This is a genomic window from Aureimonas sp. Leaf427, from assembly GCF_001425485.1.
Lineage (GTDB): Bacteria > Pseudomonadota > Alphaproteobacteria > Rhizobiales > Rhizobiaceae > Plantimonas.
Window position 1 is genome coordinate 1 of record NZ_LMQW01000043.1, and the last position, 55,781, is coordinate 55,781.

Here is a 55,781-nt window from a genome sequence, read left to right on the forward strand (position 1 = left end):
TCGCTACTCGTTACGACCGCCGCACCATCCACTTCAAAGGCTTCGTCCACTTGGCCGGCGCCATGCTCTGGTTGGGCTGAATGTCGATCCGGCCTAGGCCGTCGCCGCACCGATCGTCGGTTGGTTCGTGGGCCGGCTGGCGGGCCTTGACGCTTCCGGGGCGAGGGCGATCTCGTTCAGCTCAGCCACGCGCAACTCCCTCGTCGTGCTGCCGCTGGCCTTCGCCGTTCCCGGCGCCGTACCTCTCCTGCCGGCGGTGATCGTCGCCCAGACGGTCGTCGAGCTGGTTGCCTCGCTCGCCTACATGCGGGTCATGCCGAGAATGAGCAGGATCGAGGTAGCCGCGGCCGCATGAGATCGTAATGCCGCGTCAGCGGAGGTCCGGGGCGCTCCAGCCCTTCGCCTCGTCGACCCAGACCTTCTGGCTCCGCTTGTCGTAGATGCAGAGCATCTTGCCCTTGGCGCCCTTGAGGGCCTTCTGGGGGAAGACGCCGGTGACCAGCGTCGCCACCTTGTTCAACGTGTCGTCGAAGAGCACCAGCTCGGACACGTGCGCGTGCTTCAAGCCGCTTGCCGCGGCGCACTTCTCGGCCACCGCCAGGTTCAAGCGTGCCCAGGCGTCGTCGGAGGACGCCTGTGCGGCGGAGGTGGCCAGCAGGAGCGGAAGGACGATCGGCAAGTGGCGCATCGATGGGTTCTCCGGAGGCGGTTGGCACGTCCGTCGCTCGGACCACGGCTTGCGGGAGCTTCTGCGGGACCCCGGTGTCGATCATGTGGCGGCAAGTCCTATGACGCGCCGAGCGTCGGCCAACTTCGAACCGTGGCGAAGCGCAAGACGGGGCGGGAACCCCGATTGCCCGGCGCGCGACCGATAGGTGAGCCGTCTCTGCCTTTTCACCTGACAGCGTGGGTGCAAGCGGGGGTTTACCCGTGTTCCCCGATCGGGCACCGTTCCTGCGTCATCCGAGTCATCGACGCGTGACATGGCCGATCCGACCCGCGCGGAAGCCGTCGCTTCGTTCGGTCAAATGACGGAACATTGTTCCCTGGACGGGAATTCCTAAGTTGTGCCTTGTGAGGGAACTCTGTAACGATATGCGTGTCCTCTCCAAGCAGACGTTGAAGAAGTTCTGGGAGTCGGAACCGAGGCACCTCGTCGCTAAGGGTCCTCTGGAATCGTGGCACGAGGAAGCGAAGGCCGCGAAGTGGAAGCATCCGAACGACCTGAAGTCGACCTACCGGAACGCGAGCGTCCTCAAGAACGGGCGGATCGTCTTCAACATCAAAGGCAACGACTACCGCCTCGTCGTCAGCATCAACTACGTGATCAGCAATGTGTACGTATGTTGGGTCGGGACGCACGAGGACTACGACAAGATCGACGCGGAGACCGTCCGATGCACGTGAAGCCCATCAAGTCGGAAAGCGACTACGAGACCGCGCTCGCCCGCGTCGGCGACCTGATGGCCGCGGAGCCGGGTACGCCCGAGTTCGACGAACTCGAGGTCCTCTCGACGCTCGTCGAGGTGTGGGAGGACAAGCACCATGCCATCGCGCATCCCGACCCGATCGACGCCATCGCGTTCCGGATGGATCAGGCTGGCTTGGTCCAGCGCGACCTCGTGCCGTTCATCGGGAGCGCCAGCAAGGTGTCCGAGGTTATGAACCGGAAGCGGCCCCTGACGCTCGCGATGATCAAGGCGCTGCATGCCGGGCTCGGCATTCCCGCCGAGGTGCTCCTACGCGAGCCGGAAGCGAAGGACGGGGTCGATGCGTCGCGTTGGCCGTGGACCGACATCGTGCGCCGTGGTTGGATCCCGGGGTTTTGCGGGACCGCCAAGGAAGCGCGCGCTCGCGCCAACGAGCTTGCGGGTTCCCTCATACCGCCGGCTTCGGCAGGTTGCCTCCAGCCGGCCCTCTACAGGAGGACCATCCGCGCCAAGGGTGTGACGGACGAGCACGCCGTGGCGGCCTGGACGTCCCGCATCGTGTCGCTTGCCTGCGACGAGACATTGCCGGGACGCTACGTACCCGGGTCGGTCGACGAGGGCTTCGTGGCTGGGCTGGTCCGGTTGAGCTTCCTCGACGAGGGGCCGCGTCTCGCTCGTGAGTATCTCGGCAAGAACGGCATCCACCTCGTCGTCGAGAGGCACCTGCCGAAGACGAGGATCGACGGTGCGGCGACCAAGCTGCCCGACGGCTCGCCCGTCATTGGCATGTCGCTCCGCCACGACCGCCTCGACAATTTCTGGTTCTGCCTGGCCCACGAGCTGGCGCACGTTGGTCTGCACCTCGATGGCGAGGCGGCGGGCGAGTGGTTCGTCGACGACCTCGACTCCGCAGGCGAGGGGAAGGAACGCGAGGCCGACGACTGGGCACGGGAAGCGCTGATTCCGGCGTCGGTCTGGTCCGAGGTCGTCGGCGACGTGCGGCGGGAGTCCGACGTGCGGAGCTGGGCGCGCAAGCTGTCGATCAGCCCGTCTATCATCGCCGGACGGATGCGGTTCGAACAGAGGAACTATAGGCTGATGACCGACCTCGTAGGACAGGGCGAGGTCCGTCGCCACTTCGGCATCGCATGAAGAAGGCGTGCCCGGGTAAAGAAGCTGGCGCCCGACGCGATGACAAAGGCTGTTGACGAGCCATCGTAAGTTCACTACTTGTTCACGGATGGTTCCGCACCTGATCCTCGACCGCCAGCAGACGCGCCTCCGGTGCCTCGCGGTCGCGTGCGCCGCCGTCGACTTCATATCCATACGCTGACGATCCGACCTCGATCAGGTTAGCGGACGCGTGGCCATGCCCGTCCGAATCGGAGCGGCGTGCATGCACCTTCCCCCTTCAGACCACTTCAAGACCGCTTCCAAGAGCGGAGGCAGACAGGTCGCCGCAGAAGCGGTGTCTGCCTTCGGCCCGGTCCAGACGATGCGCTGCGTCGGCCTTCCACGCTTTCGTACGCAGATCGTGCGGGACGCAGCCTGCCTTCTCGACGTCGATCCCAGCGTCACCTCCTGGACCTGCTCCCCGACCCCGCTGTTCGACGGCGAACTCGCGTTCCAGCCGGACTTCGAGATCGTCGGCGAGACGGCGGTTGAGCTCGGCACCGTCGACGATGGCGCCGAGGGGATCCCCGACTGGGTCCGTGCGGCGGCTGCCGCGAAGGGCATGCCGCTCCGGATCATCGCGCCGCCCGACCTCGAGTGTATCCGTCTGGAGAACGCGCGCGAACTACTCAGGTATGCCGCTTGGCGGGTGACGCTGTCTGACCGCGTGCGGCTTCTCGCGGCGCTGGACACCGAGGGCAGCCTGACCCTCGCCGAGGCGATGACCGCGATCCGGAACTCCAACGATCCCATAGGCGCCATCGCGGCGCTGGCGCTGCGCCGCACCCGATGGGTCACCTCTTCGGATGGCTCGCCACGGTGGCGCGCTCTCGGGACACCCCGCTCGCGCGCGACCTCGTCGCGGCGATGGAGGAAATCGCATGCCGCGGCGGTCGCCGCCGCATGTGGGGACGCAGCAAGGCCCCGCCGCTTGTCAAGGACGGGACGATGACGCTGACCGAGTTCGCCTCGGCTCTCGGGATCGGGACGCGTGCGGTCAGGCGCATCCCGGTCCTCGACGACGTCCTGCCACGCGGCCGGGGCGGTTCGTCGCGCCTCTACTTCTCGCCCGACGATCTCGCTGTCGCCAAGGACGCCATCGACACGGCGATGACCGCCGTGGAGGCACGCACGGCGCTCGGACTGCGGGTCGTCGACCTCCCGAAGCTCGAGGCGGCCAGGTTGGTCCGCTGCGTGCCCCACCGCCTGTGGCCGCTGAACTCCAAGGCTTACCTGCGCGCGGACGTCGACGCGTTGCTCGAACGGATCGACGCGTTCGAGGTCACCGACGTCCCGTCCGTCGGCTTCGAGAGGATGGTGACCGCGATGCGGGTCACGAGCGGCGCGTTGGCATGCCGCGTCATGGCCGGGGAAGTCCGGCCGTTGGGGGTCGGCGGCCGGGGCCGCGGTTTCCGAAGCCTTCGGTTCGACGCGGCCGAAGCCGGCGTGGCCGCGACGGAGCCGGGCAAGAGCGTCACCGACGCCGCGGTGAGGCTTGGGGTTTCGCCACCCACCGTTCGCATGCTCGTCGAGACGGGCCGCCTGGACGTTATCGGCCGGGGCATCTGGCGGGGCGGCATCTGCCCGGCCTCCCTCGAGTCCTTCGCCGACGCGCACGTCTCGACCGAGCACCTCGTGGTCCCGCTGGGCTGCCATCCGCGTGGCGTGGCCAGCCGCCTCGCTGCCATGGGCGTCCAGGTCCTGAAGGTCGGACGGGACTCGATCGGCCTCGTGACTAAGGCTGACGCCGCGCGGGTTCTCCTGCACCGCAAGGATGCCGCGCCCGCTTCCTCGACCGTGGACGAACCGAAGATCGAGGGCCTCCCCAAGGTCCGTCGCTGGCGCCCTGCAAGGATCGGCTTCGGCGGCGAGGGCATCGTCTACGTCGCCACCACCAAGCGCGTCACGGCGACGTTGACGCTGAGAAGGAAGACCGAACTGGCCGTCGACTGCTCGCGGGCGTCCGGCGGCCGTCGCTTCCGCATCGCGGGACTCGTCGGGGACAGTCTGGCTGTACGCCTGCCTGGCTTCCGGATGGAAAGAGGTGCCGAAGGGCGCTGCGTGCTCTGGGCGACCCTGGACTCGACGGGCGACGACGGGGAAGGACTGGCGGCACGCAACCAGTGGATCGAGGCTCGCCTCAACGACCTGGCCGACGTCTTCACCCTCATCGACGCAGAGGAGCGGTTGCTGAAGGCCTAGACTTGCGGCAACTCGTCACACAATCTCAGCAGCCTCATCAAGCGTCGAGACATGATCGTCCTCCACGGTTGACGCGCGCGAGGTGCAACGCTCGAGTTCGCGTTCAAAAAACAGACGCAGCGGGCCCGGCTGGGCAGACGTGCCTGGACGAACTAGACTGACCTCGCGACTCGGGCGAAACCGAGAGTCTGTCGGGCTTTGAGCAGTGAATCCCAAAGCCGTGTCGTCAGGTCCGCCTGAATCCCAAACGGCTGTCGTCTGTCCCAAGCCTCCATGTCGTTAGAGGATGCGAGGGCTCGATCTGGCAGGGCTCTGGCAGGACCATGAATCCCAGAGGGTCTGTCGTCCGCCAAAAACTATCACTTCATTGATCTTTTGCCGGACCGGATGCCTCTTGCCGTTCGGCGAGCGTGCGGTCCTTTGGCCGAGCGGCCTGCCGTTATCCGACGCGGCCGACGGCGTTCGAGGGCAGTCCGATACGATCGCTCAAGGGACGCAAGAGCGGCTGATGATCTGTCGGAGGACTTAAATTTGACGCGGTGCGGTAGGAAACAGGGTCTGCGGGGTTGAGCCGGGCTCTAGATGCACCAGAGTTAGACACCGCGCCGAAATGGTGCGGGAGGGACGGGATTGATCTTTTTGAGAACGCTGCCGGTCCTGGCGCTCCTTCTCGCTTCCTGCTCCGTTGCGCCCGTTCTCGATCTGACGCCCCGGAAGGTGCTGGCGCCGGCGTCCAAGGCGACGCGGGTGGCGGTGCGCGGGAACGCGGTCGTCAAGCCGCAGAGCCTCGTCGAAGGGCCGCTGCTGAAGGCGCCAAGCGGCTTTCTCTTCTTCTGTTCGCGAAATCCCGGGGACTGCGAGGGCGGCTCGAGCCAAGACGTCGCCTGGGATGCGCCCATGCAGCAGCAGGTTCGCGTGGTGAACGCATCGGTGAACCGCAGCATCCGGCCGCAGGGCGACGCGTTCGAGGAGTGGAGCGTCGGCGTGGAGGCAGGCGACTGCGAGGACTACGTGCTGACGAAGAGGCGACAGCTCATCGGCGCGGGACTGCCGTCGTCCTCGCTGCGAATCGCTGTCGCGACGACGGCGAAGGGCGAGATGCACGCGGTTCTGGTCGTGAAGACGTCGAGCGGCGACTTCGTTCTCGACAATCGCAACGATCGCGTTCTGCAGCCGCGGGAAACCGATCTCGACTGGATCATGATCGCCTCCGCCGAAGATCCCCAGATATGGCACAAGGTCGAGCAAGAGACCGTCAGCCTCTAGGCGGCGAGGGCCGTCGAGGTCGCGCGATATCCGATCTGCAAGATCGGCGACGCAACGAGTCGCGAAAAGCGCCGTCGCGTCGGCCCCATCCGAACTTCAGGTGGGGCTCTTAGATCGTTATCTCCCTATTTGGATGAGAAGCGCAGCAATCGCCGTGACGACCGCGTGATCTTCGAAATTCTGGACCTCAACCTGATTATTCGTTTGTCTTGCAGGAAACTTTCGACGTTTTCCTTATGGCTTGCCAGCGGAAGCAAAGGACAATGAGAGGCGAGCCGCTGAGCGACGTTGCGGTGCCGGCTGTGGAATTTTTCTACCTTCGGCTTGAAACTGCATAGGTTTCGCCAGTCTTCATTGCGTAATCTTTCTAAACGGCATGCCGGGGAACGGCCGTTTTCGAAAGACGTGGCGGCGCACTGAGCGATTTATAAAGACATTCCGTCCTATGTCCTTGTCGTCGACAAGACGACGCGACGGGGGCGCTTGATGCCGTTCGTGAAGAACCTCGGAATCAGGGCCAGGCTCGTGGTGCTCACGGCGGCGTCCGTTGCGCCGCTCATGCTCCTTCTCGCTGCCGGAATCGCCTATTCCTACGGGGACGCTCTCGACCGCGCCAAGCTCGACGTTCGCAAGACGGCCGAAATCGCCGCTGCCCGATTGTCCGATACGTTCCAGGATGCGCGGGGGCGGCTCGACATCATCCGCAACCTCGTCGAAGTCAGGCGCAGCAGCGGTCCGAGCTGCGATGCGTTCATGACGTCGCTGCAGAAAGCCAATCCCCAGTTCGTCAGCCTCGGCCTTGCCGACCGCGAGCGCGGCACGATCTGCCGCGGACAGCTCGGCGGGTCCTATCGGCTGGAGGATCGATCGCGGATCGCCGAGGTCCTGGCGATGGGGCCCGACGGCTTTGCGGCCGGCACCTACGAGGAGGGCATCGCGGCCGGCATGACGACGGTCCTCGTCGTCATGCCGATGGCGCCGGTGGGCGGACGGGCCACCGGCGTCATCTTCGCCGCGATCAGCCTCGATCATCTGATGCAATCGGTGCGCGAGCTATCCTCCGGTCACGATCGTTCGGTGGTGCTTCTGGAGGCTTCGACGGGGCGCGTCCTTGTGCGCCGGCCGAACGAGGTTCTGTTCGGAACCGCCATGCCGGACCATCCGATACTGCCGTTCCTGCGCACCCACCGAGACGGCGGTGTCGCGGAACTTGACGACGATGACGGAACGCCGCGGATCTTCGGCGCGGCGCCCTTGCCGGATACCGGTTCGTCGGGTCTGACGCTGCTGGTTGGCGCGTCGCGCGCGGCGACCATCGCCGCCGTGAACCTGCGCAGCCTCATCGCGGTGTTTCTCTCGCTCCTCGTTCTCGGCCTCGTCATCGCCGCCATATCCTGGCTCGGCACGGAAATGCTGGTCCGGCCGATCCGGCGTCTCGTCCAGATGGCCTCTCGCATCGGCGCCGGCGAGTTCGAGGCGCGCACGCAGATCGAGGGCTGGCAGGCGCCGGAGTTCCGCGAACTTGCCTCCACGCTCGACATCACGGCCGTGCGCCTGGAAGAGGGTCGAAGGGCCGAGGCGGCGGTCGCGGCGAGCGAAAGCCGATACCGCCTTCTGGCCGAGAACACGGCCGACATGATCACCTGCGTCAGTGCCGACGGTCGGCGAACCTTCGTCTCCGGCGCCAGCGTCGAGCTGCTCGGCCTGCGCCCGGAGGAGCTGCTGGGCGAGAAGGCGATGGATCTGTCCCATCCCGACGATGCCGAACAGATCCGCTCGATGGCGGCGCGGCTTCGGGCCGGCGGGGTGCGCGATGCGCTCCGCTACCGGGTCCGCCACCGGGATGGCCGCTATGTCTGGATCGAGGCCACCGGCCGGCGGATCGAGGGCAGCGACGAGCTGGTCTTCGCCATTCGCGACGCATCGCACCGCAAGGCCATGGAAGATCATCTGGAAGCGGCAAACCGGCGGCTCGCGACCCTTGCCGCCACGGACGACCTGACCGGCCTGCCCAACCGCCGGACCTTCAACGACAGATTGGCGAACGAGATCGCCCGATGCGTGCGAAGCGGCGCGCCGATCAGCCTCGTTCTGGTCGATGTCGATCGCTTCAAGGCCTTCAACGACGGCTATGGCCATCAGGCCGGCGACGTCTGCCTGCAGAACGTGGCGACGGCGCTGGGAGCGGAGGTCGGCCGCGCCGGCGATCTCGTGGCCCGCTACGGCGGCGAGGAGTTCGTCGCCGTCCTCCCGGCGGCGACGATCGACGGGGCGCGGGCCCGCGCGGAAGCCATGCGGCAGAGGGTTCGCAATCTCGGTATCGACCATGCCGGCAGCGAGCATGGGCGCGTAACGATCAGCATCGGCGTCGCGAGCCTCTCCGATGCCGGGATCGAGGATGCCACATCCGTTCTTCTGCGGCAGGCGGATCAGGCGCTCTATGCGGCGAAGGCCGGCGGGCGGGATGCCGTCGTGGTCTTCGCGGATGCCGCACCCGATCTCGGCATCAGGCAAATCGCCTGACGGACAGAAGAGCCGCGTCATTCTCCGCCGTCTTTCGATCGTCCTCCTCGTCCTCCGCGATGAAGCGCCGGACGTGGGGCGTCTTCGCCCAGTGATGGGGGCGGCGGTAGAGTTCGACGAAGGCGCAGGCCGCGCTGAAACTGACGAGCAGCCAATAGGGATAGAGCCAGAGAAGCTCTCGCAGGAGGCGGCGCCTGTCCGGCCCCTCGACGGTCGCGAGCGCCAGAAGCACGGCGGCTAGCACGCCTCCGAGGACGTTGACGAGATCGAGCAGCATCAGCGCGCCCGTCCAGGCATCTGGCGGGTGGCCGCTGGCGAGCAGGCCGATGGCCCAGCCGAGAAGGACGAGAAACAGCGGGTGGGCGATCGCGGAGACGATCATGCCGATGAAGAGGATCTGAAAGGCCGCAAACCCCCGGAGGCCGAGATCGCGCCCGAGCGCGGCGGGGTCGCGCATGTGGACGAGATAGGTCTGGAGCCAGCCCTTCATCCAGCGCGTGCGCTGGGCGTGCCAGACGCGCCAGCGGGTCGGCGCGTCTTCCAGCGTCTCGCTCGCCAGCGTGCCGACGCGATATCCATGACGGCTGAGGCGCATGCCGAGATCGGCGTCCTCGGTGACGTTGTGGCTGTCCCAGCCGCCGACCGCGAGAAGATGCCGACGCCTGAAATGATTCGACGTGCCGCCCAGCGGCAGCGGCAGGTTCCGGCGGGCCAGCCACGGCAGGAAGCCCCGGAAGAGCGCGGCATATTCCAGGGCGAAGAGGCCGGACAGGCGGCTTTCCCGGCCGTTCGCGATGGTGAGTTCGGCCTGAAGGCAGGCGAGCCGGTCGTCGCCGGCGGAAAAGGCGCGCCAGGCCGCTTCCAGCTGGCCCGGGTCCGGCCGGTCTTCGGCATCGTAGAGGACCACGAACTCGCCGCTCGCAAGGGGCAGCGCGAAGTTCAGCGCCTTCGGCTTGGTCCGCGGATGCGAGACGGGGACGATGACGATCTCGAAGCCCGGCTCGCCGGCAATAGCGGCGCGCACGGCGGCGATCGTTCCGGGATCGTCCGCCTCGCAGACGAGGAAGACCTCGAGCCGGGAGCGCGGCCATCTTAGCGCGGTCAGGGCGCCCACGAGTTCGCGCACGACCTCCTCCTCGCCGCGAAGGGCGACGAGAACGCTGTAGAGTGGCCGTACCCCCGCCATCGGGGCATCGATGACCGCCGTCCCGGGCCGAGCCGAGAGGCCGGCCGCGAGCCGAAGACCGGAGGGCGCCAGGAAGACGAGTGCTGAGACGACGTGAAGGACGAAGAGGCAGAGCAGCGGCGAGGTATGGGCGAAGAGGGCAAATCCGATCGCCAGGGCTGCCAGGACCGCGCCCTGCGTGCCCGTCATCACCTGCCGGGCGGAAAGGTCGGGCGCATCCGCCGAAAGGCTGAGCCGGGCCTTCGAGGCGCGTTCCGCCACCGTTTCCATCGCCGTGCTGCGCCGGATCTCGCTCGGCGTCGTCAGCCGCATCCGCGCCCGCGCCGCCGGGCTGCGGTCGAGGACGCGCGCCAGCGTCTCGAGATCGTCCAGGCTCGGCGCCACGTAGATCCTCGGCTCCAGGCCGGGGCCGAGCGTCCGGCGGATGTTGGACGGGGGCGGGCCGCCCGGCGCATCGATCCGGGCCTCCTCGTCGGGAATGCGGGCGGCGAAGGCGAGCCCGAGCGCGGCTGCCATGGCCGCCGTCAGGGCCTCCTCCGTCGCGTCCTTGCGGGCGATCAGCTCCCGCCCGATATCGGTGCCGTTCGCTTCGGCGGCCAGCGCCGCGTCGCCGAGCGCCGCGGCGCTGAGGCCGATGCTTCGCAGGACCTGCCCCGCCAGCGGCCAGCCGGCTCGCACCTCGGCGCTTTCAACGGCGCGTGAAACATGAGAAGCCTCGGCCATCGCGACGGATGCGCCGATCGAGGGGTATCCCATGGCGTTGGGTGCGTCACGCATGGCGCGGAAGGGTCGAGATGTCGGCCAAAGCTTCACCGGAGCAGAGAGTGCATCAGTCTCCCGCAGACATCCTCAGCGAGCGCCGGGTCGCGGGAAACAAACCCCAGGCGGCATTTTCGGCGGCTCTTCTCCTGTTGATTGTGGTGTTCGCATCGATGCTGGGATGGGCGGATCGTGCCGTCGCGCAGGACGTGTCGACGCCGAACTTCTGGGACCAGCGCCAGCGGTCGACCAAGCCGGTTATCGAGCCGCGCGAGCGCATCCGGTTCCTCACGAGCACGGACTATCCGCCTTTCAACTTCCTCGACGCGCGGGGGCGGCTCGGCGGCTTCAACGTCGATCTGGCGCGCGCCATCTGCGAGGAGCTCGATCTCGTCGATCGCTGCCAGATCGAGGCACGGCCTTTCGCCGAACTCGTGCCGCTTCTGGAAAAGGGCGAGGCCGAGGCGGTGATCGCGGGCGTCGCGATCACGCCGGAGAGCCGGCGTCGGCTGGCCTTCACCGAGAGCTATCTGCGCTATCCCGCCCGTTTCGTCACCCGCAAGGCGGCGCCCCTGGCGGAGCCGATAGGACAGGCGCTTGCCGGACGGGCGGTCGGCACGGTCGAGGGCAGCGCCCACGCGGCCATGCTCGACGCCTTCTTCCCCGGCATACGGCGCGTCGGCTTCGGCGACCGTGCCAAGGCGCTTTCGGCGCTGAAGAGCGGCGCGGTCGACACCGTCTTCGGCGACGGGATCGATCTGTCCTTCTGGTTGGAAAGCGAGGCGGCCGACGGTTGCTGCGCTTTCTCGGGCGGGCCCTACCTCTCCGACCGCTTCCTCGGCGAGGGGCTTTCCATCGCGCTCGCCCGCAAGGACGCCGATCTGGCAAAGGCCTTCGACTACGCGATCGGGCAGGTCGTCGCCAAGGGGACGTTCTCGGAACTGCTGCTGCGCTATTTTCCCGTCAGCGCCTTCTGAACGCCCGAACGGCCGGGCGGTTTGTTGACGTGATGGCGGGGTCGCCATAGACGAACGATGGCGCCTCGGCCCCCGTGGGCCGCGCCGTTCGATTGCTTTGAGGTTTCCCCATGAGCGCCGCCGCTCCGCTTCCCATCACCATCAGCGACGAGCTCGTCGCCGAGGCACAAGGTTCGAACGCCTGGCCCTTCGAGGAAGCCAGGAAGCTCGTCGCGCGGTTCGAGGCGAAGCCCAAGCAGGGTGAGGTTCTGTTCGAGACGGGCTATGGGCCATCCGGCCTGCCGCATATCGGAACCTTCGGCGAGGTGGCGCGCACCTCGATGGTCCGCCACGCCTTCCGCGTCCTCACCGCCGACAAGGTGTCGACGCGGCTCCTGTGCTTCTCGGACGATCTCGACGGTTTGCGCAAGGTGCCGGACAACGTGCCGAACCGGGAGATGATGGCGAGCTTTCTGGGCAAGCCGCTCAGCCGCGTGCCCGATCCCTTCTCGAACGAGCATCCCTCGTTCGGCGCGGCCAACAATGCCCGGCTGCGCGCCTTTCTCGACCGGTTCGGCTTCTCCTACGAGTTCGCCTCCGCCACCGACTACTACACGTCCGGCCGCCTCGACGAGACGCTTCTGAAGATGCTCCGTGCCTATGACGAGGTCATGGAGATCATCCTGCCGACGCTCGGCGCCGAGCGCCGCGCGACCTATTCGCCCTTCCTGCCCATTCATCCCAGGACCGGCATCGTCCTGCAGGTGCCCATGGTGGACCGCGATCCCGAGCGCGGCACGATCGCCTATCTCGACCCCGACACCGGCGAGCGGATCGAGACGAGCGTCACGGGCGGCGCGGTCAAGTGCCAGTGGAAGGCGGATTGGGCGCTGCGCTGGACCGCGCTCGGCGTCGACTACGAAATGGCGGGCAAGGATCTCATCGATTCCGTCACGCTCTCCTCCAAGATCTGCCGTGCGCTCGGGGGCACGCCGCCCGAAGGCTTCAACTACGAGCTTTTCCTCGACGAGAAGGGCCAGAAGATTTCGAAGTCGAAGGGCAACGGCCTGACGATCGACGACTGGCTGGCCTATGCCTCGCCGGAAAGTCTGTCCTTCTACATGTACGCCAAGCCGCGGGCCGCCAAGCGCCTGCATTTCGACGTCATTCCGAAGGCGGCCGACGAGTATTTCGGCTTTCTCGACGCGCAGAACCGCCAGACGCTCCAGCAACTCCTGCAGAACCCCGTCTGGCACATCCATGCGGGCGATGCGCCGCGCTCGGGGCCGCCCGTGCCCTTCGCCATGCTGCTCAACCTCGTCTCGGCCTCCAATGCCGGCGATACGGCGACGCTCTGGGGCTATATCACGCGCTATTCGCCGGGTACGACGCCGGAGACCGCTCCGGAACTCGACCGGCTCGTCGGCTACGCGCTTCGCTACTTCAAGGATTTCGTGGAGCCCTCCAAGGTCTTCCGCGCGCCCGACGAGGTGGAGCGCGAAGCGCTGAAGGCGCTGGACGAGAAGCTCGCCGCCCTCGACCCTGCCGCCGACGGCGACGCCATCCAGGATGCGATCCTCGACGTCGCGCGGCCGATCGAGCGCTATCAGGACCTGAAGAAGACCGGGCCGAGCGGCGGTCCCGGCGTTTCCGGTGCCTGGTTCCAGATGCTCTACCAGACGCTGATCGGGCAGGAGCGGGGGCCGCGCTTCGGCTCCTTCGTTTCGCTCTACGGCATCGCGGAGACGCGGGCGCTGATCCGCGCTGCGCTGGATGGAACGCTGTCGTCCAAGGCGGCCCGATCCACCCTCATGCCGGACCTCGTCCGGCATCCCTCATGAAATGGGGCCGGTGGCGGAGTCAGCCGCCGCCCCATATGCCGAGACCGGCCTCCTTGGCTTTCGCCTCGGCCGTCTCGTAGGGACCGCCCGGAACGGCCGTCGCCCAGCCGCTTTCGACGAGCCAGGTGCCGATATCGCGCTCGCCGAGGAAGCAGCGGCTCTCGGTCATGGACGAGCTCTTGGCGAAGTCCTCCGGCACGTCGCAGGCGATCGAGCGGGCGCGGAGCCAGGAGCGAAGCGCCGTCCGGGCCGTCGCGCCGCAGGGCCATGTGCCGCCGTATTTCGCCTCGCAGCGCTTGCCGACGGGCGCGGGCTCGACGCCGACGAGCTTCACGCGCGCGCGGCCAATGAGGAAGGTCGCGGTGTCGATGGCGATCGGGCGCGTCAGAACCTGCATCTTCGGCTTCGCCGGCTCGGCCGTCCGATCGACCGCGAGCGGCGGCAGGGACTGCCCGGCCGGCGCGCGCTCGATCGCGACCGGCGCGGGGATTCCGGTCGTGGCGGTGCTCGCGCCCCCGGCCGTGGCGGCGGCCTGCGGCGCGTCTGCGCCGCCGTCCGAACCCGTATCGGCAACCTCCGGCTCCATGTCCGGCATCTCGTCGGGCACTTCGAGCACCATGGGCGGCGCCATGGAGGCCGCGATCTCGGCCCGGCGCGGCACCGTGAAGGCGAAGCTGCCGGCGATCAGCACGAGACCCGCGATCATCAGGGTGATGCGGCGGGCGGGCGAGGGAGCCTCGGTGGGGGAATCGTCGAGCATCATGCGGAACGTATCGCCCGTTTTTCGTGTCGAGCCGATGGCGGCCTAAGATTTATTGGCTCGCCCAAAGGATTCTCGCGATCCACTCGATCTCGGTGATCGGGAACTGCCGGTCGGGAAAATCGGGATTGATGGAGACGAGTTCGATCGTCTTCGACGTCTGCCGCTGCAGGACCTTGGCCATGACCTCGCCGCCTTTGGTGCGAACCACGACGCGGTCGCCGCGGCGCACGGAGGCGCCGGGGGCGACGATGACGATGTCGCCGTCGCGATAGAGCGGCAGCATGGAATCGCCGGAGACCTCCAGCGCATAGACAGGCTCGTCGCCGGTCGCCTGGGGCAGGGCGATCTCGTCCCAACCCTGGCCGGCGGGAAAGCCGCCATCATCGAAATAGCCGCCCGCGCCCGCCTGCGCGAAGCCGATCAGCGGCACGGTGGCCAAGCTCGCAGGCCGCCCGCCCGCCGAAGCCGCGCCGCCGCGCATGAGGTCGGTGAACTCCTCCAGCGAGGTGCTCGTCGCCTCCACGATCTTGGCGATGGATTCGGTCGAAGGCCAGCGCGGCCGCCCGTCCGTGGCGGTGCGCTTGGACTTGTTGAAGGTCGTGGGATCGAGGCCCGCGCGTCGCGCGAGGCCGGATGCGGTCATCTTGTGCCGGGCGGCCAGACCGTCGATCGCCGCCCAGACCCGTTCATGGGAGAACATCCGCAAGGGTTCCAAAGAAGGAAGGTCGAAGGAATAAATACCTTTATCCCTGGTTCTAAGACAGGACGCGGACAATGTCCAGACGCCTCGCGCGCAAGGCGTTCGATCCATTCGCGCGGCCTGTCGGTGTGCGCGGTTCCGTCGATCCGCGCGGCTCTGTCAGTCTGCCCGGAAAGCCCGGCGACCCGTATCGAGGGCATGTTCGAGATCGTCGATCCGATCCTGGCCGAAGAAGGGCTCGCCGTTGAGGACGAAGCCGGGGCTGCCGGGAATGCAGGCGGCGATGGCGGCGTCGGAATTGGCCTTGCGGATCGCGGCCGCTTCCGGCGCCTCGGCGCGCTCGATGATCTCGGACGCGGGAAGGCCGAGACGCTTCAGATAGTCCTCGATCTGGACGCGGTCGGCGATATCCTCGTCGCGGACCCAGACGCCGGTGAAGACGGTCTCCATGAAGTCGAGCGGCGAGATATCCAATGCCACGAGGGAGACGGTCACGAGATCGGCGAAGCTCGCATCGGCCGGAAAGAACTTCGGCCGCACGTTGATCGGCAGTCCCCGCCGCTCGGCGACGCGCTTCATGTCGATGATGCGATAGTCCTGGCGCATGGCCGGGCGCTGGGCGAGCGGGAGATGGCCGGTGACCGCCCAGATGACCTTGAGATCGATCGGCTTTACGGCCAGCTTGGCATTGTGGCGGCCGGCGACGGAGCGGATCTCCTCGTGGCCGAGATAGGTGAAGGGCGAGATCGAGGTGAAGTAATAGTCGATGACCGGCATGGCGGGCTCCTCCAACGTTCGCCCGTGATATCGGCCCCGAGGCTTCCGGTGCAACCGCTCCCGGTGCGGAACCCGGTCGCGAAAGACGGCATTCTCGTGGAAAAGATAGGCCGTTTCGCGAGAAAGAGCACGGCGTGCCGTGGCCGAGAGGCCGGTGCGCCCGATATGGCTGAAGCGGCAGTCCGGCGGCGCGGCGGCCGGTGGCACAGGTTGAGACGGCGAAGACGACGATGAGCCCGAGATTCGGCCAGAACACCAGCGAGGAAATGCGGCGGCGGGCGGCCGAGCCGGGGCGCGGGCGCGATGCGACCGGACCCTTCTCCATTCCCTTCAAGGGCTGGGGAGACATCGGGCGGCGGCTCTACTTCTCCTTCTTCGAGGACCGCGTCATGCTGATCGCGGCGGGGGCGACCTTCTATCTCCTGCTCGCGCTCTTCCCGGCCTTCGCCGTCTTCGTCTCGCTCTACGGGTTCGTCGCTGACCCCAATTCCATCGCCGGCCACATCGCCTTCATCGGGCAGTTCCTGCCGCAGGCCGGGATGGAGCTTCTGCAGGCGCAGCTCGAGCGCCTGGCCTCGCAGGATATCGCCATTCTCTCCCGAGGCTTCATCATCGGTCTCGCCTTCTCGCTCTGGAGCGCGAACAACGGCATCAAGACGCTCTTCGAGGCGATGAACGTCGCCTATGGCGAGCAGGAGAAGCGCTCCTTCCTGAAGCTCAATCTCATCGCCTTCTGCTTCACGCTCGGCGCCGTGTTCATCGGGATCATCCTGATCGTGTCGGTCGGCGTCGTGCCCGCCGTGATGGCGGTGTTCGGCCTGTCCAGCTTCACCGACACGCTGATCGCCTCGATGCGCTGGCCGGTCGTCTTCGCGATGATCGTCGGCTCGATCGCGCTGATCTACCGCTACGGACCCAGCCGAAACCGGGCGCGCTGGGTCTGGGTGATCTTCGGCGCGCTTCTGACCTCGGTCGTCTGGCTGCTCGGCTCGATCGCCTTCTCCTGGTATCTCCAGAACTTCGCCAATTACGGCGCGACCTACGGCTCGCTCGGGGCCGTGATCGGCTTCATGATGTGGGTCTGGGTGTCGTCGCTGATCTTCATCATCGGCGCGGAGATCAACGCGGAGATGGAGCACCAGACGGCGCTCGACACGACCGATCTGCCGGAAAAGCCGCTCGGCGAACGCGGCGCGCGCGTCGCCGATACGATCGGCAAGAGCTCCTCGCGGGGGCATGTGCCCGTGCCGGAGAAGAAGGGGCTGTTCGGAAAGTTCAGGAAGGATTCGGCTAAGGAAGCTGCGTAGCGGGGCCAAATTTCACGGTCACGGTCAAAGCCGGAGACGGGACGATGTGGCCCGCCTCCGCTGTCGTCGTGTGCTCAGGCGGCCTGCGCTTCGGCCGGCGCGAAGCGGGCGTAGAAGGTCTCGCCGGTCGCGGCGAGCTCGCGCAGGAGGAGCGTCGGCTGGAAGTGGTCGCCGTAGCTCGCCGCCAGCTTCTCGCAGAGGGCGACGAAGGCCTTCGTGCCCATGCCGTCGATGTAGGAGATCGTGCCGCCGGTATAGGGCGCGAAGCCGAAGCCGAGGATCGAGCCGACATCGGCCTCGCGCGGATCGGTGACGACGCCCTCTTCCATCGTGCGCGCGGCTTCCAGCGCCATGGTCACGAGGAAGCGCTGCTTCAGCTCGCCGTAGTTCACCTCTTCGGCGCGCTTCTGCGGGTAGAGATCCTTCAGGCCCGGCCAGAGGTGCTTCTTGGCGGGCTTGGCGGGGTAGTCGTAGAAGCCCTTGCCGGCCTTGCGGCCGAGACGCCCTTCCTGGTCCACCATCCGGTTCACCAGCGCGAAATGCTCGGAGTCGACCGCGTTCGCGCCGAGGTCGCGGATCGTCGCCTTCAGGATCTTCTGGCTGAGATCGACCGCCACTTCGTCGTTCAGCGCGAGCGGGCCGACGGGCATGCCGGCGGCCTTCGCCGCGTTCTCGATCATCGCGGCCGGAACGCCCTCGATCAGCATGTCGTAGGCTTCGTGAAGGTAGCGGAAGACGCAGCGATTGGCGAAGAAGCCGCGCGTGTCGTTGACGACGATCGGGGTCTTCTTGATCGCGCGCACGAAGTCGAGCGCCACGGCCAGAGCGTCCTCGCCGGTCTCCTTGCCCATGATGACCTCGGTCAGCATCATCTTGTCGACGGGCGAGAAGAAGTGGATGCCGATGAAGCGCGTGCGCTCCGGGAAGGCCTCGGCCAGCATGGAGATCGGGATCGTGGACGTGTTCGAGGCGTAGATCGCGCCGGGCTTCATGACGGCGGCGACCTTCTTCGTCACGTCGGCCTTCACGTCCTTGTCCTCGAAGACGGCCTCGACGACGAGGTCGACATCGGCGAGCGCGGCATAGTCGGGCGTGGCGGTGATGCGGGCGAGGAGCGCGTCGGCTTCCTCCTTGGCGAGGCGGCCCTGGCCGACCAGCTTCTCGACGATGCCCTGGCTATGCGCCTTGCCCTTGTCGGCGGCGGCCTGGTCGCGGTCGAGGAGCACGACCTCGAGGCCGGACTTGGCCGAGACATAGGCGATGCCCGCGCCCATGAAGCCGGCGCCCACGATGCCGACCTTGGCGAGCGTCTTCGGACCGACCGACTTCGGCCGGCGCGCGCCCTTGCCCAGATCCTGCATGGAGACGAAGAGCGAGCGGATCATCATGGCCGCTTCGGTCGTCTGAAGGACGCTGGCGAAGTAGCGCTGCTCGACCTTCAACGCGAGGTCCATCGGCAGGAGAAGGCCCTCGTAGACGCATTTCACGATGGCGCGGGCGCCGGGATAGTTGTCCTGCGTCTCCTTGCGGTAGAGCGAGGAGACCGCCGGCCAGAGCTGCGCGCCGGCCGGGGAATAGACGAGGCCGCTCGGCAGCTTGAAACCCTTCTGGTCCCAGGCCTTCACGGCGGGGACGCCCGCCTTCAGAAGAGCCTTGGCCTTGTCCACGAGCTCGGCCAGCGGCACGGCCTCGTCGATCAGCTTCATCGCCTTGGCCTTGGAGGCCGAGAGCGTCTCGCCCTTCAGAAGCATCTGGAGCGCGGACTGCGTGTCGGTGAGACGGGGCACGCGCTGCGTGCCGCCGGCGCCGGGGAAGATGCCGACCTTGACCTCGGGCAGGGCCATCTTCGCCTCGGTGGCGGCGACGCGGGCGTGGCAGGCGAGCGCCAGCTCGAAGGCGCCGCCCATGCAGACGCCGTTGATCGCGGCGACGAAGGGCTTGCCGCAGGTCTCCAGCTTGCGGAAGATCCAGGTCATGGCGCCCGCGCGCTCGAAGAGTTCGGCGACGGCCGCCGTCTTGTCGTTCGCGAGCTTGGCCTCGTAGGCGTCGAACATGCCGCGCAGCATCTTCAGATCGGCGCCGCCGGAGAAGCTGCCCTTCTTGCCGGAGGTGATGACGGCGCCCTTGATCGCGGCATCGCCCACGACCTGATCGATCAGGGCGTCGAGCTCGTGCATGACCTCTTCGGTGAAGACGTTCATCGACCGGTCCGGCATGTCCCAGGTGATGAGGGCGATGCCGTCTGCGTCGGTCTCGATCGTGAAGTTCTTCATCGTCGTTGTCTCCCGGTTGTCTCGACGTCGTTGGATTTGGAATGCCGCCATCAAGTCGACGGCAAATGGTTTCGTCTTCGGCGGCGGGCGCCGTTTGGCGGCCCGACCAACTATTGTTCACCCGTAATCAATGCCTTGGTGCGATGCTTGCGTATCGATTGTTCCTGACGGGTTCCACACGATGGCAACAGGTTGCGAGGGTTGCCGATCCGGCGCCGAACTCGGTTTCACATTCTCCATGGCGTTCCAGCCGATCTACGATGTCGGCGCGGAGCGCGTCTGGGGTTACGAGGCCCTGATCCGAGGCACGGCAGGCGAGGGCGCCTACCAGATCCTCTCGCAGGTCCAGGACGATCAGCGATACCGCTTCGACCAGGCCTGCCGCGTGAAGGCGATCGAACTCGCCTCCAAGCTGTTTCCCGCCGAATCCGCCGTCCAGCTTTCGATCAACTTCATGCCGGGCGCGGTCTACGAGCCCGCCGCCTGCCTGCGCGCCACGCTCGCCGCCGCCAGGACCCACCGCTTCCCCCAGGCCTCGATCATGTTCGAGTTCACCGAGGCCGAGGAGATCGCCGACACCGACCACCTGACGAAGATCATCACCGAATATCGCCGCCAGGGCTTCATCACGGCGCTGGACGATTTCGGCGCGGGCTATGCGGGGCTCGGCCTTCTCGCCGATTTCCAGCCCGACCTCATCAAGATCGACATGAAGCTGATCCGCGGCATCGACACGAGCCGCGCGCGGCAGACGATCATCGCGGCGATCGTCCACATCGCCCGCGAACTCGACATCACGCTTCTGGCCGAGGGCATCGAGACGCAAGCCGAGTTCGACGCGCTGCGCGCCGCCGGCATCCGCCTCTTCCAGGGCTACTACTTCGCAAGACCGGCCTTCGAGGCCCTCCCGCCGATCGCGGCGGGAAGCCTCGATGCCATCCGGCCGGGGCGCTTCGCCACGGCCTGACGTCGTTCGATCCTGCGGAGCCGAGCCCATGGCGCCCGGCTCAGACGCGCTCGATGATCGTCGCCGAGCCCATGCCGGCGCCGATGCAGAGCGTGACGAGCGCGGTCGTCTTGTTCTGGCGCTCCAGCTCGTCCAGCACCGTTCCCAAGATCATCGCGCCGGTCGCGCCGAGCGGATGGCCCATGGCGATGGCACCGCCCGCGACGTTGATCTGGTCGTGCGGGATTTCGAAGGCCTGCATGTAGCGAAGCACGACGGCGGCGAAGGCCTCGTTCAGCTCGAAGAGGTCGATGTCGGAAATCTGCATACCGGCGCGGGCGAGCAGCTTCTCCGTCACGTCGACGGGACCGGTCAGCATGAGCGCGGGGTCCGAGCCGATATTGGCGAAGGCGCGGATGCGGGCGCGCGGCGCCTTGCCGATGATCGAGCCGCCCTCCTTGGAGCCGAGCAGAACGGCGCCGGCGCCGTCCACGATGCCGGAGGAGTTGCCGGCGTGGTGGACGTGGTTGACGGCCTCGATCTCGGGATGGGCCTGGATGCCGACGGCGTCGAAGCCGCCCATCTCGCCGGGCATGGCGAAGGAGGCGTTCAGGCTGCCGAGCGACTGCATGTCGGTGGAAGGCCGCATGTGCTCGTCATGGTCGAGGATGACGATGCCGTTCTGGTCGAGGACCGGGATCACCGATCGGGCGAAGCGCCCCTCCTCCCAGGAGCGCGCGGCGCGCTTCTGGCTCTCGACGGCATAGGCGTCGACGTCGTCGCGCGAGAAGCCGTACTTCGTCGCGATGAGATCGGCGGAGACGCCCTGCGGCATGAAATAGGCGGGAATGCCGACGGAGGGGTCCATGTACCAGGAGCCGCCGGAGGCACCCATGCCGACGCGCGACATGGATTCCACGCCGCCCGCCACGACGAGGTCGTCGGCACCGAAGGCGATCTTGGCCGCGCCGAGATTGACCGCGTCGAGACCGGAAGCGCAGAAGCGCGAGATCTGGATGCCCGGCGCCTTGAAGTCGTAGCCGGCTTCGAAGGCGGCGGCCTTCGGGATCACCGCGCCGGCCTCGCCGACCGGATCGACGCAGCCGAAGATGATGTCGTCGACCTTGGACGTGTCGATGCCGTTGCGGTCGCGCAGCGACTCCAGCACCTTGGCGCCGAGGCGGGCGGACGACACCTCGTGGAGGGAGCCGTCCTTCTTGCCGCGGCCACGGGGGGTGCGGACGTGATCGTAGATGTAAGCTTCGGTCATGAGAGGTCTCCCGGAATGGTGGGGCCGCGCCATCCTCGCAACGGCCTGTCGCATCCTCGTGACGGAGCGACGACGAATCGGATCATCGGAACTTGAGGCGCGCCGCGTGCCGCCTCACCTTACGTCAGAAGGCCTCGGCGTCGAGGGCCATCATGGAGTCCGCGCCGGCGGAGATGCGGGCGAGATGGGCTGATGTTTCCGGCATCAGGCGTTCCATGTAGAAGCGCGCGGTGACGAGCTTCTTCTCCAGGAAGGCCGCGTCGCCGTTCGCGCCGGCCTTCAGCTTGTCCTGCGCGACCTTGGCCATGCGGCCCCACATGTAGCCCAGCGCCACGAGGCCGAAGAGGTGCATGTAGTCGGTGGAGCCGGCGCCGGCATTGTCGGGCTTGGCCATCGCGTTCTGCATCAGCCACATCGTCGCCGCGCCGAGATCCTTGGAGCCCTTGTGCAGGCCCTTGGTGAAGGGCGCCATGGCCTCGTCCGCCCTGTGCTCCTCGCAGAAGGCGTTGACCTCGGCGAAGAAGGCCTGGATCGCGCGACCGCCGTTCAATGCGAGCTTGCGACCGACGAGATCGAGCGCCTGGATGCCGTTCGCGCCTTCGTAGATCTGGGCGATGCGGGCGTCGCGCACGAACTGCTCCATGCCCCATTCCTGGATGTAGCCGTGGCCGCCGTAGATCTGCTGCGCCTGGACGGCGTTGTCGAAGCCCTTGTCGGTGAGGACGCCCTTGATGACGGGGGTCATCAGGCCCATCCAGTCGTCGGCGGCCTGACGCTCCTTCTCGTCCTCGGCCAGATGCGAGAGGTCGCCCTTCAGTGCCGTCCAGAGCACGAGCGCGCGGCCCGCCTCGTTGATCGAACGGATGGTCATCAGGATACGGCGGACGTCCGGGTGGACGATGATCGGATCGGCCGCCCGGTCGGTCGCCTTGGCGCCGGAGAGCGAACGACCCTGGATACGCTCGCGGGCGTAGATGACGGCGTTCTGGTAGGCCGCTTCCGAGATGGCGAGGCCCTGGATGCCGACGCCCAGCCGCGCTTCGTTCATCATCGTGAACATGGCGCGCAGGCCCTTGTCCTTCTCGCCGATGAGATAGCCCGTCGCCCCGTCATAGTTCATGACGCAGGTCGCGTTGCCGTGGATGCCCATCTTCTCCTCGATGGAGCCGCAGGACACCGCGTTCCGCTCGCCGGGCTCGCCCGCTTCGGTCAGCACGAATTTCGGCACGATGAAGAGCGAGATGCCCTTCACGCCCTCCGGCGAGCCTTCGATCCGGGCGAGGACGAGGTGGATGATGTTCTCGGAAAGGTCGTGCTCGCCGGCGGAAATGAAGATCTTCTGGCCCGAGATGCGGAAGCTGCCGTCCGCGGCGGGGACCGCCTTCGTGCGAAGAAGCCCGAGATCCGTGCCGCAATGGGGCTCGGTCAGGTTCATCGTGCCGGTCCAGGCGCCGTCCACCATCTTCGGCAGATAGGTCGACTTCTGCTCGTCGGTGCCGTGCTGCACGATCGCGGCCATCGCGCCGGCGGTCAGGCCCGGATACATGGCGAAGGCCATGTTGGCGGCGGACATGTATTCGTTGACGGCGGCCGACAGCGTGTGCGGCAGGCCCTGGCCGCCGAAGTCGGGCGAGATGGACAACCCGCCCCAGCCGCCCTCGCGGAAGACGCGATAGGCCTCGCCGAAGCCCTTGGGCGTCGTCACGCTGCCGTCGGCATGGCGCGTGCAACCTTCGTGGTCGCCCACCTGGTTCAGCGGCTGAAGGACCTCCGATGCAACGCGCCCGGCTTCGCCGAGAATGGCTTCGACGACATCGGCCGAAGCGTCCGAGAATCCTGGCAGATTGTCGTAGCGTTGCAGTCCCAGAAGATCGTTCAGCACGAAGAGCGTGTCGGCGATGGGGGCCTGGTAGACCGGCATGATCGTCTCTCCCGTCTTGCGTCGTAGCGCATCGAACTTTGACGTTTACGTCAATGCACGACGCATATACGCCGATGCCGGGAGAGGCACAAGAGTTCGCCGCGAAGAGGGTTGATAAAGCTTCGCGGGCCGATTGTGTCGAGCACGATTTTTCGCATTTGGCCTGGAAAGGCTCGAGGATCGGCACACCGCCCGGGCATGCCGATCTCCGTCACATCAGGCGGCGTCCATGCCGAGCTTGCTGCGAACGAGCGCGATCGAGGCTTCCATCGCGCGGATCGAGCCGTCGATCTCGCGGCGCTGCTCCAGAAGAACCTCGTGCTGCTCCTGAAACCGCTCCAGCGCCACTTCCATCTGACGGCGCGGACCGTTCGGCTGGTCGTAGATCTCGATGATCTGCTTGGCTTCGGTCAGGGAGAAACCGAGCGTCTTGGCGAGAAGCACCAGCCGCAGGCGTGCCCTGTCCCTGCGAGAATAAAGCCGCGTCGTTCCCCGTCGCTCCGGGTTCAGAAGTCCACGATCCTCGTAGAAACGGAGCGTTCGCAGTGTAACGCCGAACTCGCGCGATAGATCTCCGATTCGAAAGGACTCGCGACTTGGCTCGGGGTCGCCGCTGGTCCCGAGCAGGAAGTCGATGTCGAACGAAACCTCGGATTCCAGGGCTTCGTCAGGTGCGATCTGCTGGTTCATGAATTGCTCGATTTATCCATTACAAACGAGCTGACCAAGCGACAAGTGCATGATGTATCAGCTGTTTCACATTCGGCACATATCGTGCGGAGTGACCGGCTTGCAAGCCTTCCCCATGGTTGTGCAATCCAGCTACGCTCCATCCATCATTCCTATACCCAACGCAGACGCGTCGCCTTTAACCCGCTCGCCGACGAGCCGTTCCGACAATCCGAAAATGTCGGTCGGCCCGGATGCAGGAGGGGTCGTGCTGTGGAAGACGCACCATTCGGTCCGAGAGGTTAGACGATGCTGAAGTCGAGAGCGCCATCGCAGGACACCAGCGTTCCCGCACCGGATGCCTCTCCACTGGCATCCCTGAGCCGGACGCTCCTGGCCCTCGAGGAGCGCCTCTCGCGCCTTCCGTCGCGCGCCGAGCCCAGGGCTTCCGTGCCGATGGTCGATCCGGAGCCGGCACCCGCGCCGGCCCCCGCGGAAGCTGCGGGACTTCTTCGCCGGATGGCGCTGACCGATGCGGCCTCCGAAATCGTCATGCGCCGCCAGATGCTGGACCGTGACGTCGCCGCCGACCGGGCGCCGTCCGCCGCCGGCCGTTCGGCCGAGCCCGTGCGCCTTCATCCGCGCGTCGTCGCGTCCGGCGGCGCGGCGGGCCTGCGCGAAGAGCAGCTGAAGACGCTCGCCGTCGACGCCGAGACGCTGAAGGCCGAGGGCAGCGGCTACTCCGCCATCAGCGAGGTCGCGGCCGAGCTGCAGCGCCTTCGCGAGGAGATCCGGCGCGATTCCCAGCCGAAGGCCGATCCGCGCTTCGACGAGATGCGCGCCGCCTTCGAGGAGCTTCGCGGCATGATCCTGTCGCGCGAGAGCCAGGAGCGCGTCGGCTCGGAGCTGACGCGGATCGCCGACGGCCTCGCGCAGCTGACCGAGGACGGCGCCGATCGCTCGACGCTCAACACGCTGCGCGCCGAACTGGAGGCCATGCGCGGCCTCTTCGCCGAAGTGGCGCGCGAGACGAGCCTCAAGGCCGAGACCGAGATCGAGGTAAAGCGCGACATCAAGGACGAGCTGAAGCGTCTGCGCGAATCGCTGCGCTCGCTCGCCAGCGAAGACCAGATCAAGGCGGTCGAGAAGCGCTGGAACGAGTTCGAGGAGCGCTACGAGGCCTCGCCGGTCGCACCCGACGAGACCGCGATCTCCCGCCTTCTGCAGACCGAGCTGGAATCGGTTCGCGACCAGATCGAGGCCTTGTCCGACAAGGCGCCGATGGATGCCGTCGAGAAGCGCTGGGATGCGCTGGAGGAGCGGCTCGACACGCGGCAGATGGAGCTGACGATCCAGAAGCTCGCCGAGCGGATGGGCGATCTGGAGACGCAACTGGCCCAGCTGCCGAACAATCAGGCCATTTCGGCGCTGGACGCCCGCATGCGCACCATCGCGGAGGGCGTCGAGACGCTCGCCCTCCAGAGCGTCGGTCCCGATCTCGAGCAGTTCGTCATCATCGAGGACCGGCTCGACGAGATCTCGCGGGCCATCGTCGCGACCTCGCTGCAGCAGCCCGCCATCGACATGGCGCCGATCGAGCGCATCGAGGCGCGGATCGCCACGCTGACCGCCCGCATCGACGTCACGCCCTCCAACGGCGAGACCGAGATGCTGGCCGAACGCGTCGCCGAGCTGACGGCCAAGCTCGACGTCATGTCGAGCGACACGTTCCCCGTGCAGATTGCCGAGCGCATGGCCGTTCTGGCCGAGCGCTTCGAAGCCGCCTTCGCCGAACTCGAGGCGCCGCGTCTCGACACGAGCGCCATTGAGGCGCGGCTCTCGGCCCTGACAAGCCGGCTCGAAGACAAGGCCGTGCCCCAATTCGACCGCGGCATCGTGCAGGCGCTGGAGGTCCAGATCGCGCGCCTCGCCGCGAGCCTCGATCGCCCTGATCGCCTGCAGTCGACCGAAGCCGATCCCGAGATCGAGCGCCGCCTCGCCGCCATCGAGCAGCGGCTCGACGACCAGCGCGACGCGCTGATCGCGGCCGCCCGAGAGATCGCCGATGACACGGCCAAGCGCATGCAGGACGTCGGCGATCGCCGCCAGGGCGAGCACATCGCCCAGCTGTCGGAAAATCTGAAGGCCCTCGAGGGCCTGTCGCGTGCGAACGACGAGCGCGCCGGCCAGGTCTTCGAGAGCCTGCACGGCACGCTGATGAAGATCGTCGATCGGCTCGAGCAGATCGAGATCGATGTCGGCGGGCGCCGCGCCGAGGCGCCGACGGCGGAGACGAAGGTCGCGGTGAAGGCGCTGACGCCGGCCGCTGGGCCGAAGCCCGTCGAAGCCGACCGTTCCGCACCGGCCTTCCTTCGCGCCGGCGACGTCGCGGTCGCCGAGAAGCCCGTGGCCCGCGAGGCCGTGTCTGCTCCCTCGCTCGACGCATCCGAGATGCTGGACCGCCGGGAGGCCAACCGGCCGCTCGAGCCGGGCTCCGGAGCGCCCGATATCGGCGCGCTTCTGGAGCGGCTGCAGCTTCAGCGCGGCGGCAAGGGCGGTTCCAACCGCGAGCCGCTCGGCGATGCCGAACTCGTCGCCGCTGCCCGCCGGGCCTCGCGCGCCGCCGCCGCCGCCGTCGAGACGGAAGCCAAGGCCGCGCAGGCCTCTGCCGGACCATCCGGTGCCGGTCGCCTCTCCAGCTTCATGCAGCGCCGCCGCAAGCCGATCCTCGTGGCCGTTCTCGCTGTCATCGCGGCGCTCGCCGCTCTGACCCACCGGGACGAACTCGGCTCGCTGGTCTCCGCCCAGTTCGACGGCGGCACGGTGATCGACGGCACGGTCAATCCCGTCGCCGCGATCCCCTCGGCATCCGCGACGAGCGCGACCGAAGGTCCGGCCGCCGCGTCCGCCGTCACGGCCGAGGACGCCGAGCCTGCGACTTCGACCGCTCCGGCAGCTCCCGTCGCCTCCGCTGCGATCGAGCCCAAGGCGGCCGAGCCGGCCGTCGTCGCGCCTGAGCAAGCGCCTGCGCCTGCCGCGGTTGCGGCAGCTCCCGCCCCGGCGGCGACGGCTGCGTCGACGATCGATGCGGCCGCGATCCTGGCGCGCGCCGAAGCCAAGCTTCCGGCGCAAAGCCTCGGCGCCATCCCGGCTCTGCCGGAGAACATCGGCTCGGCGGCGCTGGCGACGGCTGCCAAGGGCGGCGACGCCATGGCGCTCTTCGAGGTCGGCCTGCGCCTGATGGAAGGCCGCAACGGCGAGCCCAAGCCCGCCGACGCGCTCGTCTGGTTCGCGCAGTCCGCCAAGCGCGGCTTCGCACCGGCGCAGTACAGCCTCGGCACGCTGTTCGAGAAGGGCAACGGCGTCGCGCGCGACACGGGCGCCGCCCGCGACTGGTATCTGCTCGCCGCCGAACAGGGCAACGTTCGCGCCATGCACAATCTCGCCGTGCTCTATGCCACGGGCATCGAGGGCGTGTCGGACCCGGACACGGCGCTCGGCTGGTTCGAGAAGGCCGCCGGCTACGGGATGCGCGACAGCCAGTACAATCTCGGCATTCTCTACGCCCGCGGCTCCGGCACCGAGCAGGATCTCGTCAGCTCCTACAAGTGGTTCTCGATCGTCTCGAAGACGGGCGACAAGGATGCCGAGGCCAAGATGCAGGAGATCGCCAAGTCGTTGGCGCCCGAGCAGCTGAAGCGCGCCGAGGGCCTCGTCTCCGGCTGGGCGCCAATGGTGCGCCCGGAGGCGGCGAACACCGTCGAGCTTCCCCCGGCCTGGGCCGACAAGTCCGACACGACCGCCTCGGTCGACATGAAGCGCGCCGTGCGCAACATCCAGGCGATTCTCGGCAAGCTCGGCTACGACGCGGGCCGGCCGGACGGCGTGATCGGCGAGAAGACCAAGATGGCGATCCTCGCCTTCCAGAAGAAGAGCGGCCTTCAGGCCACCGGCTCGGTCGACGAGCCGCTGATCCGCGCGCTTCTGGAGCGTAAGGACGGCTGAACGGTCCGCCCGGCGCCCTTCGCGTCGCAAACCGGACATAGAAGAGGGCTCGGATCACTGCGATCCGGGCCCTCTTCGTTTAGGCTTCGTATCGGAAGTGCTGCAGTGCGAAATTTTTTAGGCCGGTGCGAGTTTCGAAACCGAATTCCGGCATGATGCGAAGCTTAGGATTTCCGTGCCTTCCTCGCGCGACCCAGTCGCTTCGCGCGGGCCCATCCACGAGCCCGAGACACGCCGGTGAACCTTTACCTGCCGATCGCCGAAATCTCCGTGAACATGCTGGTGCTGATCGGCATGGGCGCCGCGGTGGGCTTTCTCTCCGGCATGTTCGGCGTCGGCGGCGGGTTCCTGATCACGCCGCTCCTCATCTTCTACAACATCCCGCCCGCCGTGGCCGTGGCGACTGGCGGCAATCAGGTGATCGCGGCCTCCTTCTCCGGCGCGCTCGCCCATTACAAGCGCGGGACGATCGACCTGAAGCTCGGAGGCATGCTCCTGGCCGGCGGCGCGGCCGGCTCGCTGGTCGGCGTCCTCATCTTCACCTGGCTGCGGCGGCTGGGGCAGCTCGATCTCGTCGTCTCGCTGCTCTACGTCGTCTTCCTCGGCCTCATCGGCGGGCTGATGCTGGTGGAGAGCATCAACGCGATGCGTCGGGTGGGGACGGGCGGATCGGGCGAGGTTCGCAAGCACGGCCAGCACAACTGGGTACACCGGCTGCCGCTGAAGATGCGCTTCCAGCGCTCCAAGCTCTACGTCTCGGCGATCCCCGTCCTCGGCATCGGCTTCTTCATCGGCATTCTCTCGGCCGTGATGGGCGTCGGCGGCGGGTTCATCATGGTGCCCGCGATGATCTATCTCCTGCGCGTGCCGACGAGCGTCGTCATCGGCACCTCGCTGTTTCAGATCATCTTCACCGCCGCCGCCACCACCATCATGCAGGCGGCGACGAACCAGACGGTCGATGTGGTCCTGGCCTTCCTCCTGATGATCGGCGGCGTCGTCGGGGCGCAGTTCGGGGCGGAGGCCGGGCGCAAGCTGCGCGGGGAGCAGCTGCGCGCGCTCCTCGCCCTTCTCGTCCTGGCCGTCTGTCTGCGTCTCGGCGTGGAGCTCGTGATCTATCCCGCCGACCTCTTCTCGATCAGCCTGCCCAGCGGGGCCGTCCGGTGAGTGCGCGGCGAAGCTTCCTTCGGGCAGGCCTCGCGGCCCTGGCAATAATGCTCCTGCCGCTCGGCGGTGCCGACGCGCAGCTCGCGCCGCAGCCCGAGGTGGAGGGGGCCGTCGCGCCGGCCGTGCCGCCGGAATCCTTCGAGATCGGCCTGTCCACCGATACGGTCGTCATCACGTCGAGCTTCAGCGGCACGCGGCTCGTCGTCTTCGGTGCGCTCGACGACGCGGACGGGCGCATCCGGCGCCAGGGCGGCTACGACATCGTGGTCGCGCTGGAGGGGCCGAAGGTGCCGATCGTGGTGCGCGAGAAGGAGCGCGTGCTCGGCCTCTGGGTGAACCGGGGCTCGGAGCGCTTCGACACCGCGCCGGTCTCCTACGCGCTGGCCGCGACGAAACGGCTGAGCGACATCGCGCCGGATGCGGTGCTGGAAAAGATCTCCGTCGGCATCGACCATCTGCGCATCGGCGCCGGCACGCCGGAGGCGGCGGGCGAGGGGCGCGACGCGTATGCCGCCGCCCTGCGCCGCATCCGCAGCGACCGCGGCCTCTACAACCAGACCTTCGGAACGGTCGAGTTCGTCAGCCCCACGCTCTTCCGGGCGGAGCTGTCGCTGCCCGCGAACCTGCCGGTCGGAAAGCATCAGGCGCGCGCCTTCCTGTTTCGTGCGGGCACCTTCGTCGCCGAACGCGGGGGCACGCTCTGGGTGGTGAAGTCGGGCTTCGAGAACCGCGTCTTCGCGCTCGCCAAGACCTACGGCTTTCTCTACGGCGTCTTCGCCGTCGCCCTCGCCATCTTCACGGGCTGGCTCGGCCGGCTCATGTTCAAGCGGGACTGAAGCACCGGGCGTTCGAAACGCGGACTTGGCGTTTAGAGGCCGCTCAGCTCGCGCAGAGCGCGCTGAAGTGGATCGGGAACATGCGTGTCGTGCCGATGACGAGCGCATGCGCCTCCTCCGGCCGGAACAGGCCGTGAAAGGCCCGGTCGAGCACGTTCAGCCCGCCGGTCGTCACGCCGAAGGACGGCAGGATCATGCGCGCGCCGTCCGTCGCGAAACAGGCGCCGCGCACCGACCGCCCGCCCGCCGAGACGCGGGCGGCAGGGTGGAGATGGCCCGCGACCTCGCCGTGCCGGAAACCCGGCATCGGCTCGTGGCGGAAGAGCCAGGGGCCGATGCCGATCTCCTCATGCGTCTCTCCGCCGACGAAGGCGGGCGGCTCGGGGTCGTGATTGCCCTTGATCCACAGCCAGTCGCGGCCCGCCATCAAGGCGGTCAGGGCCTCGCGATAGGGCGCGGGCATGAAGGCCGCGCCGTTTCGGTCGTGAAAGCTGTCGCCGAGGCAGAGCACGCGGCCCGGCGTATAGCGCCGAATGGCGGCGCCGAGCAGCTGCAGCGTCGCCAGCGTGTCGTAGGGCGGCAGCATCATGCCCCGCCGCGCGAAGGCCGCGCCCTTCTCCAGATGGAGATCGGCGACGACGAGAAGATCCTCGGCTGGCGCATAGAGCACCCCGGACGGGTCGCACACGACCTCGGCACCGGCGAGGTCCGTCGCGATCGGATCGCAGTCCGTGTGGCGCATCCGGCGCGCGAGAGCATTCATCGGGACCGGCCGTCTCATCGTGATTCGCGTTTCGTTCCCATGGAATCCGATCGGGCAGGTCGCCGCAAGGGCCGGACGACGACTTGCGGCGGGCCGCCGCAGCTCACGTCCACTTCGTCGTGTAGAACCGGCCCTTCTCCGACAGCGCCTTCTCGATCAGCTGCGCTTCCGCGGCGACGGAGAGGAGGTCGTCCTCGGCCTCGCCGACGACGCGCTCGCGGCCGGCTTCGAGCATGATGGGCACGGCGAGCGGCGAGATCTCGGCGAGGCGCTGGTGGACGATGTGGTGCTTGATGCGGGCGAGGAGGTCGGAGACGCGGCGCACGTCGAGAAGGCCGGTCGCCGCATCCGCCCAGGTCGCCTGGAGGAGGATGTGGTCGGGCTCGTGCGTGCGCAGGACGTCGTAGACGAGATCGGCGGAGACCGTGACCTGCCGGCCGGTCTTCTCCTGGCCGGGATGGCGGCGGTCGATGAGGCCGGCGATCACGGCGCATTGGCGGAAGGTGCGCTTCAGGAGCCAGCTGTCGGCCATCCAGGCGTCGAGGTCGTCGCCGAGCATGTCCTCGTCGAACAGCTCCTCGATCGACAGTGCGCCGGAGGAAAACATCGCGCCCATGTCCTCCAGCCCCCAGATGGACAGCGCATAGTCTGTCGCCACGAAGCCGAGCGGGCGCGCCCGCGCGCGCTCCAGGCGGCGCGTGAGGAGCATGCCGAGCGTCTGGTGGGCGAGGCGGCCCTCGAACGGATAGGCGACGAGGAAGAAGCGCTTGCCGACGGGAAAGGTCTCGACGAGAAGCTGGTCGGCGGCGGGAACCATCGACTTGCGCTCCTGGATCTCCAGCCAGTCGCGGACCTGATCGGGCAGGGCCTGCCAGCGCGCGGGGTCGGCCAGCATGGCGCGGACCTCGCCGGCGAGATAGGTCGTCAGCGGAAACTTCGAGCCGCCGTAATAGGGAACTTTCGGCTCCTCGTAGACGGCCTTGGTCACGAGGCAGGTGTTCTCGAAGATGCCTTCGAAGGCCAGCACGTTTCCGGCGAAGAGGAAGGTGTCGCCGGGGGAGAGCGTTTCGAGGAAGTTCTCCTCGATCTTGCCGAGCGTCGGCCCGCCCCGCGCCATGGCCGCCTTGGTCTTCTTGCGGATGAGCTTCACGTTCAGCGATTCGGACTCGATGATCGTGCCGGCGTTCATCCGGTATTGCTGGGCGATCCGCGGATGGGCGAGGCGCCAGGTGCCGTCCTCGGTCAGCTTGATCTTGGCGTAGCGCTCGTAGACGCGCAGCGAGTAGCCGCCGGTCGCCACGAAATCGAGGACGCGGTCGAAGGTCTCGCGGGAGAGGTTCACATAGGGCGCGGCGGCCGTGATCTCTGCGAAGAGATCGTCCGCGCGGAAGGGCTCGGCCACGGCCATGCCGAGGATGTGCTGGGCGAGCACGTCGAGGCAGCCCTCGCGCAGAGGCGGCGTGTCCTGATGGCCGAGATAGTTGGCGTCGAGCGCGACCTGGCACTCCATGACCTCGAAGCGGTTGGCCGGAACGAGGATCGCCTTGGAAGGCTCGTCCATTCGGTGGTTCGAGCGGCCGATGCGCTGGGCAAGACGGGAGGCGCCCTTCGGCGCGCCGACATGGACGACAAGATCGACGTCGCCCCAGTCGATGCCGAGATCGAGCGTGGAAGTCGCCACCACCGCGCGCAGTTCGTTGGCGGCCATCGCCGCCTCCACGCGCCGGCGCTGGCCGACATCGAGTGAGCCGTGATGGAGCGCGATCGGCAGCGTCTCCTCGTTGATTCGCCAGAGCTCCTGGAACAGGCCCTCCGCCTGGCTGCGCGTGTTGACGAAGAGGAGCGTCGTCTTGTGCGCCTTGATGGCCTCGTAGACCTCGGGCATCGCATAGCGGGACGTGTGGCCCTGCCAGGGAACGCGGGCCTCCGACTTCAGGATCGTGATCTCCGGCCGCGCGCCGCCCTCGACGGTGATGAGATCGGAGAGCGGGTTTTCGGCGGGAAAGACCTCGCCCGTGTCGGGATCGCTGCGCTCGGGCGTCTGGGCGACCAGCCATTCGCGCAGCTCGTCGGGCTCCGCCACCGTCGCGGAGAGACCGATGGTCTGCAGCTCCGGCCGGAGCTTCCGCAGCCTCGCAAGGCCCAGCGCGAGAAGCTGGCCGCGCTTGGACGTGACCAGCGCGTGCAGCTCGTCGAAGACGACATAGCGAAGGTCGGAGAAGAATTCGCGCGCGTCCTTGCCCGCGATGAGGAGGGCGAGCTGCTCGGGCGTGGTGAGAAGGATATCCGGCGGCTTCAGCTTCTGGCGCTGGCGCTTCACCTGGCTCGTGTCGCCGGTGCGCGTCTCCAGCGTCACCTTGATGCCGATCTCGGCGACGGGCTTGGCGAGATTGCGCTCGATGTCGACGGCGAGCGCCTTCAGCGGCGAGATGTAGAGCGTGTGGACGCCGCGCGGGCGCGTGCCCGGCTTTTGCCGGCCGCGGCGCGTCAGATCGACGAGCGTCGGCAGGAAGCCCGCCAGCGTCTTGCCGGCGCCGGTCGGCGCGATGAGGAGAACGGAGGCCCCGGCCTCGGCGCGCGCGAGAAGATCGAGCTGGTGCGGTCGCGGCGACCAGCCCTTGGCCGCGAACCAGCGCAGGAAGGGCTCTGGCAGATGGAAGGCGGCGGCTTCGTGCGCCTGGGGAGTGGAGGAGAGGTTCACGTGGCAAAACTAGGTTGCGACCGTAGGTTCGCCAAGGTGGCAGGGTGTGACGTCATTCTTCTCCCCTCCGGGGAGAAAGTGGACGTGTAGCGTCCGGATGAGGGGTCGCGACGGTTCCGGCAGGCCTCCCCTCATCCCGCTGCCGCGACCTTCTCCCCGGAGGGGAGAAGAAGCAGCTTTGGAGGCGGCCGCAGTCCTTTAGACGGCGAGGTAGCGGTCGGTTCGGTGGTTGATGGCGAGGAAGAGGTTGAGGACGAGGGCGCCGAGGACGGAATAGAGGACGGCCAGCGGGGGGACGGCCGCAAAGGCGGTGACGAGGACGACGAGATCGACCGTCATCTGCGTGACGCCCGCGCGCCAGCCGAAGCGATCCTGCAGATAGACGGCGAGAATGCCGATGCCGCCCGCCGAGGAGCGATGGCGGAAGAGGGCGAGGAGGCCGAAGCCGACGAGGAGACCGCCGAGGCACGCGCCGAGCAGCGGCTGGACCTCTCCGAAGCGGATGAACTCGCCGCTGAAGGCCGTCATCGCGGAGAGAAGGCCGACGGCGAAGGCGGTCTTGATCGTGAAGGAGCGGCCCATTCGGCCGATGGCGAGGGCATAGAAGGGGAGGTTCAGGACGAAGAAGACGAGGCCGAAGTTCCAGCCGGTGAGATAGTGGAGGACGAAGGCGAGGCCTGCCATACCGCCGGTGAGGAAGCCGAGATGGCCGAGCAGCGCGATGCCGAGCGCGGTGAGCACCGTGCCCGCGAGAATGCCGAGCGCATCCTCCACCGGCGAGTGGCGCGTCGCGGTCGCCGCCCAGGAGCCGAAGCGGTGAGCCTTCGCCGTGCTCTCGCGGCTGCTGAGCCGCTGGGCTTCGCCGGGTGCGCCATCGATGCTCGCCATGGTCCCTCCGTCGCGCCTCCGAGGTTTCGAACGTCTTCGCAGTTGCGAAGAGCATAGGCGCTTCGCGATCCCGCGCAATGGCGTCAGCCGTCCTTCGCCGCGACGATCACATGGCCCGCGACCGGCGCTCCTCGATCCTGCCGGAGCACGACCTCGGTCCGTCCGCGAAGGGCCAACCCCGCCTCGGCGAGCATGGTTTCCACGGCGGGCGCGTGGTGGGCGTAGCGCAGGGCTTCGCCGAGCCGGTAGGGCTCCGGTCCGTCCGAGGCCTCCAGCGTGAAGGCGAAGAGGTCGGCGGGGGAAAGGATGGATGCGATCGTCGCGATCACGGGCCGGAGGTCCCCGATATAGTTGAGGACGTCGGCGGCCGCGACGAGATCGTAGCGGTGCGAGTCTCGATCGAGCGCCAGGATATCGGCTTCCTCCAGCCTGTCGTAGATGCCTTTGGCGCGGGCGCGGGCGAGCATTTCCGGCGAGAGGTCGAGCCCGTCGAGCCGCTCGGCATGGGGGCGAAGGCGCGTTCCCATGAGCCCGGTGCCGCAGCCGAGATCGAGCGCGGCGGCAAAGCGCGGCGCCGGCCCCGCGACGGAAAGGATCGCCTCCATCAGCCGGTCCGGCGCCCGATAGGCGAGACCGTCGACGAGGGCGCTCTCGAAGCGGCCGGCATATTGGTCGAAGAGGCTCTTCACGAAGGCCGGCGGCGCCGTGGCGGGCGCCGGCGTCCGGCCCATCGCGGCGAGGCGGAGGGCGGCGCCCGTTCCGTCGGCGGGGTCGAGGCCGAGCGCGCGTTCGAAGGCGCTGGCGGCTTCGTCCGCCTGTCCGGCGTCCAGAAGATAGGTGCCCAGCGTCGTCCAGCCCGCGGTCCAGGCGGGGGCGAGATCGAGCGCCTGGCGCATCAGGTCTGCGGCCGCCGCCCCGTCGCCGTCCGCGGCGAGACCCTTGGCATAGTCGGCGCGGCGGTCGGCCAGCGGGTCGCCGGAGAGGTGGCGGTGATCCATGCGATGTTCTGCCTTCCGCCTGCGGGCCTGCCCAAGGCGGGCGCCGTGCCTATGTCAGGGGGATGATGCGCCCCGACGATCTCCTCCGACCGACGCCGAAGGGGCTCTACTGCCCGCCCGGCGACTTCTATATCGACCCGGTGAAGCCCGTCGAGCGGGCTCTCGTCACCCATGGCCATGCCGACCATGCAAGGCCGGGCAACGAGAAGGTCATGGCGACGCGTCGGACGCTCGACATCATGGCGCTTCGCTACGGCGAGGACTTCGCCGCCGCGCGACAGGTGGCCGAGTGGGGCGAACGGACGGTCGTCAACGGCGTCACCGTCTCCTTCCATCCGGCGGGCCATGTGCTGGGCTCCGCGCAGATCCGGGTCGAGAAGGACGGGCTGCGGATCGTCGCTTCCGGCGACTACAAGCGGCGGGAGGACCCGACGGCGGAGCCCTTCGAGCCCGTGCCCTGCGAGGTCTTCATCACCGAGGCGACCTTCGCGCTGCCGGTCTTCCGCCATCCCGATTCGCGCGTCGAGATCCGGCGCCTCATCGCCTCGACGAAGCAGTTTCCCGAGCGCGCGCATCTCGTCGGCGCCTATGCGCTGGGCAAGGCGCAGCGCGTCATCCGCATGCTGCGCGAGGAGGGATACGACGCGCCGATCTACATTCACGGCGCGCTGAAGCGGCTCTGCGAGTTCTACGAGGCGGAGGGCATCGCGCTCGGAGACTTGCGCCCCGCGACGCTGGAGCGCGGCGGCAAGGCCGATTTCGCGGGGGCGATCGTCGTCGGCCCGCCCTCCGCCTTCGCCGACAAATGGGCGCGGCGCTTTCCCGATCCCGTCTCCTGCTTCGCCTCCGGCTGGATGCGGGTTCGCCAGCGCGCCCGCCAGCGCGGCGTCGAACTGCCGCTCATCCTCTCCGACCATTGCGACTGGGACGAGCTGACCGAGACGATCGCCGAGCTGAACCCGCAGGAGGTCTGGGTGACGCATGGGCGGGAGGAAGCGCTGGTGCGCTGGTGCGAGCTTCGCCAGACGAGGGCCCGGCCGCTGCATCTGGTCGGTTACGAGGACGAGGGGGATTGATTTCAACTTGAGGATGTTGTGGAAGCTAGGCGTTGAACGTTCGGAGAGCTTCTTTGACTGAAATTTGGAACGGCATTTCAGAGGCGCAGGCCACGATTATAGCTGCGTTGATCACAGTCTTGGCAGCCGTGGTCGGTGTGTGGCTCGGCTCGGTTCTGTTTGCCGGCCGGGTCAGGAGCTTAGAAGATGCTATAGAAAAAGCGGAAGCATTGCTGCAAGCTCATCAATCCAGCGTCGATGCGAAGCTCATTGCAATCGCGGCTAGATTTGAGTCCTTCGATGCAATGGTATCGGCCATGCTGCAGCAAGTTAACACGCTTGGAAGCGCGTTCAACGATTTAGAGGCAAGTAGAACTGCTGCCCAACTTCAACTTGACCCTCAAACCACTGAAGAAATTGACTCTCGAGAATCACTCAAGAGCAATTGGATAAAAATTCGTGATCGAGTTGAGGAAATCGCATCTAGCCCGGACATAGATGGACGTCGCCGTGCAAGATATGGGCGGATCGATCGAAGAATGTTCTACAATTTGTTAGACGCACTGACGCATGATGGTTATTTGGGTCGCGATGGCGACGAATATCACGAAGCGCTGGAACTTTGGCATCGTTATAGAAACGGTAGACTTACGCCATCGGCGGAAGATGTTATGCGAATGGAGAATTTGTCGAAAAAGCTCGGATAAGTTGTAAATGATTTTGGATAGTTAACGTAATTAGTCTACATTATAAAGTCTTTCTTTGATTTTTACTCTTCCTTGTATCGCCCGCAGAAGATCGCGGAAGTTCAGGAAGAGCGGGATGGCGGCGCGGGGCTGTTCGGGTTCGAGCGAGAGGCCGACATCGGTGATGAGGCCCGCTTCATCGGTGTCGCGCACGATCAGCTCGACGGGGCCGAGCGGCACGCGGTCGCCATATTCGGCGCGGCCGCCGAGAAGCTCGGTCATCATCTCGGCGACGCTGCGCTCGCGCAAATTCTCGGCGATCACCAGTCCGTAGGCGTCGGCCAAAACGCGGGCAGGCTTGGCGGGGTTGACGGTGAACTCGCCGAAGAAGTCGGCATCGTCCGGGCCGACCGCCACGGGGCTGGCGAAGAGCCGGTCGAGCAGGCGCGGATAGCGCGGCGAGATGAAGAGATAGACGTAGTCGCCGGCCTGGAGGCGGCCGGCATACTGGTAGCGCATGGACTTGCCGTCGCGGATGACAAGCGACGGGCGCGCCCAGCGGGGCACGCGCTCGCCGCGCGCGACGGGGCTTCCCTCGACGACGCGGTAGGAGAGCAACTCGTGATGGGCGGTGCCGGGCAGTTCCAGCTCCACCTTCTCGACGGGGCCGATGCGCTTGGGGACGATCAGCCCCAGCCGCTTCGCCATGAAGCCGATCGTCCAGCCCTGCACGAGCAGCGAGGCGAGGACGATGATGAAGCCGGTGTTGAAGAGAACGCGGTTCTCGTCGATCCCGCCGATCAGCGGCAGGATGGCGAGAAGGATCGAGACCGAGCCGCGCAGGCCGACCCAGGAGATGAAGGCCGTCTCGCGCGAATTGAAGTCGAAGGGCAGCATGCAGAACCAGACCGCGAGCGGCCGCGCGACGAGGATGAGCACGGCGGCGAGCCCGATGGCCTGCGCGGCGATGGCGGGAAACTGCGAGGGCGTCGCAAGCAGGCCGAGGACGAGGAACATGATGATCTGCGCCAGCCAGGTCAGGCCGTCGAGGAATGGGCGCAGGCCCGGCTTGGCGCGAAGGTCGCTGTTTCCGGCATAGAGGCCCGCGACATAGACGGCGAGAAAGCCCGAGCCGTCGAGAATGCCGGTGACGGAGAAGACGAGGAGCGACAGAGCCAGCGCGAAGATCGGCGTCAGCCCCCGCTCCATCGGCACCTTCGCGACGAGGCTGCGGATGACCGAGCCGCCCGCGATTCCCGCGACGAGGCCGATGCCCATCTGCCTGACGAGGCCGAGGAGGAGGTCGACGCCGATATCGTGCGTTCCCCCGCCGGCCGAGAGGATGTCGACGAGGGCGATGGTGAGGAAGATCGCCATCGGATCGTTGGAGCCGGACTCGACCTCCAGCGTGGAACGCACGCGGTCGCGGATGTTGATGCCGCCGATCCGCAGGAGGAAGAAGACCGCCGCGGCATCCGTCGAGCCGACGATGGAGCCGAGCAGGAACCCTTCGAGCCAGGAGATGTGGAGGATATAGGCCGCGGCCGTGCCGAAGATCGCCGCCGTCAGCGGCACGCCGATCGTGGCGAGCGACAGGGCGGGGGCGGCGGCGAGGCGGAAGGCGGCGAGCGGCGTGCCGAAGCCGGAATCGAAGAGGATGATCGCGAGCGCGATCGAGCCGATGAAATAGGCGAGGCCCGCATTGTCGAAGACGAGGCCGAGCCCGTCGACGCCGGCCAGAAGTCCGATGGAGAGGAAGAGCAGAAGCAGCGGCGCGCCGAAGCGCATGGCGAGGAGACTGGAAAAGGCCGCGACGAGAACGAGGATCGTGGAGACCAGAATGACGACGTACATGGTCTCGTGCATCGGCGCGTCTGCGCTCCTTCAGTCCGGCGGCTGGGCGTTCTCGGCCCATGGCTCCGCGCCGCAACGAGTCGGCCGCATCCTCATAGACGTTCGAACAGAGTTGGATAGTCGATCACGAGACCGTCCTCGTCCAGGGGAAGCTCGGCGGAAAAGCTGCGATCGGCAGCTTCGTAGAGAAAGCGCCGGGGCCCGAGCGCCGTGTAGCGCTGGCCGTCCGGAAAAGGCTCGAACGTATCGAAAGGCACGTAGAGCATCGTCAGCTCTGCGCAGGGATCGCCTTGCGTCGGCGCGAGGCGGCGGATCGGCAGCGTGTTGGTGAAGGGCGTGCCGGCCAGATCGATGTCGATGCAGCCCGCGAGATCGGCCCGCTCGGTGCCGTCGGCCGCGAACCAGCGACCGGCCCCATCGGAGGAAAGGTCGAGCGAGGGGCCGCCGAGGGCTCGCAGGCGGAAGGCGCGCACGCGCCAGAGGGAATCGCAGTCGATCTCGTAGGAGACGCCGTAGGCCGCTCCGCCGCGATCGCCGATCACGACGGAACGGATCTCGATGCCCGAGGACACCGGTCGGATGTGCAGGTGCTCGAGCCCTTCGGCCCCGCCCCCGTCGCCAAGGGCGCGCCATCGCACGCTCCTTTCGGACAGGGGGCGGAACGGCATGATCGGATCAGCCGGCCTTGGCGAAGGCGACCGCGGTGTCGGACATGCGGTTCGAGAAGCCCCATTCGTTGTCGTACCAGGAGAGGATGCGCACGAAATTACCGTCCATGACCTTGGTCTGGTCCATGTGGAAGACCGAGGAATGCGGGTCGTGGTTGAAGTCGTGGCTGACGTTCGGCGCGTCGGTGTAGCCGAGAATGCCCTTCAGCGGGCCGTCGGCGGCCGCACGGATGAGGCTCTGGATCTCCTCGACCGTGGTCGAGCGCTTGGCGACGAACTTGAAGTCGACGACCGAGACGTTCGGCGTCGGCACGCGGATCGCGACGCCGTCGAGACGGCCCTTCAGCTCCGGCAGGACGAGGGCGACGGCCTTGGCGGCGCCGGTCGAGGTCGGGATCATCGAGAGCGCGGCGGCGCGGCCCCGGTAGAGATCCTTGTGCATCGTGTCCAGCGTCGGCTGGTCGCCCGTGTAGGAGTGGATCGTCGTCATGAAGCCCTTGTCGATGCCGATGGCGTCGTTGAGGACCTTGGCGACGGGGGCGAGGCAGTTCGTCGTGCAGGAGGCGTTGGAGATGATCTTGTCGTCGGCGGTCAGCGTGCCGTGGTTGACGCCGTAGACGATCGTCTTCTCCGTGCCGGAGGAGGAGAGCGGGCCGGAGATCACGACCTTCTTGGCGCCGGCTTCGAGATGCGCCGCGGCCTTGGCGGCATCGGTGAAGATGCCGGTGCACTCGAGCGCGATGTCGACGCCGAGCTCCTTCCAGGGCAGGTTCTTCGGGTCGCGCTCGGCCGAGACGCGGATCGGGCCGCGGCCGACGTCGATCGTGTCGCCGGAGACCGTGACCGTGCCGGGGAAGCGGCCGTGGACCGAATCGAAGCGGATGAGATGGGCATTGGTCTCGACGGGGCCGAGATCGTTGATGCCGACGACTTCGATGTCGGTGCGGCCGGACTCGACGATGGCACGCAGGACGTTGCGGCCGATGCGGCCGAACCCGTTGATGGCGACGCGGACAGTCATGTCATTTCTCCTAAAGGGTCGGGCCCAACCATTTCTGCGGCGGGCATGACAAGCGCATGAGCGCTGCGAGCGCTTGCGTGCCCTGCTCGACCGGACCGTTTCGGCTCTACGAGCCTCACGCGGGTGTCGGCCTCTCTTACCGTAATTCGCCCGCGCGTAAAGCCGCTTTGGCCGAGTTCGGCGAGCCTTCGCCGGCTATATCGATTAGAGCATCGGACGGTAAATCGGACCCAGTTCTGTTTGCCGTGGCCGCCCGATCCACGCGAAGGGTTGCGACGTCCGTGGCGGGGCCACGGCCTAGCAAGCCGACAAAGTGGGCGGACGGCCACGGCAAACCCGAAGGGCTGGCCCCCTATCGGCCAATTCCAGCGGCGTGCGTCTGCGGCCGTAGCCCCGCTACGGCCTTGCCACCCACCTTGACCTTGGCCGNAAACCCGAAGGGCTGGCCCCCTATCGGCCAATTCCAGCGGCGTGCGTCTGCGGCCGTAGCCCCGCTACGGCCTTGCCACCCACCTTGACCTTGGCCGATAGGGGGCCAGCAGAACTGGGTCCTATTTACCGTCCGATGCTCCAGAGCGCGCTCAGCCTCGTTTTCCACCGGGGCGCCCGGACGGGCCGTCTTTCGAGGTTGCAACGAGGCGCCGAATGTCGCAGGACTCGTCGTCAGTTACCGCACTCGCCTCGACCGGGCCGCGAAGTCTTCGGAGAGGCCACGGGGATTCATGTCAGCCGATTCGCTCAACGCAGCTTCCCAACGCCTCGACCGCGCCCTGCAGCGCCTCGACCGGGCCATCGACGGCCAGATCGAGCGCGAGGCCTTCGTGCGCGATGCCGACGAGGAGGTTCAGCGCATGACCGCGGACCGTTCGCGCCTTGCCGGTGAGCTCGACGGGGCGCTGGCGCGCGCGGAGCGCCTGGAGCGGGCGAACCGCGAGGTCTCGCGCCGTCTCGTCAACGCCATGGAGCAGATCCGCGGCGTTCTCGAGAGCCGGCGCGAAGGCTGACGGGCCAGAAGGAACGCACCATGCCGCAAGTCGTCGTCTCGATCGACGGAAAGACCTTCCGCATGGCCTGCGCGGACGGGGAGGAGCGCCATCTGGAAAGCCTTGCAGCCGAGGTGGACGGACGCATCGGCGAGCTTCGCAAGAGCTTCGGCGAGATCGGCGACCAGCGCCTCGTGATGATGGCCGCGATCATGACGGCGGACGAACTCTCCGAGCAGCGCCGTCGCATCGCCGCGCTCGAAGCCTCGCTCGGCGAGGCCAACAAGGCCCGCGAGGAGGCCGTGCGCCGCCTCGCCGACAGCGACAACCGGCTGGTCGACCATGTCGAGCACATGGCCGAGGCGATCGAGAAGGCGGCGGAGCGGCTGGAAAAGCGGGTCTGAGCGACGCGCCGTCCCGATGGCGGCGCAGGCTTTCCGGTGGACGGTCCCTGGCTTGCTCCCCGTCAGGCCTTCAGCTTGTAGCCCGTCCTGAAGATCCACCAGATGCCGGCGAGGCAGAGCGCCATCACCACCAGCGTCATCGCGATCGAGATGCCGATCGAGACGTCGGAGACGCCGTAGAAGCTCCAGCGAAAGCCGCTGACGAGATAGACGACGGGGTTGAAGAGCGTCACCTTCTGCCAGAAGGGCGGGAGCATATCGATCGAGTAGAAGCTGCCGCCGAGAAAGGTCAGGGGCGTCACGACGAGGAGCGGCACGATCTGCAGCTTCTCGAATCCGTCCGCCCAGACGCCGATGATGAAGCCGAAGAGGCTGAACGTCACCGCGGTCAGGACGAGGAAGAGCACCATGATGACCGGGTGCTCGATGCGCAGATCCACGAAGAGCGCCGAGGTCGCGAGGATGATGAGGCCGATCGCGATCGATTTCGTCGCGGCCGCGCCCACATAGGCCGCCGTGATCTCGAAGGCCGAGATGGGGGCCGAGAGGATCTCGTAGATCGTGCCGGAGAATTTCGGGAAGTAGATGCCGAAGGAGGCATTGGCGATGCTCTGGGTCAGGAGCGTCAGCATGATGAGGCCGGGCACGATGAAGGCGCCGTAGCTGACGCCGCCGACCTCCTCCATGCGCGAGCCGATCGCCGAGCCGAAGACGACGAAATAGAGCGAGGTCGAGATGACGGGCGCCACCACGCTCTGCGCCAGCGTGCGGAAGGTGCGGGCCATCTCGAAGGCGTAGATGGCGCGGATCGCGGGAAGGTTCACTTGGCGTTCCCCACGAGGCTGACGAAGATATCCTCCAGCGAACTCTGATGCGTGGAGAGGTCGCGGAAGGTGATGCCGGCCGCGGCGAGATCGCCGAGAAGGGCGGTGATGCCGGTGCGCGGGCCCTTCGTGTCGTAGGTGTAGAGGAGTTCCGCTCCATCCGCCGAACGCTCCAGACCATAGGGGGCAAGGGCATCCGGTATCGCGTCGAGCGGGGTCGTCAGCGCCAGGCGGAGCTGCTTCTTGCCGAGCTTGCGCATCAGCTCGGCCTTTTCCTCCACCAGGATGATCTCGCCCTTGGAGATGACGCCGATCCGGTCGGCCATCTCCTCGGCCTCCTCGATGTAATGCGTCGTCAGGATGATGGTGACGCCGCTGTCGCGAAGCTCGCGGACCACGTTCCACATGTCCTGGCGCAGCTGAACGTCGACGCCGGCGGTCGGCTCGTCGAGGAAGAGGATGGTCGGCTCGTGCGACAGGGCCTTGGCGATGAGGACGCGCCGCTTCATGCCGCCGGACAGCGTCATGATCTTGGCGTCCTTCTTGTCCCAGAGCGAGAGCTGGCGAAGGATCTTCTCGATATGGGCCGGGTTCGCCCGCTTGCCGAAGAGGCCGCGCGAGAAGGAGACGGTCGCCCAGACCGTCTCGAAGGCGTCCGTCGTCAGTTCCTGCGGCACGAGGCCGATGGCCGCGCGCGCCTTGCGGAAATCGCGCAGGATGTCGTGCCCGTCCGCCCGGATCGTGCCTGAGCTCGGGCTGACGATGCCGCAGATAACGGAGATCAGCGTCGTCTTGCCCGCGCCGTTCGGGCCGAGCAGGGCGAAGATCTCGCCGCGCCGGATCTGAAGGTCGATCCCCTTCAGCGCGGCATAGCCGGTGTCGTAGGTCTTGGTGAGGGCCTTGATGTCGATGATCGGGACATCAACGATCGGGGCAGGGCCGATCGGCGGCGCGCCCGCTTCGGCTGGATGATGGTTCATGGTCGCCGTTCGCGCCTTCTGCTTCGTCCCCGCCAAGGTCTCGCTTTTCACGGTTTCGGCAAGGGAGACGGAGCGTTTCGCCGCCTCTTTCTCCGGCGTCGCACGAAACAGAGGCGAAAGCTCTGGCCACCACTCGCGGCGGAGCCTATATCCCTCCTCGGCGGGCTGCTTGGTGCGACAGGGGTAACATTTCCTCGGGGCCTTACGCATCCCCTAGGGAGCTGTCCCTGCCTTAGCCCGTGGGCTGGGGCACACGGCGCCCACCTACACTGTAGGTTCCCGGGATCGACTTCTCCATCGGCCGAGGTGGCTCGCCACTCCTTAGCTTTCCAGACCATCCGCTTCGTTCTAAGCCTGCCCAACCCTCGTGTCGCTTCTGCGGCGCAGGAAAGCGGGAGGCGTGATGAGCGGGCAGGAACCGGACTTGCGGGCGCAAAAGATGCGCGTTCGAGCGGCGGCGCTGGCGCGGCGCGACGCGCTCGGCGACGAGGCGCGCATCGAGGCCTCGCTGACGGTCGCCGGCCTTCTCGGCGAGGCGCTCGACTTCGATCCCGGCACGATCGTCTCGGGCTTCCTGCCCATCCGCTCGGAAATCGACCTGCGGCCCCTGATGGCGCGGCTGGCCGACCGCGGCGCGCGGCTCTGCGTTCCCGCGATCGTCGGCGGCGAGCTGGAGTTCCGCCAGCTTGTGCGCGGCGAGCCGCTGGTGCCGCAGGGGTTCGGCACGCTCGCGCCGGGGGAGGGCGCAGCAGTGCTCGATCCGCAGCTGATGCTCGTGCCGCTCTCCGCCTTCGACCGTCGCTGCCACCGCATCGGATACGGGCGGGGCTATTACGACCGGGCGATCGAGGCGATCCGCAGGCGCGGCGGAGCCCCGAGGCTCGTCGGCGTCGCCTTCGCCGCGCAGGAGGTCGAGACGGTGCCGACCGAGGATCACGACGTGGCGCTCGACATGATCGCGACGGAGGCCGGTCTCGTTCGGCCGGCTTGAGGTCAGTCGGCCGTGCGGGGACGCGCGAAGATCTGCGTCCAGTAAGGTTTGCCGTCCGCACTCCTCGCGGCGGCGAAGCCGATCTCGGTGACGCGCGGGTTCAGGAGGTTCTTGCGGTGGCCGGGGGAGGCGACCCAGCCGGCCATGGCGGAATCGTAGTCGCGAAAGGACGTCGCGATGTTTTCCGCCGTCGTGGTCCAGTCGTAGCCGGCGGCCCGCACGCGGTCCGGCAGAAGACCGGCGACCTCGTGGTCCATCTTCCCCCGCCTGGCCATCGCCGCCGACTGCGCGGCGGCGGCGGTCATCAGATGCGTCTCCATCCGCAGAGCCGGCATGCCGTGCTCGGCGCGAAAGGCATTGACCGACCCCAGCGCCTTCGTGCGATCCAGGGCGATCTCCTGCGACGGACCGCTCGGGCGGGGCGCCCCGGCGCAGGCGGACAGAGCGAGGGTCATGACGAGCGGCAGAGCGAGGGCGGCGAGAGGGCGGGACGTCGGTTTCAAGGGCTGGCGGTCCAGTTCGATCGGGAGAGCCGGCTCCTGACGCGCGATCGCGTCGATCCTGCGGCGATGGACCCTACATTGACGGAAAAATCATGAGCGAGACTGAAGGCACGATGATCGATCTCTACACCTGGACGACGCCGAACGGCGAGAAGCCCGTCATCTTCCTGGAAGAGGCCGGCATCGACTACACGCTGCATCTCGTCGACATCTCCTCCGGCGCGCAGAAGGCGCCGGCTTTCGTCGCGGTCAATCCGAACGGACGCATCCCCGCCATCGTCGAGCACACGCCGGAGGGCGGCGCGTTCCGCGTCTTCGAGTCCGGCGCGATCCTGCTCCATCTCGCGGAGCGGACGGGCAAGCTTCTGCCCCTGGCTCAGCCGCACCGGACGGAGGCGCTGTCCTGGCTCTTCTTCCAGGCCGGCGGCACCGGGCCGATGATCGGCCAGCTCCACCACTTCAACAATGCCGCGCCGGAGAAGCTCCCCTACGCGATCGAGCGCTACGCCAACGAGTCGCGCCGCCTGCTGGGTGTCCTGGAAAGCCGGCTTGCCGATTTCGAATGGCTGGCGGGCGACTACGGCATAGCCGACATCATGAACTTCTCCTGGGCGCGCTCGGGGCTCGCCGCGCTCGACGCGCGTGCGGACTTTCCCGCGCTCGCCGAATGGGTCGACCGGATCGCCCGCCGCGAAGCGGTCCTGCGGGGCCTCGGCCGGCTGAAGGCAGCCAAGGACGCGCTCCAGACGGCGGCCAAGCCATGAGGTTCCTCTTTCTCGGAGACATGGTCGGCCGGGCCGGGCGCACGGCGGTCTTCGACCGGCTTCCCGGTCTCGTCCGGGACTGGAAGCTCGATTTCGTCGTAGTCAACGGCGAGAACGCGGCCGGCGGGTTCGGCGTGACGGAGGAGATCTTCGAAGCGACGCTGTCGGCCGGTGCCGACGTGATGACGACGGGCAACCACGTCTTCGACCAGCGCGAGGCGCTGGAGTTCTCGACGCGGCACGACCGCTTCCTGCGCCCCCTGAACTATCCGCCGGGCGCGCCCGGCAAGGGCTCCGGCCTCTTCGAGGCGAAGAACGGGGCGCGCGTCCTCGTCTCCAACCTGATGGGCCGCGTCTTCATGCACCCGGAGCTCGACGATCCCTTCCGGGCCGTCGGCGATCTTCTCTCGGCCTGTCCGCTCGGCGAGCAGGCGGACGCGGTGATCCTCGACTTCCACGCGGAGGCGACGAGCGAGAAGCAGTGCTTCGCCCATTACGTGGACGGGCGGGCGAGCGTCGTCGTCGGCACGCACACGCATGTGCCGACCGCCGACCATCAGATCCTGCCGGGCGGCACGGCCTACCAGTCGGATGCCGGCATGTGCGGGGATTACGACAGCTCGCTCGGCATGGAGAAGGAGGAGCCGCTGAACCGCTTCCTCAGCAAGATCCCGCGCGGCCGCTTCGATGCGGCGCAGGGGCCGGCGACGATCTGCGGGCTGGCGGTCGAGATCTCGGATCGGACAGGTCTTGCCGAGAAGATCGCCCCCGTTCGGCTCGGCGCGCGGCTCGAAGAGGCCGTTCCGACCTTCTGGGCATGATGCCGGCGAGCCCCTGGGTCGACCTCTTCGGATGGCAAGGCCCACCCGGAGGGCCGGGCCCCCCGCCCTCGACGGCGTCGGGCTCAGGTCACGGCCCCGAGCCGCTCCCATGGCCCTCCTCGTCCAGAACGAAGGCGGCTCCGGAGAAACAGATCGATTCAGCGCTCGTCGGCATAAGAATCTTGCCCGTGTTGCACTGCGATGCGTTGTCTTTCTGCAACCCGTCGCCATCTGTCGCAGGCAAGTCACCGGGAGGGCCCACGGTGGCGGGCATTTCATGAGGAGTTATTGGGGGCGGAACGGGCATCGTTCCGAGGTCAGGATCTTCTCGATAGGGCTTGCGAACGCGCGTGGCATGCGTCCACGACAGCATCGAAACACGCCTGGATAGAACGATCCGGCGCGAAGGAGGATTTGTGGAGCAACCAGTCTCGACTGCGGTCGCGGAAACCGCGCTCACAGGAATGGCACCCGATGCGGTGCCGACCTGGATCTGGCTCGCAACGGTCGGCGGCATCGCCGCTCTCTTCGTGTTCGACTTCTTTTCGCACACGCGCAAGGCGCATGAGCCGACCTTCCGGGAAGCGGCTCTCTGGTCCACCTTCTACGTCACCATCGCCCTCCTCTTCGGCTGGGGCGTCTGGCATTTCTGGGACCGCGACCACGGCATCGAGTACTTCGCCGGCTTCATCACCGAGAAGTCGCTCTCGGTCGACAATCTCTTCGTCTTCGTCATCATCATGGGCAGCTTCCGCGTGCCCCGCGCCTACCAGCAGAAGGCGCTGCTCATCGGCATCGTCATCGCGCTCGTCATGCGCGGCCTCTTCATCGCGGCGGGTGCGGCGGCGATCGAGCGCTTCTCCTGGGTCTTCTACCTCTTCGGCCTCTTCCTGCTCTACACGGCCTGGAAGCTGGCGGCGGAGAGCTTCAAGCACGGCGCCAAGTCGACCGACGAGGAGTACGAGCCGAACGCGGTGGTCAAATACTTCCAGCGCCATCTGCCGACGACGCCGGACTATCGCGGCAATGCGCTGACGGTGATCGAGAACGGCAAGCGCTACTTCACGCCGATGTTCATCGTGATCCTGGCGCTCGGCATGACCGACCTTCTCTTCGCGCTGGACTCGATCCCCGCGATCTACGGCCTGACCGACGCGCCCTACATCGTCTTCACCGCCAACGCCTTCGCGCTTCTCGGCCTTCTGCAGCTCTACTTCCTGCTCGGCGGTCTGCTCGACCGGCTCGTCTATCTCGGCCTCGGCCTGTCGCTGATCCTCGCCTTCATCGGCGTGAAGCTGGTGATCCATGCGATGGAAGCGAACACGCTGCCCTTCCTGAACGGCGGCCAGCCGATCGAGGGCCTGCCGCATATCGAGACGAGCTTCTCGCTCTCGGTGATCGTCGGCATCCTGGTGGTGACGACCGTCGCCAGCCTGCTCAAGAGCCGATCGGACGCCCGCAAGGGGTGAAGAAGCGGCCTTCGGGCGAACGACGACGACATGGAAGCCGGCGAAAGCCGGCTTTCATCGTTTCGACGGGGCAGAGGTTCGGGTCTCGGAAAGGCTTCGGCAGACCGGACCGGTACTCCCTGTCGGCTCCATCGCTGTCATCTCGAAGCCGCGGGACGACGCTACAGGGAAGGTCAGGCTTGCCGCATCGCCCGTGCGTCTCTATCGGGCGACGAGACGCCCGAACACGCCTTCGAAAGTCCTTGTCTTGCGCCAGCTTCTTCTTCGTTACGCAACGCCGCTGACGACCGGGCTCTTCATCGTCTCGCTCGTGTCCGGCATCGCTCTGTTCTTCCATTTCGAAGGCCGTCTCTTCAAGGCGATGCACGAATGGCTGAGCATGGTGCTGGCCGTGCCGTTCGTTCTCCATCTCTGGAAGAATTGGCGTCCCTTCGTCGCCTATTTCAGGCGGCCCGCCATGACGGTCGCTCTTTCGGCCTCGCTCGTCGGCGCGCTGGCCTTCGCGGTTCCGGCGATGCTGGCGGGCGGCGCGAGCCGGGGCAATCCCGTTCAGGCCGTGCTCGGAGTCGTGCAGAACGGCTCGATCGCCCATCTGGCCCCGCTGTTCGGGCATACGCCGGACGGGCTCGCGGCGGCCTTGCGGGAGAAGGGCTTCGTCGTCTCCTCCAACGAGGTGCGGCTTGCCGACGTGGCGCAGGCCTCGAACCGCTCGCCGCGCGAGATGCTGCCGCTTCTGGTCGAGATCGGGCGTTGAGGAAGCCGGGCGCACGTTCTGGACGCTCGACGGCTTTTTGACTAAGAAGCCGCCTTCACGGACGTCGACATTACGGGTGCCCCATGGCCGGCCATTCACAGTTCAAGAACATCATGCACCGCAAGGGCCGCCAGGACGCGGTCCGCTCCAAGCTCTTTTCCAAGCTCGCGCGCGAAATCTTCGTCGCGGCCAAGGGCGGCCTGCCCGATCCTTCCATGAACGCGCGCCTGCGCCTCGCCATCGCGAACGCCAAGGCGCAGTCCATGCCGAAAGACAATATCGACCGGGCGGTCAAGAAGGCGTCGGGCGCCGACGGCGAGAACTACGACGAGGTCCGCTACGAGGGCTACGGCCCCGGCGGCGTCGCCGTCATCGTCGAGGCATTGACCGACAACCGCAACCGCACGGCCTCCAACGTGCGTTCCTACTTCACCAAGGCCGGCGGCGCGATGGGCGAGTCGGGCTCGGTCGCCTTCATGTTCGACCGGGTCGGCGAGATCGTCTTCCCGGCCAAGGCCGGCAGCGCCGACAAGGTCATGGAAGCCGCGATCGAGGCGGGTGCCGACGACGTGACCTCCGACGAGGACGGCCATGTCATCCTCACCGCCTTCGAATCGCTCGGCGAGGTCTCGGCCGCGCTCGAAGCCTCGCTCGGCGAGGCGGAAAGCGTGAAGATTGTCTGGAAGCCGCAGACCGGCACGCCGGTCGACGAGGAGCGGGCGGTCAGCGTCATGAAGCTCATCGCCAATCTCGACGACGACGACGACGTCCAGAACGTCTACGCCAATTTCGAGGTCGACGACGCCGTGATGGCGAAGCTTTCGGCTGCCTGATGTCCTCGCGGGCGCCGGATCGGCGCCCGCTCGGATCCTCCCAAGCTCTCAGCCGGTGCCGCCGGCTCTCTGCAACGCTTCGGCCGGCGGGAGGACGGTCTCGGTGACGAGACGGTGGAGGTCGCGGACATAGCCGCTGCGGCCGGAGGGCTGCGTCTCGTCCGAGGTGATCGCGACGGTGAGGGCAAGGTCCGGGAAGACGTAGATCATCTGCCCGCCATAGCCCCAGCCGTAATAGCCGGTGCGCCCGCCGAAGTCGTCGATGAACCAGCCGTAGCCGTAGCGGCCGTCGTGAAATCGCGAGGTGGTGCGCGGCGTCCAGGACCGCTCGATCCAGGCTTGCGAGAGAATGCGCGTTCCGTTCGCCGCGAGCCCGCCGCGCCGGTAGATCTCGCCGAAGGCGAGGAGCGAGCGGGGCGTCATCGCCATCTGGTTTCCGCCGAGATAGATGCCTTGCGGATCGCGCTCCCAGCTGGCGATCTCGACCCCTGCCGGCCCCAGCCATTCGCGCGCCAGTTGGAGCGTGGAGCGGCCGGAGACCTTGGTGAGGATCGCGGACAGGAGATGCGTCGAGCCCGTCGAATAGAGCATCGGCCCGCCCGGCTCCTCGACGAAAGGCCGCGCCAGCGCATCCCGCACCCAGTTTCGCGACGAGATCCAGGCGCCGTAGTTGGCGCCCGACGTGCGCTCCAGGCCGGCCTGCATCGACAGGAGCTGGCCGATCGTCACGCGCTCCAGTCTCGGATCGGCGTCCTTGGGAAAGTCCGAGCGGAGGATCTCGGCGATCGGCTGATCGGGGCCCTTCAGGAGGCCCTTGTCGATGGCGACGCCGACAAGGGCCGAGACGATCGATTTCGACGCGGACTTGATGTTGGTGGACCGCGCGGTGTTCGCGCCGTGGAACCCCTCTTCGACCAGTTTTCGACCGTCCTGCGCGACGAGCAGCGTCTTCAGGCCGGGAAGGCTCTCCGCGCGGCGCAGCGCCTCGTCGAAGCTGCCGGACGGGATCGCTGCGGCGGCATTGGCGGATGGGGCGGCTTTGGCGGCCGCGTTCGTCTGGGCGGTCGCGACGGGCGCGGTCACGAGGACGGCGGCGAGGGTCGCTGAGGCGAGGCGGTGCAATGTCTTCATGCGCGAGAAGTGGGTTTGCCTGACCGCCTTCCAAAGGCGGGACACGGGGAGTTGACGCGCCCGCGACGGAAGTCGTCCCCGAACGTTCCTCTCCGTTTTTGGTTCGTTCATGGTTTGTCTTTACCCCGAGGACGTGGCACAGTTCGGGAGATTGATCGGCATGTTGCAGGAGACGAGCATTCGCATCTGGGGAATCGATCCCGGCCTGCGCCGGACCGGATGGGGCGTCGTCGAGACGGCCGGCAATTCGCTGCGCTTCGTCGCCTCCGGCACCGTGACGTCGGACGCCGCCTTCGACCTCGCCACGCGGCTTCGCCAGCTCCACGACGGATTGCAGGAGGTTTTCGCAACCTATCGCCCGGACGAGGCGGCGGTCGAGCAGACCTTCGTCAACAAGGACGCGGTGGCGACGCTGAAGCTCGGACAGGCGCGCGGCATCGCCATGCTGGTGCCCGCGCTCGCCGGTCTGCCCGTCGCGGAATATGCGCCGAACGCTGTGAAGAAGGCCGTGATCGGCGTCGGGCATGGCGAGAAGAGGCAAATCCACATGATGGTCAAGGTGCTGATGCCGCGCGCGACCTTCGACACGGACGACGCGGCCGACGCGCTCGCCATCGCCATCTGTCACACCCATCACCGCCAATCTGCACAAGCCCGGGCGGCTTTTGCCGGACTCTAGATGTTCTTGACTTGTTCCGGTTCGGCGTGTAGGTAATACCGAGCGAGTATTACTTTTCGAGGGTCGGATGCGGGTAACGGAAAAGGGGCAGGTGACGATCCCCAAGCCCATTCGCGACAAGCTCGGCATCGGGCCGGGAAGCGAGGTTCAGTTCGTCGAGCGTGGGGATGTCGTTCTCTTGAAAGCGGGAGGCGCCTCGGCGGGTGCCGATCTTTCCGTATCGTTTGACGAGTGGGCGTCTGCGGTCGCCGGAACGCTTGATCTGGACGGCCGGACGACGGACGAGCACATGGACTGGTTGAGAGGACCGCGAGATGACCTCGACCCTCGTTGATACCAATATTTTCATCGACATCTTAGGCCCGTCGGATACCCCAACGCGATCATGGTCGATGCAGGCATTGAAAGCCTGTCTCGGCGAAGGGCGGATCATCGTCAGCGCCATCGTATGGGCTGAACTGGCCGAACCCAAGTTGGGCGAAGCTCTTCTTTTCACGGCCCTATCCTGGCTTCGCCCGAAGCGAGAGGACTTTCCCTTCGCGGCCGCCTACGCGGCAGGGCAGGCGCACCGGACCTATCGGCGGCAGGGCGGAACGAGAGAGCGGACCTTGCCGGACTTTCTGATCGGAGCGCATGCGCTGACGGCCGGGCATCGCCTTCTGACGCGGGACGGCGGGCGCTACCGGGCCTATTTCCCGACGCTCGACCTCCTTTCGCCGGAGACCCGTCCGTGATCGGCAAGCTGAAGGGCGTGGTGGACGAGATCGGCGAGGATCACGTCGTGATCGACGTGCATGGCGTCGGCTACGTCGCCTATTGCGGCGCGCGCACCCTGTCGGCCCTGCCGGGCGTGGGAGAGGCGGTGACGCTGTTCATCGAGACCTATGTGCGCGAGGACATGCTGCGGCTCTACGGCTTCGCGAGCGAGCTGGAACGCGGCTGGTTCCGGCTTCTGCAGAACGTGCAGGGCGTCGGCTCGAAGGTCGCGCTCGCCATCCTCGGCACGCTTTCGACGGGCGAACTCGGCAATGCCATCGCCTTGCAGGACAAGGCGATGGTATCGCGGGCGCCGGGCGTCGGGCCGAAGGTCGCCGCGCGCATCGTGGCGGAGCTGAAGGACAAGACGCCGGCCTATGCGGGGGCCTTCGAGGCACCCGACATGGGTCTGAAGCGCGATCTCGGAGAGGGTGTCGCGCCCGCGCCGATCGCCGATGCCGTCTCGGCGCTGGTCAATCTCGGCTATTCCCGCGACCAGGCCGCGGGCGCCGTCGCGACGGCCGCGCGCGAGGGCGATGAGGGGGCGTCGACGCCGACGCTGATCCGTCTGGGGCTGAAGGCGCTGAGCCGGGCTTGACCGGACCCGTGCCGCGAGCCGCTCGGGTTGCGGATGACGCAAGCGTCTCGACGGGAAAACCGATCGTGGTAAGCATCGACATGATGATCGAAGGGCCGTTCCCCATGCCGAAACCGGTCCGCCGGCCGTTCCTGCCATGAGCGAGGACAAACGTCTCCTGACGCCGGAGAGCCGAGGCGAGGATGTCGATCAGTCGCTGCGCCCGCAGAGGCTGGACGATTTCGTCGGGCAGGCGGCCGCCCGCGCCAATCTCAAGGTCTTCATCGAAGCCGCCAAGGGGCGCGGCGAGGCGCTGGACCATGTTCTCTTCGTGGGGCCGCCCGGCCTCGGCAAGACGACGTTGGCGCAGATCATGGCCAAGGAGCTCGGCGTCAACTTCCGCTCGACCTCGGGCCCCGTCATCGCGAAGGCCGGCGATCTGGCGGCCCTCCTGACCAATCTGGAGGATCGCGACGTCCTCTTCATCGACGAGATCCATCGTCTGAGCCCGGCGGTCGAGGAGATCCTTTATCCAGCCATGGAGGATTTCCAGCTCGATCTCATCATCGGCGAGGGGCCGGCGGCGCGCTCGGTGAAGATCGATCTGGCGAAGTTCACGCTGGTCGCGGCGACGACGCGGCTCGGCCTTCTGACCACGCCGCTCCGCGACCGGTTCGGCATTCCGGTGCGGTTGAACTTCTATACGGTGGAAGAGCTGGAATCGATCGTGCGGCGCGGCGCGCGCATCATGGGCCTGCCGCTCGGCGAGGACGGCGCGCGGGAGATCGCGCGGCGCTCGCGCGGCACGCCGCGCATTGCGGGACGCCTGCTTCGGCGCGTGCGCGATTTTGCCGACGTCGCCGAGGTGAAGCTCGTCGACCGCCGGATCGCGGACGAGGCGCTGACGCGGCTCGAAGTGGACAGTCTAGGGCTCGACCAGCTCGACCGGCGCTATCTCGACCTCATCTCGCTGACCTTCGGCGGCGGGCCCGTCGGCATCGAGACGATCGCGGCGGCGCTGTCGGAGCCGCGCGACGCGATCGAGGATATCGTGGAGCCCTATCTCCTGCAGAACGGCTTCCTCCAGCGCACGCCGCGCGGGCGGATGCTGACGGCCCACGCCTTCCGCCATATCGGGCTCGCGGTGCCGCAGGGCTGGCAAGGCGCGCAGTCCAACCTGTTCGAGAACAGCGAAAATGAAAACTGATCAAATTAATGAAAATTACGCTAACTTTCAGAGTAATTTTAATGCATATTCCAAAGTTGTATTTGAAATCGAGAGACGTCATCGTCGCCCAGTATTTTATCTTCGAGAAGATAAGGTAAGAGAATTCAGGTACACAAATCCAAATATCGTAGATTATTTTGTGATTTCATGTTTGCGGAATGTTTCGTTCATAAAGGCTTTGGCTATTCTCGTCCTCTCGCGTCTAGATGCGGAGAGAAATATACTATGTCGTTCATTTATAGAGCACTGCTCGAAGACGGCCTACATATACAGCGGCTTATCCTTAGATGGGGTTGATTCAAAGACTGAAGAATATATTCACAAGTTCTTCAAAGATAATAATCGCTCAGATAATGCCATTCGCCCGAAAATCGATTTACGTCAGAAGGATATACATAATCGAATATCGAAAGCAACCTCAAATAATATTGAGTTTCTGAAGGAAATTGGGTTCATTACTCCAAATAATGACGATGATCTCCATCAGAAAATGTACTCTAAAATCTATCATCAGTTTACTTACTATGCCCACGGCAGATATTCAGAGGTTATGGATGGCTTCTCTGAGGTGTCTCTTAAGCCCAAAGTATTTGAGATCGACGATGGCTTTGATATGGTTCACGACATCGAGTTTCTTGAGGCTATGCTCGATATGGCGGTTAAAAGTTCTCGTATATTTCTCGTTGGAATTCACAATGCTTTGAAGTATCCGTTAAATTCTTACCTGAAAGAATGGGCTTTCGGAAACGCGCTTGATGATTTGTTGCGTTCAAACTCAAACGCATAGTATCTAAAATGAACCGTCTAACTTCCAACTATCACCTCATTTCTGGCGAACTGACCGGGTTCGGCCACCGGCTTCTCGTGCGCGTCTATTTCGAGGACACGGATTTCTCCGGCGTCGTCTATCACGCGCGTTTCCTTCATTTCCTGGAGCGGGGACGGAGCGATTTCCTGCGCCTGAAGGGGATCGGCCACCAGGAACTGGCGGACGGCCTCTATGGCGAGCCCATGGCCTTCGTCGTCCGGCACATGGATATCGATTTTCTGCGACCGGCGCGGATCGACGAGGTGCTCAGCGTCGAGACGCGCACGGCGCTGCTCGGGGGCGCGCGGATCGTGCTCCATCAGCGTGTTCTGAGGGGCGACGAGATCCTGATCGAGGCGAAGGTCAAGGTCGCGGTCATTTCGCCGGAGGGCAAGCCGCGGCGGATGCCCGAGGCGGTCTCGGCCATCCTCGCGGTCGAAGCGGCCGGCGGCTGAACGGCACTGCAGCATTTCGGCAACGAATGCTTAACCTTAATGCTGTTTGAATGATCGCTGCGGCAAGTGCCGGTGGCCACGCCATTCTTTCGCTCGATTCAAGGGGCGAAAGAGGGTGGGGTTTATCGAAAACTTGATGAATGGAACCGGGCTCGCGTGCTCCTGCGAAGGGGCGCGTCCCGATATTCCGGCGGCCGAGGTCACGATGCCGAGCCGG

At 66.7% G+C, this 55,781-nt stretch carries 51 protein-coding genes and 1 other RNA gene; 32 read left to right on the forward strand and 20 right to left on the reverse strand.

Features of this window, described 5'->3' with window-relative positions; all coding sequences use genetic code 11:
• The first annotated feature begins 127 nt into the window (after window positions 1-127).
• Window positions 128-355, forward strand: a complete 228-nt coding sequence (locus tag ASG62_RS17920) for a hypothetical protein (protein WP_056696835.1) — start codon at window positions 128-130, stop codon at window positions 353-355.
• 15 nt (window positions 356-370) lie between these two features.
• Here ASG62_RS17920 and ASG62_RS17925 read toward each other — a convergent pair whose 3' ends face one another.
• Window positions 371-688 carry a hypothetical protein gene (locus ASG62_RS17925; RefSeq protein ID WP_056696837.1) on the reverse strand — a complete coding sequence of 106 codons (318 nt, stop codon included), beginning with the start codon at window positions 686-688 and terminating at the stop codon, window positions 371-373.
• 407 nt (window positions 689-1,095) lie between these two features.
• Here ASG62_RS17925 and ASG62_RS17930 point away from each other — a divergent pair, with 407 nt between their 5' ends.
• The 6 genes from ASG62_RS17930 (at window position 1,096) to ASG62_RS17955 (ending at window position 8,594) form a co-directional block, all read left to right on the forward strand.
• Window positions 1,096-1,407 (forward strand): type II toxin-antitoxin system HigB family toxin, encoded by a 312-nt coding sequence (locus tag ASG62_RS17930; RefSeq protein ID WP_056696839.1) that lies wholly within the window; start codon window positions 1,096-1,098, stop codon window positions 1,405-1,407.
• Window positions 1,398-2,582 (forward strand): ImmA/IrrE family metallo-endopeptidase, encoded by a 1,185-nt coding sequence (locus ASG62_RS27940; RefSeq protein WP_056696841.1) that lies wholly within the window; start codon window positions 1,398-1,400, stop codon window positions 2,580-2,582. Before ASG62_RS17930 ends, ASG62_RS27940 begins: the two co-directional genes overlap by 10 nt.
• A 244-nt stretch (window positions 2,583-2,826) precedes the next feature.
• Entirely contained in the window at window positions 2,827-3,555 is a 729-nt protein-coding gene (locus ASG62_RS17940) for a hypothetical protein (RefSeq protein ID WP_156382231.1), read from the forward strand.
• Window positions 3,552-4,805, forward strand: coding sequence for a helix-turn-helix domain-containing protein (locus tag ASG62_RS17945; RefSeq protein ID WP_156382232.1), 1,254 nt, complete (start codon window positions 3,552-3,554; stop codon window positions 4,803-4,805). The genes ASG62_RS17940 and ASG62_RS17945 overlap by 4 nt, the downstream gene beginning before the upstream one ends.
• Window positions 4,806-5,435: 630 nt before the next feature.
• Entirely contained in the window at window positions 5,436-6,071 is a 636-nt protein-coding gene (locus ASG62_RS17950) for a transglutaminase-like cysteine peptidase (protein WP_056696849.1), read from the forward strand.
• A 486-nt stretch (window positions 6,072-6,557) separates the two neighbouring features.
• Window positions 6,558-8,594, forward strand: coding sequence for a diguanylate cyclase (locus ASG62_RS17955; RefSeq protein WP_056696851.1), 2,037 nt, complete (start codon window positions 6,558-6,560; stop codon window positions 8,592-8,594).
• On the opposite strand, the gene ASG62_RS17960 is transcribed toward ASG62_RS17955, so the two are convergent.
• Window positions 8,578-10,458 carry a glycosyltransferase family 2 protein gene (locus ASG62_RS17960; RefSeq protein ID WP_162246029.1) on the reverse strand — a complete coding sequence of 627 codons (1,881 nt, stop codon included), beginning with the start codon at window positions 10,456-10,458 and terminating at the stop codon, window positions 8,578-8,580. The genes ASG62_RS17955 and ASG62_RS17960 overlap by 17 nt on opposite strands.
• A gap of 239 nt (window positions 10,459-10,697) precedes the next feature.
• On the opposite strand from ASG62_RS17960, the gene ASG62_RS17965 reads away from it, so the two are divergent.
• Window positions 10,698-11,516 (forward strand): transporter substrate-binding domain-containing protein, encoded by an 819-nt coding sequence (locus tag ASG62_RS17965; protein WP_244487644.1) that lies wholly within the window; start codon window positions 10,698-10,700, stop codon window positions 11,514-11,516.
• A gap of 110 nt (window positions 11,517-11,626) precedes the next feature.
• Window positions 11,627-13,336 carry a lysine--tRNA ligase gene (locus tag ASG62_RS17970; protein WP_056696856.1) on the forward strand — a complete coding sequence of 570 codons (1,710 nt, stop codon included), beginning with the start codon at window positions 11,627-11,629 and terminating at the stop codon, window positions 13,334-13,336.
• A gap of 19 nt (window positions 13,337-13,355) precedes the next feature.
• Here ASG62_RS17970 and ASG62_RS17975 read toward each other — a convergent pair whose 3' ends face one another.
• From ASG62_RS17975 to ASG62_RS17985, 3 genes are all read right to left on the reverse strand, one after another.
• Complete coding sequence (locus ASG62_RS17975) at window positions 13,356-14,099, reverse strand: thermonuclease family protein (protein ID WP_056696858.1); 744 nt, start codon at window positions 14,097-14,099, stop codon at window positions 13,356-13,358.
• A 49-nt stretch (window positions 14,100-14,148) separates the two neighbouring features.
• Window positions 14,149-14,799: a helix-turn-helix transcriptional regulator gene (locus ASG62_RS17980; RefSeq protein ID WP_056696860.1), complete on the reverse strand. Its 651-nt coding sequence runs from the start codon at window positions 14,797-14,799 to the stop codon at window positions 14,149-14,151.
• A 159-nt stretch (window positions 14,800-14,958) separates the two neighbouring features.
• Window positions 14,959-15,576, reverse strand: coding sequence for a 2-hydroxychromene-2-carboxylate isomerase (locus ASG62_RS17985; protein ID WP_056697331.1), 618 nt, complete (start codon window positions 15,574-15,576; stop codon window positions 14,959-14,961).
• A 230-nt stretch (window positions 15,577-15,806) separates the two neighbouring features.
• Here ASG62_RS17985 and ASG62_RS17990 point away from each other — a divergent pair, with 230 nt between their 5' ends.
• Window positions 15,807-16,883, forward strand: coding sequence for a YihY/virulence factor BrkB family protein (locus tag ASG62_RS17990; RefSeq protein WP_082537369.1), 1,077 nt, complete (start codon window positions 15,807-15,809; stop codon window positions 16,881-16,883).
• 74 nt (window positions 16,884-16,957) lie between these two features.
• Here ASG62_RS17990 and ASG62_RS17995 read toward each other — a convergent pair whose 3' ends face one another.
• Complete coding sequence (locus ASG62_RS17995) at window positions 16,958-19,156, reverse strand: FAD-dependent oxidoreductase (protein WP_056696864.1); 2,199 nt, start codon at window positions 19,154-19,156, stop codon at window positions 16,958-16,960.
• A gap of 181 nt (window positions 19,157-19,337) precedes the next feature.
• Between ASG62_RS17995 and ASG62_RS18000 the strand changes: the two genes are divergently transcribed.
• Window positions 19,338-20,123 (forward strand): EAL domain-containing protein, encoded by a 786-nt coding sequence (locus ASG62_RS18000; RefSeq protein ID WP_056696866.1) that lies wholly within the window; start codon window positions 19,338-19,340, stop codon window positions 20,121-20,123.
• A gap of 40 nt (window positions 20,124-20,163) precedes the next feature.
• Here the strand turns inward: ASG62_RS18000 and ASG62_RS18005 are convergent, their stop codons facing one another.
• The 3 genes from ASG62_RS18005 to ASG62_RS18015 all read right to left on the reverse strand — a co-directional run bounded on the left by ASG62_RS18005 (window position 20,164) and on the right by ASG62_RS18015 (window position 23,983).
• Window positions 20,164-21,372, reverse strand: a complete 1,209-nt coding sequence (locus ASG62_RS18005) for an acetyl-CoA C-acetyltransferase (protein WP_056696868.1) — start codon at window positions 21,370-21,372, stop codon at window positions 20,164-20,166.
• 124 nt (window positions 21,373-21,496) lie between these two features.
• Complete coding sequence (locus tag ASG62_RS18010) at window positions 21,497-23,293, reverse strand: acyl-CoA dehydrogenase C-terminal domain-containing protein (RefSeq protein WP_056696869.1); 1,797 nt, start codon at window positions 23,291-23,293, stop codon at window positions 21,497-21,499.
• A gap of 216 nt (window positions 23,294-23,509) precedes the next feature.
• Entirely contained in the window at window positions 23,510-23,983 is a 474-nt protein-coding gene (locus ASG62_RS18015) for a MerR family transcriptional regulator (RefSeq protein ID WP_056696871.1), read from the reverse strand.
• A 288-nt stretch (window positions 23,984-24,271) separates the two neighbouring features.
• Between ASG62_RS18015 and ASG62_RS18020 the strand changes: the two genes are divergently transcribed.
• The 3 genes from ASG62_RS18020 (at window position 24,272) to ASG62_RS18030 (ending at window position 29,970) form a co-directional block, all read left to right on the forward strand.
• Window positions 24,272-27,967 (forward strand): peptidoglycan-binding protein, encoded by a 3,696-nt coding sequence (locus ASG62_RS18020; RefSeq protein WP_056696873.1) that lies wholly within the window; start codon window positions 24,272-24,274, stop codon window positions 27,965-27,967.
• Between the two features lie 237 nt (window positions 27,968-28,204).
• Window positions 28,205-29,134, forward strand: coding sequence for a sulfite exporter TauE/SafE family protein (locus ASG62_RS18025; RefSeq protein ID WP_056696874.1), 930 nt, complete (start codon window positions 28,205-28,207; stop codon window positions 29,132-29,134).
• 47 nt (window positions 29,135-29,181) lie between these two features.
• Window positions 29,182-29,970, forward strand: a complete 789-nt coding sequence (locus ASG62_RS18030; protein WP_082537370.1) for a TIGR02186 family protein — start codon at window positions 29,182-29,184, stop codon at window positions 29,968-29,970.
• Between the two features lie 43 nt (window positions 29,971-30,013).
• On the opposite strand, the gene pdeM is transcribed toward ASG62_RS18030, so the two are convergent.
• The 4 genes from pdeM to ASG62_RS18050 form a co-directional block, all read right to left on the reverse strand.
• Window positions 30,014-30,733, reverse strand: coding sequence for a ligase-associated DNA damage response endonuclease PdeM (pdeM, locus tag ASG62_RS18035; RefSeq protein WP_056696877.1), 720 nt, complete (start codon window positions 30,731-30,733; stop codon window positions 30,014-30,016).
• 103 nt (window positions 30,734-30,836) lie between these two features.
• Window positions 30,837-33,434 (reverse strand): ligase-associated DNA damage response DEXH box helicase, encoded by a 2,598-nt coding sequence (locus ASG62_RS18040; RefSeq protein ID WP_056696879.1) that lies wholly within the window; start codon window positions 33,432-33,434, stop codon window positions 30,837-30,839.
• Window positions 33,435-33,632: 198 nt separating this feature from the next.
• A complete protein-coding gene (locus tag ASG62_RS18045; RefSeq protein ID WP_082537371.1) occupies window positions 33,633-34,322 on the reverse strand; it encodes a YitT family protein in 690 nt (229 codons plus the stop codon).
• An 83-nt stretch (window positions 34,323-34,405) separates the two neighbouring features.
• Window positions 34,406-35,320, reverse strand: a complete 915-nt coding sequence (locus ASG62_RS18050; RefSeq protein WP_056696881.1) for a class I SAM-dependent DNA methyltransferase — start codon at window positions 35,318-35,320, stop codon at window positions 34,406-34,408.
• A gap of 65 nt (window positions 35,321-35,385) precedes the next feature.
• Between ASG62_RS18050 and ASG62_RS18055 the strand changes: the two genes are divergently transcribed.
• Together ASG62_RS18055 and ASG62_RS26680 are read left to right on the forward strand one after the other, a co-directional pair.
• Window positions 35,386-36,396, forward strand: a complete 1,011-nt coding sequence (locus ASG62_RS18055; protein ID WP_056697334.1) for a ligase-associated DNA damage response exonuclease — start codon at window positions 35,386-35,388, stop codon at window positions 36,394-36,396.
• Between the two features lie 53 nt (window positions 36,397-36,449).
• Entirely contained in the window at window positions 36,450-37,082 is a 633-nt protein-coding gene (locus ASG62_RS26680; protein ID WP_156382233.1) for a hypothetical protein, read from the forward strand.
• A 30-nt stretch (window positions 37,083-37,112) separates the two neighbouring features.
• On the opposite strand, the gene ASG62_RS18060 is transcribed toward ASG62_RS26680, so the two are convergent.
• From ASG62_RS18060 to gap, 3 genes are all read right to left on the reverse strand, one after another.
• On the reverse strand, window positions 37,113-38,927 hold the full coding sequence (locus ASG62_RS18060; protein WP_082537372.1) for a potassium/proton antiporter: 1,815 nt from the start codon (window positions 38,925-38,927) through the stop codon (window positions 37,113-37,115).
• Window positions 38,928-39,007: 80 nt separating this feature from the next.
• On the reverse strand, window positions 39,008-39,583 hold the full coding sequence (locus ASG62_RS18065; RefSeq protein ID WP_056696885.1) for a putative glycolipid-binding domain-containing protein: 576 nt from the start codon (window positions 39,581-39,583) through the stop codon (window positions 39,008-39,010).
• Between the two features lie 7 nt (window positions 39,584-39,590).
• Window positions 39,591-40,604 (reverse strand): type I glyceraldehyde-3-phosphate dehydrogenase, encoded by a 1,014-nt coding sequence (gap, locus tag ASG62_RS18070; RefSeq protein WP_056696887.1) that lies wholly within the window; start codon window positions 40,602-40,604, stop codon window positions 39,591-39,593.
• A 722-nt stretch (window positions 40,605-41,326) separates the two neighbouring features.
• Between gap and ASG62_RS18075 the strand changes: the two genes are divergently transcribed.
• The gene (locus tag ASG62_RS18075; protein WP_056696889.1) at window positions 41,327-41,608 is read left to right on the forward strand and encodes a DUF4164 domain-containing protein; all 282 of its coding nucleotides are present in this window, start codon (window positions 41,327-41,329) and stop codon (window positions 41,606-41,608) included.
• Window positions 41,609-41,628: 20 nt separating this feature from the next.
• Complete coding sequence (locus tag ASG62_RS18080; RefSeq protein WP_056696891.1) at window positions 41,629-41,991, forward strand: cell division protein ZapA; 363 nt, start codon at window positions 41,629-41,631, stop codon at window positions 41,989-41,991.
• A 62-nt stretch (window positions 41,992-42,053) separates the two neighbouring features.
• Here the strand turns inward: ASG62_RS18080 and ASG62_RS18085 are convergent, their stop codons facing one another.
• Both ASG62_RS18085 and ASG62_RS18090 read right to left on the reverse strand, forming a co-directional pair.
• The gene (locus ASG62_RS18085; protein WP_056696893.1) at window positions 42,054-42,815 is read right to left on the reverse strand and encodes an ABC transporter permease; all 762 of its coding nucleotides are present in this window, start codon (window positions 42,813-42,815) and stop codon (window positions 42,054-42,056) included.
• Window positions 42,812-43,795, reverse strand: a complete 984-nt coding sequence (locus ASG62_RS18090; protein WP_082537393.1) for an ABC transporter ATP-binding protein — start codon at window positions 43,793-43,795, stop codon at window positions 42,812-42,814. Before ASG62_RS18090 ends, ASG62_RS18085 begins: the two co-directional genes overlap by 4 nt.
• A gap of 159 nt (window positions 43,796-43,954) precedes the next feature.
• Between ASG62_RS18090 and ssrS the strand changes: the two genes are divergently transcribed.
• A non-coding RNA gene (ssrS, locus tag ASG62_RS25880) (6S RNA) lies at window positions 43,955-44,112 on the forward strand.
• A gap of 122 nt (window positions 44,113-44,234) precedes the next feature.
• Window positions 44,235-44,786, forward strand: a complete 552-nt coding sequence (locus ASG62_RS18095) for a 5-formyltetrahydrofolate cyclo-ligase (RefSeq protein WP_244487634.1) — start codon at window positions 44,235-44,237, stop codon at window positions 44,784-44,786.
• Window positions 44,787-44,788: 2 nt separating this feature from the next.
• On the opposite strand, the gene ASG62_RS18100 is transcribed toward ASG62_RS18095, so the two are convergent.
• Complete coding sequence (locus ASG62_RS18100) at window positions 44,789-45,289, reverse strand: CAP domain-containing protein (protein WP_056696898.1); 501 nt, start codon at window positions 45,287-45,289, stop codon at window positions 44,789-44,791.
• A 92-nt stretch (window positions 45,290-45,381) separates the two neighbouring features.
• Here ASG62_RS18100 and ASG62_RS18105 point away from each other — a divergent pair, with 92 nt between their 5' ends.
• The 5 genes from ASG62_RS18105 (at window position 45,382) to ASG62_RS18130 (ending at window position 49,930) form a co-directional block, all read left to right on the forward strand.
• On the forward strand, window positions 45,382-46,053 hold the full coding sequence (locus ASG62_RS18105; RefSeq protein WP_244487635.1) for a glutathione S-transferase N-terminal domain-containing protein: 672 nt from the start codon (window positions 45,382-45,384) through the stop codon (window positions 46,051-46,053).
• On the forward strand, window positions 46,050-46,874 hold the full coding sequence (locus tag ASG62_RS18110; RefSeq protein ID WP_056696900.1) for a YmdB family metallophosphoesterase: 825 nt from the start codon (window positions 46,050-46,052) through the stop codon (window positions 46,872-46,874). The genes ASG62_RS18105 and ASG62_RS18110 overlap by 4 nt, the downstream gene beginning before the upstream one ends.
• 464 nt (window positions 46,875-47,338) lie before the next feature.
• The gene (locus tag ASG62_RS18120) at window positions 47,339-48,343 is read left to right on the forward strand and encodes a TerC family protein (protein ID WP_056696904.1); all 1,005 of its coding nucleotides are present in this window, start codon (window positions 47,339-47,341) and stop codon (window positions 48,341-48,343) included.
• 247 nt (window positions 48,344-48,590) lie between these two features.
• Entirely contained in the window at window positions 48,591-49,097 is a 507-nt protein-coding gene (locus ASG62_RS18125; RefSeq protein WP_056696905.1) for a DUF4405 domain-containing protein, read from the forward strand.
• A gap of 83 nt (window positions 49,098-49,180) precedes the next feature.
• The gene (locus ASG62_RS18130) at window positions 49,181-49,930 is read left to right on the forward strand and encodes a YebC/PmpR family DNA-binding transcriptional regulator (RefSeq protein WP_056696908.1); all 750 of its coding nucleotides are present in this window, start codon (window positions 49,181-49,183) and stop codon (window positions 49,928-49,930) included.
• Between the two features lie 48 nt (window positions 49,931-49,978).
• On the opposite strand, the gene ASG62_RS18135 is transcribed toward ASG62_RS18130, so the two are convergent.
• Window positions 49,979-51,061 (reverse strand): serine hydrolase domain-containing protein, encoded by a 1,083-nt coding sequence (locus tag ASG62_RS18135; RefSeq protein WP_056696910.1) that lies wholly within the window; start codon window positions 51,059-51,061, stop codon window positions 49,979-49,981.
• A gap of 160 nt (window positions 51,062-51,221) precedes the next feature.
• Here ASG62_RS18135 and ruvC point away from each other — a divergent pair, with 160 nt between their 5' ends.
• The 7 genes from ruvC to ybgC all read left to right on the forward strand — a co-directional run bounded on the left by ruvC (window position 51,222) and on the right by ybgC (window position 55,564).
• Window positions 51,222-51,740, forward strand: coding sequence for a crossover junction endodeoxyribonuclease RuvC (ruvC, locus tag ASG62_RS18140; protein ID WP_056696912.1), 519 nt, complete (start codon window positions 51,222-51,224; stop codon window positions 51,738-51,740).
• A gap of 67 nt (window positions 51,741-51,807) precedes the next feature.
• Complete coding sequence (locus tag ASG62_RS18145; protein ID WP_056696913.1) at window positions 51,808-52,074, forward strand: AbrB/MazE/SpoVT family DNA-binding domain-containing protein; 267 nt, start codon at window positions 51,808-51,810, stop codon at window positions 52,072-52,074.
• Window positions 52,055-52,474, forward strand: coding sequence for a type II toxin-antitoxin system VapC family toxin (locus tag ASG62_RS18150; protein WP_056696914.1), 420 nt, complete (start codon window positions 52,055-52,057; stop codon window positions 52,472-52,474). Before ASG62_RS18145 ends, ASG62_RS18150 begins: the two co-directional genes overlap by 20 nt.
• Window positions 52,471-53,094, forward strand: a complete 624-nt coding sequence (ruvA, locus tag ASG62_RS18155; protein WP_056696915.1) for a Holliday junction branch migration protein RuvA — start codon at window positions 52,471-52,473, stop codon at window positions 53,092-53,094. Before ASG62_RS18150 ends, ruvA begins: the two co-directional genes overlap by 4 nt.
• A 136-nt stretch (window positions 53,095-53,230) precedes the next feature.
• Window positions 53,231-54,280, forward strand: coding sequence for a Holliday junction branch migration DNA helicase RuvB (gene ruvB / locus ASG62_RS18160; RefSeq protein WP_056696916.1), 1,050 nt, complete (start codon window positions 53,231-53,233; stop codon window positions 54,278-54,280).
• Window positions 54,270-55,088: a hypothetical protein gene (locus tag ASG62_RS26685; protein ID WP_156382234.1), complete on the forward strand. Its 819-nt coding sequence runs from the start codon at window positions 54,270-54,272 to the stop codon at window positions 55,086-55,088. The genes ruvB and ASG62_RS26685 overlap by 11 nt, the downstream gene beginning before the upstream one ends.
• Before the next feature lie 8 nt (window positions 55,089-55,096).
• Entirely contained in the window at window positions 55,097-55,564 is a 468-nt protein-coding gene (gene ybgC, locus ASG62_RS18165; protein ID WP_056696918.1) for a tol-pal system-associated acyl-CoA thioesterase, read from the forward strand.
• Window positions 55,565-55,781: the final 217 nt, after the last annotated feature.

What these genes read in the sequence shown, in the direction of transcription:
- ASG62_RS17925 (WP_056696837.1), bottom strand. Translation starts at nt 688, where the DNA reads ATGCGCCACTTGCCGATCGTCCTTCCGCTCCTGCTGGCCACCTCCGCC.
- ASG62_RS17930 (WP_056696839.1), top strand. Translation starts at nt 1,096, where the DNA reads ATGCGTGTCCTCTCCAAGCAGACGTTGAAGAAGTTCTGGGAGTCGGAA.
- ASG62_RS27940 (WP_056696841.1), top strand. Translation starts at nt 1,398, where the DNA reads ATGCACGTGAAGCCCATCAAGTCGGAAAGCGACTACGAGACCGCGCTC.
- ASG62_RS17940 (WP_156382231.1), top strand. Translation starts at nt 2,827, where the DNA reads ATGCACCTTCCCCCTTCAGACCACTTCAAGACCGCTTCCAAGAGCGGA.
- ASG62_RS17945 (WP_156382232.1), top strand. Translation starts at nt 3,552, where the DNA reads ATGACGCTGACCGAGTTCGCCTCGGCTCTCGGGATCGGGACGCGTGCG.
- ASG62_RS17955 (WP_056696851.1), top strand. Translation starts at nt 6,558, where the DNA reads ATGCCGTTCGTGAAGAACCTCGGAATCAGGGCCAGGCTCGTGGTGCTC.
- ASG62_RS17970 (WP_056696856.1), top strand. Translation starts at nt 11,627, where the DNA reads ATGAGCGCCGCCGCTCCGCTTCCCATCACCATCAGCGACGAGCTCGTC.
- ASG62_RS17975 (WP_056696858.1), bottom strand. Translation starts at nt 14,099, where the DNA reads ATGATGCTCGACGATTCCCCCACCGAGGCTCCCTCGCCCGCCCGCCGC.
- ASG62_RS17980 (WP_056696860.1), bottom strand. Translation starts at nt 14,799, where the DNA reads ATGTTCTCCCATGAACGGGTCTGGGCGGCGATCGACGGTCTGGCCGCC.
- ASG62_RS17985 (WP_056697331.1), bottom strand. Translation starts at nt 15,576, where the DNA reads ATGCCGGTCATCGACTATTACTTCACCTCGATCTCGCCCTTCACCTAT.
- ASG62_RS17990 (WP_082537369.1), top strand. Translation starts at nt 15,807, where the DNA reads ATGAGCCCGAGATTCGGCCAGAACACCAGCGAGGAAATGCGGCGGCGG.
- ASG62_RS17995 (WP_056696864.1), bottom strand. Translation starts at nt 19,156, where the DNA reads ATGAAGAACTTCACGATCGAGACCGACGCAGACGGCATCGCCCTCATC.
- ASG62_RS18000 (WP_056696866.1), top strand. Translation starts at nt 19,338, where the DNA reads ATGGCAACAGGTTGCGAGGGTTGCCGATCCGGCGCCGAACTCGGTTTC.
- ASG62_RS18005 (WP_056696868.1), bottom strand. Translation starts at nt 21,372, where the DNA reads ATGACCGAAGCTTACATCTACGATCACGTCCGCACCCCCCGTGGCCGC.
- ASG62_RS18010 (WP_056696869.1), bottom strand. Translation starts at nt 23,293, where the DNA reads ATGCCGGTCTACCAGGCCCCCATCGCCGACACGCTCTTCGTGCTGAAC.
- ASG62_RS18015 (WP_056696871.1), bottom strand. Translation starts at nt 23,983, where the DNA reads ATGAACCAGCAGATCGCACCTGACGAAGCCCTGGAATCCGAGGTTTCG.
- ASG62_RS18020 (WP_056696873.1), top strand. Translation starts at nt 24,272, where the DNA reads ATGCTGAAGTCGAGAGCGCCATCGCAGGACACCAGCGTTCCCGCACCG.
- ASG62_RS18030 (WP_082537370.1), top strand. Translation starts at nt 29,182, where the DNA reads ATGCTCCTGCCGCTCGGCGGTGCCGACGCGCAGCTCGCGCCGCAGCCC.
- pdeM (WP_056696877.1), bottom strand. Translation starts at nt 30,733, where the DNA reads ATGAATGCTCTCGCGCGCCGGATGCGCCACACGGACTGCGATCCGATC.
- ASG62_RS18045 (WP_082537371.1), bottom strand. Translation starts at nt 34,322, where the DNA reads ATGGCGAGCATCGATGGCGCACCCGGCGAAGCCCAGCGGCTCAGCAGC.
- ASG62_RS18050 (WP_056696881.1), bottom strand. Translation starts at nt 35,320, where the DNA reads ATGGATCACCGCCACCTCTCCGGCGACCCGCTGGCCGACCGCCGCGCC.
- ASG62_RS18055 (WP_056697334.1), top strand. Translation starts at nt 35,386, where the DNA reads ATGCGCCCCGACGATCTCCTCCGACCGACGCCGAAGGGGCTCTACTGC.
- ASG62_RS18060 (WP_082537372.1), bottom strand. Translation starts at nt 38,927, where the DNA reads ATGCACGAGACCATGTACGTCGTCATTCTGGTCTCCACGATCCTCGTT.
- ASG62_RS18065 (WP_056696885.1), bottom strand. Translation starts at nt 39,583, where the DNA reads ATGCCGTTCCGCCCCCTGTCCGAAAGGAGCGTGCGATGGCGCGCCCTT.
- gap (WP_056696887.1), bottom strand. Translation starts at nt 40,604, where the DNA reads ATGACTGTCCGCGTCGCCATCAACGGGTTCGGCCGCATCGGCCGCAAC.
- ASG62_RS18075 (WP_056696889.1), top strand. Translation starts at nt 41,327, where the DNA reads ATGTCAGCCGATTCGCTCAACGCAGCTTCCCAACGCCTCGACCGCGCC.
- ASG62_RS18080 (WP_056696891.1), top strand. Translation starts at nt 41,629, where the DNA reads ATGCCGCAAGTCGTCGTCTCGATCGACGGAAAGACCTTCCGCATGGCC.
- ASG62_RS18090 (WP_082537393.1), bottom strand. Translation starts at nt 43,795, where the DNA reads ATGAACCATCATCCAGCCGAAGCGGGCGCGCCGCCGATCGGCCCTGCC.
- ASG62_RS18095 (WP_244487634.1), top strand. Translation starts at nt 44,235, where the DNA reads ATGCGCGTTCGAGCGGCGGCGCTGGCGCGGCGCGACGCGCTCGGCGAC.
- ASG62_RS18105 (WP_244487635.1), top strand. Translation starts at nt 45,382, where the DNA reads ATGAGCGAGACTGAAGGCACGATGATCGATCTCTACACCTGGACGACG.
- ASG62_RS18110 (WP_056696900.1), top strand. Translation starts at nt 46,050, where the DNA reads ATGAGGTTCCTCTTTCTCGGAGACATGGTCGGCCGGGCCGGGCGCACG.
- ASG62_RS18120 (WP_056696904.1), top strand. Translation starts at nt 47,339, where the DNA reads ATGGCACCCGATGCGGTGCCGACCTGGATCTGGCTCGCAACGGTCGGC.
- ASG62_RS18130 (WP_056696908.1), top strand. Translation starts at nt 49,181, where the DNA reads ATGGCCGGCCATTCACAGTTCAAGAACATCATGCACCGCAAGGGCCGC.
- ASG62_RS18135 (WP_056696910.1), bottom strand. Translation starts at nt 51,061, where the DNA reads ATGAAGACATTGCACCGCCTCGCCTCAGCGACCCTCGCCGCCGTCCTC.
- ruvC (WP_056696912.1), top strand. Translation starts at nt 51,222, where the DNA reads ATGTTGCAGGAGACGAGCATTCGCATCTGGGGAATCGATCCCGGCCTG.
- ASG62_RS18145 (WP_056696913.1), top strand. Translation starts at nt 51,808, where the DNA reads ATGCGGGTAACGGAAAAGGGGCAGGTGACGATCCCCAAGCCCATTCGC.
- ASG62_RS18150 (WP_056696914.1), top strand. Translation starts at nt 52,055, where the DNA reads ATGACCTCGACCCTCGTTGATACCAATATTTTCATCGACATCTTAGGC.
- ruvB (WP_056696916.1), top strand. Translation starts at nt 53,231, where the DNA reads ATGAGCGAGGACAAACGTCTCCTGACGCCGGAGAGCCGAGGCGAGGAT.
- ASG62_RS26685 (WP_156382234.1), top strand. Translation starts at nt 54,270, where the DNA reads ATGAAAACTGATCAAATTAATGAAAATTACGCTAACTTTCAGAGTAAT.
- ybgC (WP_056696918.1), top strand. Translation starts at nt 55,097, where the DNA reads ATGAACCGTCTAACTTCCAACTATCACCTCATTTCTGGCGAACTGACC.